General features: G+C 40.2%; 62 protein-coding genes and 4 pseudogenes (2 of these 66 cut by a window edge). 18 read left to right on the top strand and 48 right to left on the bottom strand.

The features are described 5' to 3' along the window. The 11 genes from DEAC_RS13950 to DEAC_RS13905 all read right to left on the bottom strand — a co-directional run. A protein-coding gene (locus DEAC_RS13950) for a flavodoxin family protein (protein WP_047810676.1) crosses the window boundary here: on the bottom strand, positions 1-360 show its 5' portion. It extends 210 nt beyond the left edge of the window; 360 of the gene's 570 nt are visible here — the first part of the coding sequence; the start codon lies at positions 358-360; its stop codon lies off the left edge, out of view. Positions 361-533: 173 nt separating this feature from the next. Continuing rightward, complete coding sequence (locus DEAC_RS13945) at positions 534-1,034, bottom strand: MarR family transcriptional regulator (RefSeq protein WP_047810675.1); 501 nt, start codon at positions 1,032-1,034, stop codon at positions 534-536. A 503-nt stretch (positions 1,035-1,537) separates the two neighbouring features. Beyond that, the gene (locus tag DEAC_RS13940; RefSeq protein ID WP_047810674.1) at positions 1,538-3,424 is read right to left on the bottom strand and encodes an FtsX-like permease family protein; all 1,887 of its coding nucleotides are present in this window, start codon (positions 3,422-3,424) and stop codon (positions 1,538-1,540) included. Positions 3,425-3,459: 35 nt separating this feature from the next. Then, on the bottom strand, positions 3,460-4,305 hold the full coding sequence (locus DEAC_RS13935; RefSeq protein ID WP_345788171.1) for a 4Fe-4S binding protein: 846 nt from the start codon (positions 4,303-4,305) through the stop codon (positions 3,460-3,462). Then, positions 4,298-4,432: a CD1871A family CXXC motif-containing protein gene (locus DEAC_RS24225; RefSeq protein WP_345788170.1), complete on the bottom strand. Its 135-nt coding sequence runs from the start codon at positions 4,430-4,432 to the stop codon at positions 4,298-4,300. The genes DEAC_RS13935 and DEAC_RS24225 overlap by 8 nt, the downstream gene beginning before the upstream one ends. Positions 4,433-4,441: 9 nt before the next feature. Further along, on the bottom strand, positions 4,442-5,011 hold the full coding sequence (locus DEAC_RS13930) for a TlpA disulfide reductase family protein (protein WP_047810673.1): 570 nt from the start codon (positions 5,009-5,011) through the stop codon (positions 4,442-4,444). Between the two features lie 65 nt (positions 5,012-5,076). Continuing rightward, on the bottom strand, positions 5,077-5,844 hold the full coding sequence (locus DEAC_RS13925) for an ABC transporter ATP-binding protein (RefSeq protein ID WP_047810672.1): 768 nt from the start codon (positions 5,842-5,844) through the stop codon (positions 5,077-5,079). A 158-nt stretch (positions 5,845-6,002) separates the two neighbouring features. Further along, positions 6,003-7,031, bottom strand: a complete 1,029-nt coding sequence (locus DEAC_RS13920) for a sensor histidine kinase (RefSeq protein WP_047810671.1) — start codon at positions 7,029-7,031, stop codon at positions 6,003-6,005. Then, positions 7,028-7,702 (bottom strand): response regulator transcription factor, encoded by a 675-nt coding sequence (locus DEAC_RS13915; RefSeq protein WP_047810670.1) that lies wholly within the window; start codon positions 7,700-7,702, stop codon positions 7,028-7,030. The genes DEAC_RS13920 and DEAC_RS13915 overlap by 4 nt, the downstream gene beginning before the upstream one ends. A gap of 208 nt (positions 7,703-7,910) precedes the next feature. After that, a complete protein-coding gene (locus tag DEAC_RS13910; RefSeq protein ID WP_047810669.1) occupies positions 7,911-8,375 on the bottom strand; it encodes a hypothetical protein in 465 nt (154 codons plus the stop codon). 86 nt (positions 8,376-8,461) lie between these two features. Further along, complete coding sequence (locus DEAC_RS13905; protein ID WP_053006441.1) at positions 8,462-9,103, bottom strand: TetR/AcrR family transcriptional regulator; 642 nt, start codon at positions 9,101-9,103, stop codon at positions 8,462-8,464. 151 nt (positions 9,104-9,254) lie between these two features. Here DEAC_RS13905 and DEAC_RS13900 point away from each other — a divergent pair, with 151 nt between their 5' ends. From DEAC_RS13900 to DEAC_RS13880, 5 genes are all read left to right on the top strand, one after another. Then, positions 9,255-9,554, top strand: coding sequence for an NAD-dependent epimerase/dehydratase family protein (locus tag DEAC_RS13900; protein WP_047810668.1), 300 nt, complete (start codon positions 9,255-9,257; stop codon positions 9,552-9,554). Positions 9,555-9,605: 51 nt separating this feature from the next. Next, positions 9,606-10,253 carry a flavodoxin family protein gene (locus DEAC_RS13895; RefSeq protein ID WP_047810667.1) on the top strand — a complete coding sequence of 216 codons (648 nt, stop codon included), beginning with the start codon at positions 9,606-9,608 and terminating at the stop codon, positions 10,251-10,253. 593 nt (positions 10,254-10,846) lie between these two features. Beyond that, complete coding sequence (locus DEAC_RS23920; protein ID WP_047810665.1) at positions 10,847-10,996, top strand: hypothetical protein; 150 nt, start codon at positions 10,847-10,849, stop codon at positions 10,994-10,996. A 70-nt stretch (positions 10,997-11,066) separates the two neighbouring features. Next, the gene (locus DEAC_RS24585; RefSeq protein ID WP_282434457.1) at positions 11,067-11,192 is read left to right on the top strand and encodes a hypothetical protein; all 126 of its coding nucleotides are present in this window, start codon (positions 11,067-11,069) and stop codon (positions 11,190-11,192) included. A 254-nt stretch (positions 11,193-11,446) separates the two neighbouring features. After that, on the top strand, positions 11,447-11,593 hold the full coding sequence (locus tag DEAC_RS13880; protein ID WP_047810664.1) for a LysM peptidoglycan-binding domain-containing protein: 147 nt from the start codon (positions 11,447-11,449) through the stop codon (positions 11,591-11,593). A 211-nt stretch (positions 11,594-11,804) separates the two neighbouring features. On the opposite strand, the gene DEAC_RS13875 is transcribed toward DEAC_RS13880, so the two are convergent. Further along, complete coding sequence (locus DEAC_RS13875) at positions 11,805-12,005, bottom strand: DUF5808 domain-containing protein (protein ID WP_047810663.1); 201 nt, start codon at positions 12,003-12,005, stop codon at positions 11,805-11,807. Positions 12,006-12,427: 422 nt separating this feature from the next. On the opposite strand from DEAC_RS13875, the gene DEAC_RS13870 reads away from it, so the two are divergent. Then, positions 12,428-12,886, top strand: a complete 459-nt coding sequence (locus DEAC_RS13870) for a hypothetical protein (protein ID WP_047810662.1) — start codon at positions 12,428-12,430, stop codon at positions 12,884-12,886. A gap of 140 nt (positions 12,887-13,026) precedes the next feature. On the opposite strand, the gene DEAC_RS13865 is transcribed toward DEAC_RS13870, so the two are convergent. Further along, positions 13,027-13,848 (bottom strand): CsxC family protein, encoded by an 822-nt coding sequence (locus DEAC_RS13865; RefSeq protein WP_053006440.1) that lies wholly within the window; start codon positions 13,846-13,848, stop codon positions 13,027-13,029. Between the two features lie 230 nt (positions 13,849-14,078). Further along, complete coding sequence (locus DEAC_RS13860; RefSeq protein WP_053006439.1) at positions 14,079-14,792, bottom strand: CsxC family protein; 714 nt, start codon at positions 14,790-14,792, stop codon at positions 14,079-14,081. A gap of 713 nt (positions 14,793-15,505) precedes the next feature. On the opposite strand from DEAC_RS13860, the gene DEAC_RS13855 reads away from it, so the two are divergent. The 3 genes from DEAC_RS13855 (at position 15,506) to DEAC_RS23915 (ending at position 17,828) form a co-directional block, all read left to right on the top strand. Then, entirely contained in the window at positions 15,506-16,279 is a 774-nt protein-coding gene (locus DEAC_RS13855) for a TSUP family transporter (RefSeq protein ID WP_200903137.1), read from the top strand. Between the two features lie 521 nt (positions 16,280-16,800). Continuing rightward, complete coding sequence (locus tag DEAC_RS13850; RefSeq protein WP_047810661.1) at positions 16,801-17,370, top strand: cysteine hydrolase family protein; 570 nt, start codon at positions 16,801-16,803, stop codon at positions 17,368-17,370. 173 nt (positions 17,371-17,543) lie between these two features. Continuing rightward, positions 17,544-17,828: a hypothetical protein gene (locus DEAC_RS23915; protein WP_047810660.1), complete on the top strand. Its 285-nt coding sequence runs from the start codon at positions 17,544-17,546 to the stop codon at positions 17,826-17,828. A gap of 26 nt (positions 17,829-17,854) precedes the next feature. On the opposite strand, the gene DEAC_RS13840 is transcribed toward DEAC_RS23915, so the two are convergent. The 4 genes from DEAC_RS13840 to DEAC_RS23285 all read right to left on the bottom strand — a co-directional run bounded on the left by DEAC_RS13840 (position 17,855) and on the right by DEAC_RS23285 (position 24,539). After that, positions 17,855-19,642, bottom strand: coding sequence for a methyl-accepting chemotaxis protein (locus DEAC_RS13840; protein ID WP_047810659.1), 1,788 nt, complete (start codon positions 19,640-19,642; stop codon positions 17,855-17,857). Positions 19,643-20,719: 1,077 nt separating this feature from the next. Further along, positions 20,720-22,027: a sensor domain-containing diguanylate cyclase gene (locus tag DEAC_RS13835; RefSeq protein WP_053006438.1), complete on the bottom strand. Its 1,308-nt coding sequence runs from the start codon at positions 22,025-22,027 to the stop codon at positions 20,720-20,722. Positions 22,028-22,937: 910 nt separating this feature from the next. Further along, on the bottom strand, positions 22,938-24,251 hold the full coding sequence (locus DEAC_RS13830) for a cell wall-binding repeat-containing protein (protein WP_047810658.1): 1,314 nt from the start codon (positions 24,249-24,251) through the stop codon (positions 22,938-22,940). 108 nt (positions 24,252-24,359) lie between these two features. Next, complete coding sequence (locus DEAC_RS23285) at positions 24,360-24,539, bottom strand: hypothetical protein (RefSeq protein WP_152671405.1); 180 nt, start codon at positions 24,537-24,539, stop codon at positions 24,360-24,362. Between the two features lie 334 nt (positions 24,540-24,873). Here DEAC_RS23285 and DEAC_RS13825 point away from each other — a divergent pair, with 334 nt between their 5' ends. Beyond that, positions 24,874-25,179 carry a zinc-ribbon domain containing protein gene (locus DEAC_RS13825; RefSeq protein ID WP_047810657.1) on the top strand — a complete coding sequence of 102 codons (306 nt, stop codon included), beginning with the start codon at positions 24,874-24,876 and terminating at the stop codon, positions 25,177-25,179. A gap of 298 nt (positions 25,180-25,477) precedes the next feature. On the opposite strand, the pseudogene DEAC_RS22800 reads toward DEAC_RS13825, so the two are convergent. Continuing rightward, positions 25,478-25,693, bottom strand: a pseudogene (locus DEAC_RS22800) (permease); the annotation flags it as partial. Here DEAC_RS22800 and DEAC_RS24705 point away from each other — a divergent pair. The 3 genes from DEAC_RS24705 to DEAC_RS22795 all read left to right on the top strand — a co-directional run bounded on the left by DEAC_RS24705 (position 25,599) and on the right by DEAC_RS22795 (position 27,179). Continuing rightward, entirely contained in the window at positions 25,599-25,934 is a 336-nt protein-coding gene (locus tag DEAC_RS24705) for an MFS transporter (protein ID WP_047810656.1), read from the top strand. The pseudogene DEAC_RS22800 and the gene DEAC_RS24705 overlap by 95 nt on opposite strands. 367 nt (positions 25,935-26,301) lie before the next feature. After that, on the top strand, positions 26,302-26,799 hold the full coding sequence (locus DEAC_RS13815; protein ID WP_047810655.1) for a DUF2127 domain-containing protein: 498 nt from the start codon (positions 26,302-26,304) through the stop codon (positions 26,797-26,799). 89 nt (positions 26,800-26,888) lie between these two features. Beyond that, a complete protein-coding gene (locus DEAC_RS22795; RefSeq protein ID WP_282434456.1) occupies positions 26,889-27,179 on the top strand; it encodes a LysR substrate-binding domain-containing protein in 291 nt (96 codons plus the stop codon). A gap of 1,046 nt (positions 27,180-28,225) precedes the next feature. Here the strand turns inward: DEAC_RS22795 and DEAC_RS13810 are convergent. The 8 genes and pseudogenes from DEAC_RS13810 to DEAC_RS13790 all read right to left on the bottom strand — a co-directional run bounded on the left by DEAC_RS13810 (position 28,226) and on the right by DEAC_RS13790 (position 31,116). Further along, positions 28,226-28,561: a DUF6054 family protein gene (locus DEAC_RS13810; RefSeq protein WP_047810654.1), complete on the bottom strand. Its 336-nt coding sequence runs from the start codon at positions 28,559-28,561 to the stop codon at positions 28,226-28,228. Positions 28,562-28,725: 164 nt separating this feature from the next. Further along, positions 28,726-29,073, bottom strand: a complete 348-nt coding sequence (locus tag DEAC_RS13805) for a DsrE family protein (protein WP_047810653.1) — start codon at positions 29,071-29,073, stop codon at positions 28,726-28,728. Positions 29,074-29,275: 202 nt separating this feature from the next. Next, complete coding sequence (locus tag DEAC_RS24220; protein ID WP_242847160.1) at positions 29,276-29,368, bottom strand: TfoX/Sxy family protein; 93 nt, start codon at positions 29,366-29,368, stop codon at positions 29,276-29,278. Further along, entirely contained in the window at positions 29,362-29,514 is a 153-nt protein-coding gene (locus DEAC_RS22790) for a poly-gamma-glutamate hydrolase family protein (RefSeq protein ID WP_242847159.1), read from the bottom strand. Before DEAC_RS22790 ends, DEAC_RS24220 begins: the two co-directional genes overlap by 7 nt. 20 nt (positions 29,515-29,534) lie before the next feature. Continuing rightward, a complete protein-coding gene (locus tag DEAC_RS13800; RefSeq protein WP_047810652.1) occupies positions 29,535-29,729 on the bottom strand; it encodes a YwbE family protein in 195 nt (64 codons plus the stop codon). A gap of 150 nt (positions 29,730-29,879) precedes the next feature. Beyond that, on the bottom strand, positions 29,880-30,452 hold the full coding sequence (locus tag DEAC_RS13795) for a thymidine kinase (protein WP_047810651.1): 573 nt from the start codon (positions 30,450-30,452) through the stop codon (positions 29,880-29,882). A 58-nt stretch (positions 30,453-30,510) separates the two neighbouring features. Further along, positions 30,511-30,783: pseudogene (locus DEAC_RS24700) on the bottom strand (VOC family protein); the annotation flags it as partial. A 3-nt stretch (positions 30,784-30,786) separates the two neighbouring features. Continuing rightward, positions 30,787-31,116 carry a thioredoxin family protein gene (locus DEAC_RS13790; protein ID WP_047810650.1) on the bottom strand — a complete coding sequence of 110 codons (330 nt, stop codon included), beginning with the start codon at positions 31,114-31,116 and terminating at the stop codon, positions 30,787-30,789. Between the two features lie 442 nt (positions 31,117-31,558). Here DEAC_RS13790 and msrA point away from each other — a divergent pair, with 442 nt between their 5' ends. After that, positions 31,559-32,521, top strand: a complete 963-nt coding sequence (gene msrA, locus DEAC_RS13785; protein ID WP_047810649.1) for a peptide-methionine (S)-S-oxide reductase MsrA — start codon at positions 31,559-31,561, stop codon at positions 32,519-32,521. A 638-nt stretch (positions 32,522-33,159) separates the two neighbouring features. Here msrA and DEAC_RS13780 read toward each other — a convergent pair. Continuing rightward, complete coding sequence (locus tag DEAC_RS13780) at positions 33,160-33,663, bottom strand: GNAT family N-acetyltransferase (RefSeq protein ID WP_242847158.1); 504 nt, start codon at positions 33,661-33,663, stop codon at positions 33,160-33,162. Between the two features lie 322 nt (positions 33,664-33,985). On the opposite strand from DEAC_RS13780, the gene DEAC_RS13775 reads away from it, so the two are divergent. Further along, on the top strand, positions 33,986-34,291 hold the full coding sequence (locus tag DEAC_RS13775) for a zinc-ribbon domain containing protein (RefSeq protein ID WP_047810648.1): 306 nt from the start codon (positions 33,986-33,988) through the stop codon (positions 34,289-34,291). Between the two features lie 298 nt (positions 34,292-34,589). Here DEAC_RS13775 and DEAC_RS13770 read toward each other — a convergent pair whose 3' ends face one another. Genes DEAC_RS13770 through DEAC_RS13750 form a run of 5 tightly spaced genes read right to left on the bottom strand, consistent with a single transcriptional unit; the run spans position 34,590 to position 40,702 of the window. Beyond that, a complete protein-coding gene (locus DEAC_RS13770; RefSeq protein ID WP_047810647.1) occupies positions 34,590-36,179 on the bottom strand; it encodes a DUF2029 domain-containing protein in 1,590 nt (529 codons plus the stop codon). A gap of 51 nt (positions 36,180-36,230) precedes the next feature. Beyond that, entirely contained in the window at positions 36,231-37,148 is a 918-nt protein-coding gene (gene galU / locus DEAC_RS13765) for a UTP--glucose-1-phosphate uridylyltransferase GalU (protein WP_047810646.1), read from the bottom strand. Beyond that, positions 37,145-37,576 (bottom strand): GtrA family protein, encoded by a 432-nt coding sequence (locus DEAC_RS13760; RefSeq protein ID WP_053006437.1) that lies wholly within the window; start codon positions 37,574-37,576, stop codon positions 37,145-37,147. The genes galU and DEAC_RS13760 overlap by 4 nt, the downstream gene beginning before the upstream one ends. Then, complete coding sequence (locus DEAC_RS13755) at positions 37,569-38,534, bottom strand: glycosyltransferase family 2 protein (RefSeq protein WP_047810645.1); 966 nt, start codon at positions 38,532-38,534, stop codon at positions 37,569-37,571. Before DEAC_RS13755 ends, DEAC_RS13760 begins: the two co-directional genes overlap by 8 nt. A 17-nt stretch (positions 38,535-38,551) precedes the next feature. Further along, positions 38,552-40,702 carry an ArnT family glycosyltransferase gene (locus tag DEAC_RS13750; protein WP_047810644.1) on the bottom strand — a complete coding sequence of 717 codons (2,151 nt, stop codon included), beginning with the start codon at positions 40,700-40,702 and terminating at the stop codon, positions 38,552-38,554. A 461-nt stretch (positions 40,703-41,163) separates the two neighbouring features. On the opposite strand from DEAC_RS13750, the gene DEAC_RS13745 reads away from it, so the two are divergent. Continuing rightward, positions 41,164-41,538, top strand: a complete 375-nt coding sequence (locus DEAC_RS13745) for a hypothetical protein (protein WP_047810643.1) — start codon at positions 41,164-41,166, stop codon at positions 41,536-41,538. Positions 41,539-42,362: 824 nt separating this feature from the next. On the opposite strand, the gene DEAC_RS22775 is transcribed toward DEAC_RS13745, so the two are convergent. The 6 genes from DEAC_RS22775 to DEAC_RS13725 all read right to left on the bottom strand — a co-directional run bounded on the left by DEAC_RS22775 (position 42,363) and on the right by DEAC_RS13725 (position 46,378). Continuing rightward, positions 42,363-42,521: an aspartyl-phosphate phosphatase Spo0E family protein gene (locus tag DEAC_RS22775; RefSeq protein WP_083996082.1), complete on the bottom strand. Its 159-nt coding sequence runs from the start codon at positions 42,519-42,521 to the stop codon at positions 42,363-42,365. A gap of 377 nt (positions 42,522-42,898) precedes the next feature. Further along, on the bottom strand, positions 42,899-44,347 hold the full coding sequence (locus DEAC_RS13740; RefSeq protein ID WP_047810642.1) for an MFS transporter: 1,449 nt from the start codon (positions 44,345-44,347) through the stop codon (positions 42,899-42,901). Positions 44,348-44,555: 208 nt separating this feature from the next. Then, on the bottom strand, positions 44,556-44,921 hold the full coding sequence (locus DEAC_RS13735; protein ID WP_047810641.1) for a TfoX/Sxy family protein: 366 nt from the start codon (positions 44,919-44,921) through the stop codon (positions 44,556-44,558). A 31-nt stretch (positions 44,922-44,952) separates the two neighbouring features. After that, positions 44,953-45,273: a YbaK/EbsC family protein gene (locus tag DEAC_RS24695; protein ID WP_345788173.1), complete on the bottom strand. Its 321-nt coding sequence runs from the start codon at positions 45,271-45,273 to the stop codon at positions 44,953-44,955. After that, positions 45,219-45,473, bottom strand: coding sequence for a YbaK/EbsC family protein (locus tag DEAC_RS22770; RefSeq protein WP_053006436.1), 255 nt, complete (start codon positions 45,471-45,473; stop codon positions 45,219-45,221). Before DEAC_RS22770 ends, DEAC_RS24695 begins: the two co-directional genes overlap by 55 nt. Before the next feature lie 350 nt (positions 45,474-45,823). Then, positions 45,824-46,378 (bottom strand): TetR/AcrR family transcriptional regulator, encoded by a 555-nt coding sequence (locus tag DEAC_RS13725; RefSeq protein ID WP_047810640.1) that lies wholly within the window; start codon positions 46,376-46,378, stop codon positions 45,824-45,826. Positions 46,379-46,523: 145 nt separating this feature from the next. On the opposite strand from DEAC_RS13725, the gene DEAC_RS13720 reads away from it, so the two are divergent. Continuing rightward, positions 46,524-47,405 (top strand): NAD(P)H-binding protein, encoded by an 882-nt coding sequence (locus DEAC_RS13720; RefSeq protein ID WP_047810639.1) that lies wholly within the window; start codon positions 46,524-46,526, stop codon positions 47,403-47,405. Positions 47,406-47,737: 332 nt separating this feature from the next. Here DEAC_RS13720 and DEAC_RS13715 read toward each other — a convergent pair. The 8 genes and pseudogenes from DEAC_RS13715 to DEAC_RS13680 form a co-directional block, all read right to left on the bottom strand. Further along, positions 47,738-48,061: pseudogene (locus DEAC_RS13715) on the bottom strand (tRNA-binding protein); the annotation flags it as partial. A 245-nt stretch (positions 48,062-48,306) separates the two neighbouring features. Beyond that, positions 48,307-48,606, bottom strand: a pseudogene (locus DEAC_RS13710) (NAD-dependent malic enzyme); the annotation flags it as partial. 83 nt (positions 48,607-48,689) lie between these two features. Then, positions 48,690-49,949, bottom strand: coding sequence for an MFS transporter (locus tag DEAC_RS13705; protein WP_047810636.1), 1,260 nt, complete (start codon positions 49,947-49,949; stop codon positions 48,690-48,692). A gap of 224 nt (positions 49,950-50,173) precedes the next feature. Beyond that, positions 50,174-50,857, bottom strand: coding sequence for a response regulator (locus tag DEAC_RS13700; protein ID WP_047810635.1), 684 nt, complete (start codon positions 50,855-50,857; stop codon positions 50,174-50,176). Continuing rightward, positions 50,850-52,433 (bottom strand): ATP-binding protein, encoded by a 1,584-nt coding sequence (locus DEAC_RS13695; protein ID WP_047810634.1) that lies wholly within the window; start codon positions 52,431-52,433, stop codon positions 50,850-50,852. The genes DEAC_RS13700 and DEAC_RS13695 overlap by 8 nt, the downstream gene beginning before the upstream one ends. Before the next feature lie 344 nt (positions 52,434-52,777). After that, positions 52,778-53,185: a GGDEF domain-containing protein gene (locus DEAC_RS13690; protein WP_047810633.1), complete on the bottom strand. Its 408-nt coding sequence runs from the start codon at positions 53,183-53,185 to the stop codon at positions 52,778-52,780. Between the two features lies 1 nt (position 53,186). Next, positions 53,187-53,561 carry a YlbF/YmcA family competence regulator gene (locus tag DEAC_RS13685; RefSeq protein ID WP_047810632.1) on the bottom strand — a complete coding sequence of 125 codons (375 nt, stop codon included), beginning with the start codon at positions 53,559-53,561 and terminating at the stop codon, positions 53,187-53,189. Positions 53,562-53,775: 214 nt separating this feature from the next. Beyond that, positions 53,776-54,120 (bottom strand): LPS biosynthesis protein, encoded by a 345-nt coding sequence (locus tag DEAC_RS13680; protein ID WP_427846267.1) that lies wholly within the window; start codon positions 54,118-54,120, stop codon positions 53,776-53,778. Positions 54,121-54,708: 588 nt separating this feature from the next. Here DEAC_RS13680 and DEAC_RS13675 point away from each other — a divergent pair. Beyond that, a complete protein-coding gene (locus tag DEAC_RS13675) occupies positions 54,709-55,896 on the top strand; it encodes an MFS transporter (RefSeq protein ID WP_047810630.1) in 1,188 nt (395 codons plus the stop codon). Between the two features lie 307 nt (positions 55,897-56,203). On the opposite strand, the gene DEAC_RS13670 is transcribed toward DEAC_RS13675, so the two are convergent. After that, positions 56,204-57,671 carry the end of a molybdopterin-dependent oxidoreductase gene (locus DEAC_RS13670; protein ID WP_047810629.1) on the bottom strand. The gene runs 1,682 nt beyond the window's last position, so 1,468 of the gene's 3,150 nt are visible here — the last part of the coding sequence; its start codon lies off the right edge, out of view; the stop codon is at positions 56,204-56,206.

Below are 57,671 nucleotides of genomic sequence, written 5' to 3'. Positions count from 1 at the left end.
TTGTTTCACGGCATTTTCTTTGAAGAACGGGGAGAACCTCGGAGAAAATCGTGCAAACAGCCTGTCGGTGAATATCTTTCCTTGGGCGCTCATCTGTCCCATGTAAATCGGCAAACCTAAAACAATGGCATCTGCATGCTCAAGCGCGTCATAAATTTTCTGCATGTCATCTTTGATAACACACCCCCGATCACTCTTGTGGCAGCCCCAACAACCTCGGCACGGTTTGATATCAAGATCGGCGAAACCAAAGATACTCGTTTCGGCACTCTGTTCCTTCGCACCTTCGAGTATTTTGTTTACGATAAAGGCGGTATTGCCTTCTTTACGCTGACTTGCGATAATTCCAATGATATTCATGTTTTTTGCTCCTAAGCATTTATATAATTTCCCATTTCATAGGGCTCTTCAAAATGAGTTAGGTAAAATTAAAGTCTATCATAGTTCCAAACGAAATATCTGTATCCAGTTTCTCTATTTCTGCATCCAAATACCCACCATAAATCCAGATGTAATATCTACACCCAGTTTCTCTATTTCTGCATCCAAATGCCCACCATAAATCCAGATGTAATATCTACACCCAGTTTCTCTATTTCTGCATCCAAATGCCTATTATATTTTTCCGCGAAACTAAGCATAATGTCAAATTGTTCCTCGGATACCTTCTCAAATACAGCCTTATCACGTTCTTGAGATTCTTCGTGCAATTTTTCATGGACTTTGTTAATTGCTTTTCCCTGTTCAGTAAGTCTAAAGTAGATTTCCTTCTTGTTATCTGGCTTCTGGTAGCTTTCGATCAGTCCTTTTTCTATGAGCTTCTTAGTTAATTTGCTTATGGCACTTCTTGTCATATAAAAGTACTCCGCAAGTTTTGTCACGTTGGAATCTGCATTTTGTCCAATATATTCAATACAATGTATTTCAGAAGGATTATAATTCTTAAGGCTGATTTTCATCTTAAAGCTATCAAGCCACATTATCTTGTTAAATAAGTCTCTGAAATCCTTCATAATTTGTTCTTCTTTGTTCATGGTTTGTTCCCCCACCCATAAGCGTTTCAGCAACATTATATTAATTTTTTGTGTCCTCGTCAACAATATTTTGGATTAAAGACGCACTAGGATTTGGTTTAAATCATAGGGATTGAACCGAATTGAGACAAGTGCCAAACTCATGCGACATTTTACCTTAATTTCATAATATATTGGCTGCGAAACAATCTACATAACTGTTGATGGCCCAATAATTTTATGAATTTCCGTCAATCTGAATTCCTTACAATGAGGTACGCTATAAAGCCTATAGGACCTAGAGCAAATACAATAAGTACCCAAAGGCACCCAATATGGCTCCCTCTTTTAGATGACGCATCCTTCCAAAGCCAAAACAATCCAAGTATCGGAATAAGCCACAGCAACAGCAATAGCATGACAAACAAGGAACTCAAGTCATCCACCCCTTCAAATGGTATTTTCTACACCCAAACTTTCGGAACTAACTTTTCCGACACCAGTTGACGCATCCCTAAGGCAATTCATCCAATTATTTTCAGATATGAGTTTACAGTCAGGAAATAATATACAGTGTAAATTAAACTATAAACAATCATCGTCACAAGAGCAGGCAGAACCACATTCATTGCAGGCGCAATGCTGCTGAAAAAGGCAAAGGCTGTCAGGCTGTGAAACATTCCAATAAGCAAGGGCAAGGCAAACGCTATAAACACCTGTTTGTGTATTGATTTTTTTATTTCGCTAGATCCTACACCTATCTTTTTCAGCACACCATATCTTTCCTTATCATCATTAGCTTCCGTAAGCTGCTTGAAATAAATTATGCTTACTGTAGCACCCAAAAACACCAGCCCAATGAAAATACCTATAAACGATATTACAGATGAAATGGCTAGAACACCTAGATTTTGTGCTTCATAGGTAAAATCTACATCGTTGGGAATATTTCTTACGATATCTTTCATCAAAGCTTTACTGTTTCTTTGATTCTCTATCACATAGCCTTTAATTCTAACTACATCTGCTTTATTATAATATTCTTTGTAAACTTCGTCCGGTACCATCAAAACTAGTGTGTGGTCATCGGAAACGTCCATGGGGGCATAATTCTTCCTGTCTGCTATTTTAATAGAACTGTTCAGCTCATGATTGGAAATTTTAATAATCTTGTCTTTATAGGCGCTGTCCGGCTCAGTGCCATCTTTTAATATGACTCCTTCTGAGAGAGAAAGTTTGAAGTCATCTCTTAGCCCTCTGAATTTATCAAGCTCTTCGACTTTACTTTGTGATATCAAATAAATACTTTGGTCCCTACTGGAAATCCCCGACAGATCAGCCTTTACTTTCACAAGTTCTGCTTCCTCTGAGGCGATAAGCTTATTTTCCGGATGCTTTTTCAGCAACGCTTCAATTGATTTGTCCAAGGATAAATTATTACTTTCATAGTAAAATGAGAAGGGCATTTGCAATTTATCAAGTTTCTCGACGTTATAATGGAAAGCGTACCCAAAACCGATCGACGTAATAACCACGGCATTAAGCAAAGCAATTACGGACAGATTCCGGCTGTTAGACCTTATTCTGAACAGTATGTGGGATATGCTTATTAGGTTGCTTCCCTTGTAGTATAGCCTCTTCTTATTTTTCAGGAACTTTATGATCATTGCCAAAAACCATCTGAAGAACAGAAAGGTACCGGCTATAGAGCTTATGAGAACAATAGGCATATTCCTTGTAAATGTAGAGGAGTCAGTAACATTCATTACAGCGCAGACCTCTATTATGAATAAGACTAATGAAAGAACTGCCAGAAAGGACGAAGACTTTTGCTGTTTCTCTCCTTTATTTTCGGCTTTAAACAGCTCAATAAGCCTGAATCTATAAATGATGGCATAGGCATTTATAGAAACCAGCAGAAATAGTATTCCAAAAACAATGGCAGTATTTAGAACAGCATTAACGCTTATGGAAAAGGATATGTCCATATTCACTCCCATAAATTTCACCAGGGCCATCATGAACAGTTTGGAAAACAAGCCTCCCAGCAATATACCTACAATCAGCGCAAGGCTTCCTGTAATTATATTCTCGAAGAACAAGAGGGCCCCTACCTGTCTCTTTTTTAACCCTAATAAGGAATATAGGCCTACTTCCTTTTTCCTCTTCCTAATAAAATAAGAACTAGAATATAGCATCTGCACAGCAGAAAATATGGCAATGATCAGAGACGCGCCCCTAAATATTGAAAGAATTGTCGCGTTACTTTGCAGCAATGCTGAAATTTGTTTATTAAAGCTTATACTTTCAAAGGCAAAATATATTAATACGTTAAATACAATCGATGAAAAGTAAATAAAGTAGTTTTCAAAGTTGTTTTTTACATTTCTCCGAGCTAATGAAATTAACATTTTTATCCTCCAAAGATTTGTATTTTGAAACTTAACTATTTTTCATCTTTCATGTTTATTAATACCTTAATAGCGCCCTGCGGGCAGGAAGACTTGCATTCGCCGCATCTTATACACTCCGGACTGTTTGGCTTTTTATAAACCTCTACACCCATTTTACATTTCTCGATACAAATGCCGCAGCTTGTACATTTATTCTTGTCTATTTTAAATCGATAAACGCTTATGGGGTTAAAAAGAGAATATATGGCTCCAAGGGGGCATACAAATCTGCAAAATGGCCTAAAGATGATTATCGATGCAAATATAGTAACTATAAGAAGGCATACCTTCCAGGCAAATAAAAAACCTGCGGCTGATCTTAATGTGGTGTCCAGTAACGTAAGAGGGATTCCCCCTTCAAGAGTCCCAGCAGGGCATATATATTTGCAGAAGGTTGGACTTCCCATTCCCAGAGCATTGACCCAAAACATAGGAAGTAAAATTACGAAGACCAAAAGTATTATATACTTTAGGTATTTTAGATTTTGAAACCGTTTACCAACCTTGAATTTTGGTGAAGGAATTTTATGCAGCAGCTCCTGTATATATCCGAAGGGACAGAGCCATCCGCAGATAAACCTTCCCATAGTTATGCCCATGAGGGTTAAAAAACCTGCTAAATAGAAGGAAAACCTATAGCTTAGATCGGAGGCGACAGCCTGCAATGAACCGATGGGACAGGCCCCGAATGCTCCAGGGCAGGAATAACAGTTAAGCCCTGGCACACAGATACTTTTCAATTTTCCCCTGTAGGTGCTTCCATCTAAAAATCCCTTAAAGTACCCATTGGTACTTATAAGCAGCATAAACTGAACCAATTTTCTTTTGAACTTAGCCAATTCCGATGCACTCCAGGCAGATATTTATTGCTTTTATTAATACAATTTGAACTTCTCCCCGATATATTCCGACACAAATGAACAATATTCCTCCGACGATTAATGCTGCTCTAATCCTGTACTGCACTGGCTGCACCTACCTGACTTGTTGAAGCTCTGTTTCAATTATTTTTTGATAGTCCTCTTTGCTTTTCGAACCTGCCACAGTTTCCAGAATTTCACCCTGGCTGTTTACAAATACGGAAACCGGAACAATCATCGTTTTGCCCACAAAATCACTAGAGAGCTTCTTATTCGGTATTAAATTCACATAGTCTATTTTCAATTTTTTTAAGATTTGCAAGGCCTGTACCTCATCCATCTCGCCGTCGGAAACAACACCTACCAGGTTAAAACCTTGCGCCTTATATTTACTGTATAGTTCCTGGAGTGCCGGCATTTCATCGATACATGGACTGCAAAAGGTTCCCCAAATGTTTATCATAGTGAGTTTTTTATCTTTAAATATATCGTTGGTAACTTCATGGTCATTGATATCTTTGACTTTAAATTGAGGCATGACCTTCAAATCTGCGAAGTTCCCTTTTTGAGTTACTTCACCTTTAATTGTACTGTTCCCATTGACAGACTTATCATTATATAGACCACAGCCAGCTAAACTTAAACACACAATTAATAATAAGCTTATAATAGTGATCTTTTTCATTTCAGACTCCTTCTATAGAACTTCTTTAGAAATGAAGTAGGACACAGGCCATGTTTTAAAAACACTTAAATCATATCGTTATTCTTCCCGCCGATTGCTGCCAATACGTCCAATATTTTGGGAAAGAATTCTCTTCGGGAGTTATTCCCTCTAACCAGCTCAGCAAAGAATTTACCATCTTTGATAAAAAGTAGTCTATGGCAATAACTGGCCGCAAAGGCATCATGAGTCACCAGCATGATCGTGGCATTCTTGCTTTTATTTATTTCCGAAAGGCATTGAAGGAGCTCCTGCGAAGATTTTGAATCCAGGGCCCCTGTGGGTTCGTCGGCCAGTATTAATGCAGGTTCGGTAATTATAGCCCTGGCCGCAGCTGCCCTCTGCTTTTGCCCTCCCGATACTTCATATGGATATTTGCTCAGGATTTCAGATATACCAAGGATTTCACATATCTCTGCTGCTTTTTTATCAACTAATGCCGGCCTCATTTTGGCAAGTGTTAAAGGAAGTATAATATTTTCCTTCAAGGTTAGAGTATCCAGCAAGTTAAACTCCTGAAATATAAATCCAAGTTTATTCCTGCGAAAAGAGGCTAATTTATTTTCGTTCATGGCCTCTATATTTTCACCGCCAACAGTAATGGTTCCGGAAGTGGGTTTGTCTATGGTTGATATTACATTCAAAAGGGTTGTTTTTCCTGCTCCGGAAGGCCCCATGATACCGACAAATTCTCCTGCTTCAATTTGCAAATCGATATGATCAAGGGCAGTATATATATTTCCTTTTGAACCATATACTTTACTCAGAGCTTTTACATCCAACACGATGTCCATAGTATCGCCTCCTGATATTTTCTTATTAGATGTCTGCATCAAGTGACATCGCATAAAAATAAGGTTAAAACTTTTAATTAAGCTTTAACCTTATCTTATCTAATCCTTGAGTAGCTATCCATTTTTTCAACTTACAAAAAAAGATTATAAACTTACATTTATGTAACATTGAAATAATCCATAAGCTTAGGAAAGCGGATCTTCACCCTGGTGTATCTACCGTAAACCGATTCTACAGTTATGTCATGGCCCAGTTTGACAGCCAGTTTTTTAGCCAGATACAGCCCCATTCCTGTAGATTTATATTCATTTCTCCCGTTATATCCCGTAAAGCCCCTGTCAAAAACCCGCTTCATATCTTCTTCTTTTATACCTATTCCATTATCTTCTATAATCAAAACATCTTCCTTGCTGTTCGTTTCAGTGCTTACGATTATTTTTCCGCCTTCATCCGTATATTTTAAAGCATTGGCTAAAACCTGGTCGATTATAAACATCAGCCACTTTTTATCAGTGGAGATGCTAACATCCAGGTTCATTAACTTTATAGTTATCCTCTTATTAATAAAAGTTTTTGCATTCTTTTTAACGACTCCCTTTACTATTTGTTCAATGTTGTTTTCTGTAACAAAGTAATCCTTTGAGAAATCATCTATTTTGGAGTAGTATAGGGCCTTCTCTACGAAGTTGTCTATTTTGTCAACTTCTTCTTCTATACTCCGCAAGGTTTCACTGTCAAACTTATCTCGGCTGTTTTCAATTAAAAGCCTGCTTACGGCAATAGGAGTTTTCACTTCATGGACCCATGTCGTTACAAACTCTGAGCTCTCCCTTTTTTCCTCTTTGAGTTTTTGAAACCTCTGCCCATGTTCTTTATCTATCCTTATCAGCAGTTTAGTCCATAAAGCCTGCTCATGGCTTTTAGCTTTAGGCAAATTATTGATAATCTCAGTTGCTTTATACTTTGATAGACAGCTTATACTACCGTAATATTTTTTCAAAGGAAGGTATTCGTACAAAAGATACAAAAGGAAGAGAGTCAGGCCTAGGGAATTGATATATATTATATTTCCAAGGCTTATTTTTATCGTTCCATTCAAGTACATTACAGCAGATATAACACCCATGAGGACTATGTAAAAAATAAAAAGCTTAATTCTGTCTGCTAAATATTCCTTTATCCTCATTGTATTATGTACCCTTGCCCCTTCTTGGTCTGAATAAAATCCGTCAAACCCAGATCAGACAATTTTTTCCTCAGCCTGTTTATATTTACGGTCAATGTGTTGTCGTCTACGAAACTTTCATCTTCCCAGAGAGCTTCCATTATCTTGTCTCTGCTGACGACCTGACTGTTGTTTTTGATGAGTACATACAATATTTTGAATTCATTTTTGGTGAGGTCAGTTTTTTTATCATGATACATAAGGTTGCAATCCTTCAAGTTCAGCACAGCACCTTTATATTCCAGCACATTTGACTCTACATTTGCATAAGAATAGGTCCTTCTTAAAATAGCCGTTATCTTTGCTACCAGGACATCGAGGGAAAAAGGTTTTTGGATAAAATCGTCCCCGCCCATATTTATGGCCATTATTATGTCCATATTAGTGTTTCTTGAGGATATGAAAATTATAGGTACCTTGGAAACTTCTCTTATCCTGGCGCACCAATAAAATCCGTCATAGGCGGGGAGGTTTATATCCATAAGCACAAGGTCAGGTTCATACTCTAAAAATGCATTTAATACATTATTAAAATTATTCACGCTTAACCCTTGAAAGTTCCACTTTTTTATATTTTCTATGACTATGTCCCTTATTTTAGGATCATCTTCCACTACCATAATCTTAAACATGCAATCATCTCCTAAGCTGTAGCATGAATTAGATTGATTTTAAATAATGTTACCTTCCCATTCACCCATTAATATCGTAACTAGTTCCGGCCAGGTACAGAAGCAAATATCGCCTTGTTCTCCTAGAATACCCCGTTCATTAAAACGGGAACCCAATTCTTGAGGCCTGTATAATAGCCTACCACACTATTAAGTACTTCCCCTCCTGTCACAACATTCTTTCAATCATTTCAATTTGCCTGGCCTTAGTCTCAATAATATCAGACAATATTTCATATGTTTTTGTATGAATGTCATCTGTATTTTTCACTAATCTACCTTGTATATCAACTAACAATGAATATACAGCCTTTTCTAAGCTAAATGAAAACTCTAAGAACTCCCTACCACTAGAAATATCGATTAGATTTATTCTAGTATTGAAGTTACTTATTAATGATGACATTTTATCGTAAGTTGAAAAATCAATTTCCTCAAATTCTACTTCCTTTATTTCATTTAACAATGATTCATAATATTCAACAGTTTTATCCATTTGTTTTGCTAAAACACTTGAAAATATTTTTACAGATACAATGTCACTCTTATCCTGTCTGATATTTTCATATATTGCTCTTCTTCTCACCGCAATTTTTATGGTTTTCTCAATGATATCCTCAACATTGTATCCCATAAACTCCCACCTCGATTAAGCTGCTGATTATTTCCGATTGTTAAAAGACGCTGTTTCAGCGTCTTATCATTACTCACTTTGATTCATTAATCCTTATAACGAAGGCCCTCGATGGCAATGGATAGCAATCTATGAAATCGGTTAATATCAGTTGCATCTCCTTGCTGTTCTATTGCCCGCAGAAGACCAATCAAAAGAGTGCCTAAATCCTGCACATCGATATCTTCCCGCACCGCTTTCGCTTGCTGAGCCCTAATAAGAAGCGTTGCATATGCTGAGTGAAAATCCTGAATCACACCAAAATTTGCTGCCCGCGTATTAAAGGCACCGCTTTTAAATGCCTCTTTCAAAGCTCTATTGGTAAAACCATCTTTTATAATAGATGAAAAAAAATCAAAAAAAGCCTTACCAGGATCGGCATGAGTCGCTAGAGACTTAGCCTTTTTTGTAAGCTGCTGCTTATAACTGATATTTACCGCCTCAAACAATGCTTCTTTGGTCGGAAAATGACGATATAATGTACCGATACCTACCCCCGCTTGGCTCGCAATTTCACTAATTGGAATTGAAAGCCCTTTTTGGGCAAAACTCTTATGAGCCGCTTCCAGTATCTGCTCTCTGTTTTGTTTGGCATCGGCCCGCAATGATTTTGAATTATTGGCAAAATTATCCGCATTTGTCTGTTGGTTATTGGCCGACTGGTTCATAGAGTTCTCCTTCTTTTGCATTAAGATCCCCCCTTTCTTTTCTAAGTTTACTTGAATAATTGGTTATTGACAAACGGAATTGCGATTCCGTATAATACTAACATAAACGGAATCTACGTTCTTTTTAATAATCTAATATTTAATAATCTAATAATTGAGGAGAAAATTAATTATGCGTATTTTTGTAACTGGTGCAACAGGTTTTATTGGTTCGGCGGTTGTCGACGAGCTCATCAGGGCTGGGCATCAGGTCGTTGGCCTTGCACGTTCGGACGATGCCGCCGCAGCGTTAACCACTGCCGGAGCAGCAGTACATCGCGGTTCCCTTGATGATCTTGACAGTCTATATCATGGGGCAGCCACCGCAGACGGCGTCATTCACATGGCGTACATTCACGACTTTAGTATCTACGACAAGGCAGTCATAACCGATCTGTCGGCTATGAAGGTTTCAGGCCTGCAGGAACATTAACATTTAATAAACAATATACGGGATTGCCTGCATAACAAGGAGGAATGAAAAATGTACATTTTTAGTATATTAGGCAGCCCCCGAAAGGGAAGCAACACGGATCTGTTGATAGATGAAGTACTTAAAGGTGCCGCAGATGCCGGGGCGGAAGTTGAAAAAATCTACATCAGTGATCTGAAATTTGCACCCTGTACCGGGTGTATGAAATGCAGGGCCGATCAGGTCTGCCGGTTAGCACCGGATGATGTAAATATGGTGATAAAAAAGCTGGACCGGGCTGACGGTATTGTTCTCGGGGCACCGGTATATTCAGGTCATGTGCCAGGACCGTTTAAATCCCTGTTCGACCGACTGATCGGTCAGGTAGTTAAATTTACCTATACGGGTGGAACAGTCAATATAACCAGTGCTTTAACCCCAAAAGATAGAAATGGTGTAGTTATTGGGGTATGTGCAGCCGGGTTGCCAGGTATGACAGATGCCGTACTTGAATTTTTAAAACGTAATATAGCACTGCACAAGAATAATGGAACGATCCGAGAAATTAGTGCTGACGGAATGGTTTCCTATGCCCAAGTTAACATAGGGGCCGAAAAATTTGAGAAAACTTTTGGACCCCAGGGGCAGGCTATTTACGAAAATGGCCAGTCTTTGCTAAAACTAGCTTATGAAGCTGGAAAGAATTTAGTTACCGGATAAGAAGATGTATACAATCCCAGTATACAGAAAGATAACATCGAAGTCGTAGGTTAAGTTGTCCACTCCCCGTGCAACGCATCCCCCTAGCTTCCCGGTTCAGTAGGTAAGGACCCCGCTCTCTCAAACTGCTACGATATATCATTAACCAAACATGTCCTTTCGCCCGGAATAATAGCTGCTCCAATTTTTCTAAAAATCAGTGGACTTATTTTTGCTTACAGTAAAAAGCCCTAAAAGCGACCTCAACATTTGAAGGTCGCTTTACTTAATTTATACTAACTGATCCAACCACTGATAATACTCAATTTCCAACTGTCCTACGGTAAACTTACTTCTTGCATCCATAGGGTCTCCCCTCTTATTAACTATTTATTTTATACTTTCATATTTCCATATTGTTCCATATAATCCATCTCTAACATATTATATACTATCTCTTAAAAAAAGGAGGAAATGCAAATGGCATTCGGTGGCGTTGGTGGTGCTGGTGGAACAGGCTTTGGTTATGGAGCTGGAATCGGTATAGTTGTCGTAATTATTCTTCTGCTTATTGCAATGGGTATCGTATTTTAATTAAGGAAGGAGGAAAATCGATGTACGGAATGGGCTATGGAATGGGCTATGGTGGATATGGCATGGGCGGAGCATGTTGTGCTCCAGTAGGTGGCGGAGGAAGCTGCATCGGTGCCGGAATTATTGCCATCGCTATTTTAATTCTTATCGCTTTAGGCGTTATTTTCTAATAAACACTATTTGAGGGCTGTCATCTTAATTGGTGATAGCCAGTTCGTTCTTATTGAAGGAGTTGATCACATGCTTGGTTTTGGATTTCTTCCTTTTGCTCTGGGTTTGGGAATAGGGGCTACAATGACAAGACCCCTCTATTATCCATCAGCCTATCCCTATGCTTATACCCCATATTCCTACGGATGGTATTAGATATGCTAAAGGTGAGGGGCTACTACCCCTCTTTTTTAGAGACAAATTGGACAAGCTGGAACTATTTTTTTATTCGTGGACTGAGATAAGCTAATTAATCAGCATATTCAGTAATACTGGATAAGTTTAGACTCGACACCCTTAAGTTTAATTTGGCACAGTAATACGTATTTGAATATTATATGTACTGGCACAGTGAAACTTTTCCGCATAATACAATATACTATATTTGGTTAGCAAGGAGGTAATAGGTAATGTTGCATGTTGTTCAACACGGAGAAAGTCTTCACTTGATAGCAAAGCATAACGGAACTTCCGTTAATGTTCTTTTACGCTTAAATCCCCATCTACGCCGTCGCCCAGATCTTATCCATGTTGGGGAAAAGATCAGGATTCGATAAGATTAGCTAGCTTGAGCGAATCCAACTTGGAGTAAATTAATCGTCTTATTATCGTTCTTCATCAACTATACGAAAGGACAATTTGTTAAGACCACTATCAACAGATCGGGTAGGCGGCTGACCATTAATTGATCAGCCGACCTCCCAAAGCACCCGTACGTACCGTTCGATATACAGCGCTTCCAAAGTTAACACGTTACCTTGCAAATTTTCAGTGAAAATACTTAAAAAAAACGAGACCAAAAGGCACCAAAATTAAAACCAACGAAATTGGGTTTGCCCAGTTTAATGTCCAACCGATTCCGAGAGCTTTGGGAACAAAAATATTGGAATCCTCTTTGTTATAGTAAATGGCACCATGTTCTTTTCGATACTCTTCAATTTCTTCATTTGTCCATTTTCTCCTAGACATCTTTAAAACCCCTTTAATTAGCCTCTCAAATTATAATACTACAAAAGTCCTCACCAGCATACGTCCAAAACGCTCGTGGCGCACCACTACCCCTATTCTACGACGAATACGACAGCAGCTAAGCTTTATTAGGGCGACTATTTCTTCTACAGTTAGAGGGAGTGCATGGCATGGCAGACTATCCCGTAATGACTGTTTGGGATGCGCCCCTCATGCTCACTTTCAAGCGCGCCTCAGAATTTTCTTCAACATGGCGGTCGTTTGAAGTATTTCCAAGGATAAAGTTCTTCAAGCCTCCAAAGAGAATTTGTTTATATATCCTATCCCTATTTTTGTTTATGGGTTATTATTGCTATATTTACTAGACTATACTTAAATAATGTTCATATAATTTAACATCATCCTCTCAAAGGGGGAATAGCGTGAAAAAAGGTTTAACTGTTCTATTAGTAATACTAATACTACTAGGGCAAGTTGGATGCTCATCGCCCTACTTTGTTCCGAACAATCAAATACAGCCTAAGTCTACACAAAAAGTTCAAGAGCCAGAATTCGTAGCCTTTAAGTTTTATGAAGCGCAGAGGACTGGAAAATACAGCGTCGCATGGGATTGCATGTCACCTGCTTACCGGACCTTTTGGAAATCATTTGAACAATATGTTGATTTCATGTCCAATTCAAAAACTTTAATTCCCGAATACGATACTATACTTTTAAATGATAAATTCGCAGAGAAAAGACAAGACGGACCGGAACATATTATGCTGTGGTATCCGACTACTAACAAGAACTACTACTTCTTTAACTTAATCAAAATCAACTCAGAGTGGAAAGTGTACAATACTGGCGGCGTTTTGCATTCTGGAGATTTACCGAAATAAAATTGTTAGGATTTTTGCTTATCACGCGAAGGCCCCGGAATTGTCATTCTCCCCGGGGCCATCTTACAATAATTCAATAAAAACTTAGTCTATCTTTTGCTTACAATTTTTTATAGGTGACTTTATTAAAACGTGGCGTCTTAATGATGACAGGGATCGACCACAGGTTCGAAGGTTAAGCTTACTTGTATCACAATGACCATTTTTTCCTGTAGGGTTGTGAAAATGCCTTCTTCGAAAGGCCCTCCATGTAATGGAATCCTATCGACTGCGTCATCCATTTCATTGATTTGGCTATAGATTAGTTCACAAGCGGGCAATTTATTCATAAATTTGTTGCTCATAACATTAAATTCTGACATATCACCCGCCATAAGCCTATCTTTTCCGGCAAACCCACAAGGAAGCGGAAGAGTCTTCAAATACTGATATACTTGTTGATCATCAAATAACACAGACGGCACATTCAGGTGATTCCCGAGGTCAATCACACCCAAAATTGGGATATCAACAACAAAATCTTTAATTTGGCCTTCAACGGTCGAAGCTGATAGCTTTGTCACATTCGCATATTGAATATCTTTTCTCACAAATCCACCTAGGAACAGCTTTGGTGTATCAGCCGGCTTACCAGCGACAATCGCAGGAATTGCATTAAAGAACCGACACTGAGTTATTTTAAGATCTTTTGAAACTTTTTTAATTTGCAAGGCTTGTTCAGGTAAAGTAATGGACGACTCAGCTGGAATTGATACCGTAACAAACACAGTATTTCCGGTTTGTGTTACTGCCATTGGTCTATATACCGGTAGAGTTGCAGTTATTGGAAAGGATGGATTAGACTGAGGTTGGTCAACCGGTTCAATAAGAGACGAACTTGTCAGATCATTAGAATTAAGGGCCTGAGCAGGAATAGAATAAGGTTTTGGGATCTTCACGATTGAAGAGTAACACTCACACATAATATCTTATTTCCTCCCTAAAACTCGTACTTTATCCCCCGTTACAACTGGCACAAACAAATCGCGTACTATAGTTTAATTGAAAGTTTAATTGAAAGTTTAATTGAACAGGTGTGTTTTGTGCCCCGAAGAGAATTATTCTCCGGGGCCAATTATGATTCACCTATTTTTTGGTAGTTCTAAGGTGTAAAAAATTCCAATCGTATTATTGGGCGATAGTCTTATGAGTTTCACGGATCAATTACCGTGGGAAATGTTACCTTCACTTGCGCGACGACAACCATTTTTTCTTGCAATGTTGTGAAAGTACCTTCTTCAAAAGGACCTCCTGCTAGTGGCACACGATTGAGGGCATCATCCATTTCGTTGATTTGACTATAAACCAATTCACATGTCGGAAGAACATTTAGGAACTTGTTGCTTACAACGTTAAATTCCGAAAGGTCACCCGATAGCAGTTTGTCTTTAGGTGAAAACCCTGACGGTAATGATGAGCTTTTAAAATACTCATATATTTGTTCTTGATCAAAATTTTGAGGTGGTAAGGTAAACCCAGTGCCTAGGTTTGCCACACAGGAAACCGGAATATCTATGACAAAATCTCTGATAGTACCGGCCACTGTCGTAGGCGTTGGAGTGCCTGCTGTCACTTCCGTATACTGAATATCTTTACGGACAAAGCCTCCTAGGAACAACTTAGCAGTATCAGCCGGTTTACCAGCAGCTATTGGCGGGATGGGATTAAAAAACCGACATTGGGTTATTTTCAACATTTTTGAGACTCTCTTGATTTCAAGCGCTGGCGTTGGCAGGGTGATTACTGATTCTGCCGGAATCGATACTGTAACATATACTGTGCCGGGAGCTGTTTGAGTAACCGCCAGTGGAGCACATTGTACTAAACTTGCAGTTGTGATAAAAGCAGGATTAGGGTCAGAAGGCATAAAATCTCTTCCTTTCTTAATAATGAATTTGGCTTGATGACATTTTTTCTTTCTTTATCTACCTACATTCTTTTCTGGACATTCTGATAAATAAAGGTACTTTAGCCACCTTAAACCACTTTCTACTCTCAGTTTATGCTTGACCTCGAAGTCCTGTCCTATAAATATGGATAAAATTTACAAATATTACAGGAAATCTCCCTAACCTCTAACCCCTCCAATGACATGAACACCACTTGAACTACTGATAGCAGCTTTACATCCTCTACCAATCTACGGAACAACTCCCCATCAAGCTTACCAGCAGTTTCCCATCCCTTACCGCAAATTTAAATTCCTAGTGAACAAACATTTCCCAATCTAATCCACTCAATTATTATTTTAACCCTATGTCCAGCCCTGGTGGATACTTCATTGACCAATCTATCCAAGGCTATAAGCTAAATATAATTTATATAGGAAGTGTAATGCTGGACTTGCCCGTTCGCCTTGATAGAAAACACTCTGTGTATATTATTGCATATATTACCATTTCAACAATAATGCTAACTCTATTTCATTAATTACTTTAAAATCACTACATAATTCTTATATCAATTTATAACATGACGAAATTTGAACGGCTTTTAAATCTTGCTTTTGCTCTGTTGTCCAATACTGCTTGACTCATGATATAATATTCGTTAACCTGTACTAGGCTCTGGAAAGGATCAATGAAAGAAATGCTTAACTTATCAAACTACATCATAATTGCTCTGGCCTCTCTGTCAGCCGGCGCAGTAAATTCTATTGCCGGTGGTGGCACCCTGATTACATTTCCGGTGCTCACGGCCCTGGGGATACCGGCCGTAGCGGCCAATATCACCAACACCGTGGCTTTATGTCCCGGTTATCTGGGAGGAAGTCTTTCGCAGGGTAAGGATCTGTTGAACCAAAAGAAACGTCTATGGCTGTACATCCCGGCGGCAATAGTTGGCGGTTTACTGGGCGGCATTCTCCTGCAAGTCACCCCGGAAGTCCTTTTCCGTGAGTTGGTGCCCTATTTGATTCTACTCGCCACAGCGTTGCTAGTCTTTCAGCCTATAGTCCGGTCCTACTTGACAAGAAGAACCAAGACCACCGGAGCTCAACCGGGATCAGATATATGGGGAGTTGTCCCGGTGGGAATAGCAGCTATTTACGGCGGCTACTTCGGCGCCGGTTTAAGTATTATTGTACTTGCTGTATTAGGCATTACCGTTGATGACTCGTTGACCCAACTTAATGCATTGAAGCAGACCATTGCTTTGATTACTAATTTAACCGCGGGGCTCTTTTTCCTGTTTTCTGGAATGGTAGTGTGGCCGGTAGCACTGGTGATGGCTGTTGGATCACTACTTGGCGGCGCGCTCGGAGGGAAATTGGCCGGTCATGTGCAGCCAAATGTTTTGCGCTGGATCGTAGTAGTTATAGGCTTGATAGTGGCAACTCTATATTTTATCCGCTAGCCAGAGGATGGTAATTGTTGACGTTGAGAACCAGACTTTGCGTCATATAACTAGGATTATAAAAGAAGCTGCCAACACTTGGCAGCTTCTGAAATTTCAATAGTAATCAAAACTTCGCGCAGGTTTGAAGGAAGTTCATCTCAATACATTTTTTAATAATCAAGTTCGATAAAGATATTTTAGTAAAACGAAAATCACCTTGGGACATTAGTACAGCCAGATATTGACGTTAAAGTTATCATTCTGCCCTGGAAAAACAAAGAAGCCAGACTGCCCACAAAATACGGAACAGTCTGGCGATTCTTAGCTCCTAACAGTTTTCTAAACCACCATTCACTGCCTCAAGGCCCCCTTGACACGGTGTTCCGAACGTATTTGGGTTGTATCTGAATTACTCACTTTATCAGCACATCCTATAATTTATTTTAATGTACATTGTTGACATGTGGAGAACTCTCCAGTTATAATATGTGGGGAATTCCCCTGTTATTTTAACACTAGAAAAGGAGTTGTAAAACACATTGCAAACCAATCATAACAAGACTGCCCTGTTAGTCATGGATATGCAAAATGGTATCGTATCGCGTTTTGCAGAACACGAGAAAGGAGTGCTTTCGATCCAAAGAGCCGTCGAAGCCGCTCGCCGACACTCTATTCCTGTCATTTTTGTTCGAGTTGCATTTAGCGAAGGTTATCCCGAAATTAATCCTCAAAACAAAGCGTTCTCAGCAATTTCCAAATCCAGTGGAATGACTGTTTCAGACATTGCAACTCAAATTCACGAATCCGTCAAGCCGAAAACAGACGAACCTATCGTTACGAAGTATAGAGTTAGCGCATTCGCAGGCAGCAACCTCGAAATCGTTCTCCGATCTCGTCAAATTGAAACGTTAATCCTAAGTGGAATTGCAACAAGTGGTGTAGTTCTATCAACATTGCGAGAAGCGGCAGATAAAGACTATGCGCTTAAGGTGCTTTCAGATGCATGCCTAGATGCTGACCCAGAAGTTCACCGTATTCTTACTGAGAAAGTGTTCCCCCGCCAGGCGGATGTGCTTACGGTTGACGCTTGGATCAATTCCTTAGGGTAAAAACGCAACTTTTCAGTAAACTAACAAATAAGCGCCTTTTTGGATTTTGTCCCAAAGAGGCGCTTGTCTATTGAAATAGAAAATAGTCAATCTTCCAGATAAATTATGGCAATCGATTATCTAAGGAACGAACAATTCGACGGCAAGAAAATAAAAGCATAGCAAAATTAGCATTGGTCAATCTGTTTAATGGCCTTGGCGCTGGTTTTATAGGACCAATGATCTCTTACTGGTTTGCAACAAGATTTGGCGTTTCATCTTCTGAGATTGGATTGACCCTTGCACTTTCGTTTGTCTTCGCTGGCGGGTATCAAAATATTTATCATGTAGAAGTGGTAAAAGTCGATTATGAATTTCAAAAAGGCGGAAATAAAATGTTAATAATAAGGAACCAAGCTCGTTTCTACGAATTGCGGCAATTTACTGAAACTAAAATTACTGTTTCTAAGCGAAAGTAACACTACAAAAATGAAATCAGCTAATATTAAGCCAATTGAAACATCTCTGTAGCAGCTTTTAGTTCTTGGGCCATATCAGAAAGCACTTTGCTCCCCGTTGCAATTTCTTCTATGGAAGCGGCCTGCTCTTGAGTTGATGCAGAAACAGTCTGTGTTTGATTCACGATAATTAGGCTTGCCTCATCCAGCTCTTGAATTGCATCGACAATTTGATTGCTTCCAGACGCTGTATGCTTTATTTCTTCAGAAATTCCCCGTATTTCGAGTAACGTTGAATTCACTAGTTCACTGATTTCATTGAAGGTTTGACCCGCACTTCTTACGACGTCCATACCAATGGACACTTCTTTGGTCCCTTGCCCCATAGTTGTTACCGCTTTTTGAGTGTTACTTTGAACTGATGAAATTAATTCCGCAATTTGCTGGACGGCTTGACCGGATTGTTCAGCCAATTTTTTCACTTCATCGGCAACTACTGCAAAACCTCTGCCTTGTTCCCCTGCCTGTGCCGCTTCAATTGCGGCATTTAGTGCCAGTAAATTGGTTTGTGAGGCAATATTCGATATCATATCAACAATCTGGCTGATCTCTTTCGATTCGTCGCCCAGTTCTTGGATCACTTCTGCAGAGACACCTACTATTTTTTCAATAATATTCATTTGTTCGATCGTTTGCTCAATCGCCTTACTTCCCTGGAGAGCAGCTTCTGCGGCTTTTTCCGATGTGCTCACCACGCCTTGAGAAGAGGATAGGATTTTTTTGATGCCATCCATAATAGTGGTAACAATATTTCTGGAATTTTCAACGGTTGCAAGCTGCTTCTCTGTTCCATGGAAAACCTCAGTTATTGCCATGGTGATTTGGTTAGACGCCTGAGCGGATTGTTCTGCTCCACTACTCAGTTCGTTTGATGTCGAAGCAACTTGTTCTGATGATAAACTAACTCGTTGAACAAGGTCTCGTAATTGTTTTGCCATAGTGTTCAAAGACTTACCCAAATGCCCAATGGCATCGTCGCCTTCCGCTTTAATTTCCGGAACATTAAGGTTTCCCTTAGCAACTTCAATCGCAGTTTCTGCCATAGGCTCAAGCTGTTTTGTTAGCCTCCGGTTTACAAGTAAGGAAAAGCCTACAGAAACAAGTATTACTAACAACATTCCTGCAATCGTATAAGCAATTGATACTCGATTTTCTTGATCAACTGCTGCTTGACGCTGGACTATTGTCCTTTGGATATCATCCACATAATTTCCTGTGCCAATAATCCATTGCCAGGGCTTAAACTCCAAGGCATAGCCACGTTTAGGATACTGAGTTTTGTCGTTAGGATCAGCTTTGGGAAACCAAAAATTGATATAGCCTCCGCCGGCGACAGCGGCTTTTCGGATCTCCTGAATATAATAATCGCCTTTGGAATCTTGGGCATTATTTCGATTGGTCCCTACTAATGATTGATCTGTTCCATGAAAGACACAAAGACCGTCGATTGTATCTCCCCAAAAATAGCCTTGATTAGTATCTCCGTAACGCACCTTTGTCATAACGGTTGCCGCTAACTGTTTGGCCTGCGCTTCCGTGAGTTTTCCTTGCTGCTCTTGAGTATAAATTCCATTCAAGGTACTAATAGCTTGTTGGGTGACAAAGCGAATATTTTGATCATAACTTTCATTCAGAGTTTTTGTATAAAGGTCCATACTTTGTTTACTGTTGGCTTCGGTTTTATAAATGTTTATTGTGCCAACTCCCAGGGCGACTAAAACCGATACAATAATTAAGACTAAGATACTTCGGTTAAGTTTTGGTCGTTTCAACATACTACCGGCTTCCTCTCTGTTTCTAAAACTGCTGCGATGTAGTTATGAATTAGCGATTCGTTTATAACACCTCTTATATTTCAACATTATTTTCATAATCCCTTCCTTCATTGTCAAATATAGTCGATAAATATAAGAATTAAAACCTTCTTATAATAATTAAAAGTCGTAGTAAAAGCCCCCACCGTTTTAGTTGAGAGCTAAATGAGAGTTGGGGGCTTTAGCTGTTGTGAACAAAAAATGTCCAATTTTATTCTATTAATTGGACATTTTCTTTACCATGACTATATAAATTAACTCATTCTCGGTTATTGTCACAATCGGATCTTCTTCCCGAATCTGGAGATGGGCGGGCTAACATTAACCTATGAACACGAAAGGGACATGCTGAATAGAATACATCAAGAAGCTTCTAATTCTTATGGGAACTCTAAATGAGGAGGTGAACGGGAATGCCTATTTTTTGGATTTATGGGCTATTAGGATTCTTAGGATTCTTAGGCTTTTTGGTTGCATTATTGAGATTGGTCGCAGCCTCTGCAGCAGCTTAATGGTTTTTGCCTAGGTAAATGCCTAGGCTTTTTACATTGGATCCGATATTCCTTTGTTCTTTGCCTAATCATGTAGCTGAAAACCATATATGATCCGAAAAGATTTGTATATTAAATAGTCGTATCCGACTTGTCTCCGCATTAATAGTCACAGTTATAGTGGCCTGCTGAGTGACAGTTGCCGCCCTGGATTCGCAAAGCCATCGCAGGTTTGAAAATAAGATTATTATAGCAATGTTCGGCATAAAAGTATTAGGAAAGTTATGTTAACTTAGAACGCAAAACTATCACTATCTATCGCCAATCTAACCTGCAAACGCCCAAAACGTTCTAGTGGTGGATATGGCATTTAAATAAGAATTGTTGCAAACCAAAAATAATAATTCCAGTGACAATCATGTTAATTGCAGCAATCCTATAAATCAGTTCTAGAGTGATTATTCAGAAATTGATAAACCTTGTTAGCAAGCAACGTATAGCCTAGGCTGTTTTCGAGGTAAATATCTCTAATACAAAGTAGTTGTTTTCATTCTCGAATATATCGCACACAATTCCTGCCTGCAGATTTCGCCTGGTACATCATGTCATCTGCCTTTTGTACTATTGTATCAACTGTATCTCCGGGATTGTACTCAGCAACTCCGAAGCTTGCAGTAACATTGCCCACATTCGGAATATCCATTCTACTTAGACGTTCACGCAGTTTTTCCCCCAAAACTACAGCCTTATTTATTGTGGTTTCCGGCAACAGTATTATAAATTCCTCACCACCCCAGCGAGCCAGAGTATCTATTTTTCGAATCTTCTTAATCGTTTCTGACATAATTTTTCTTAGAACGAAATCGCCACAGTTATGGCCAAAACGGTCATTGACGCACTTAAAGTGGTCTATATCCATCATTATCACGGAAAACTTACGGCCCGTTCGCTTGACACGTTCTATTTCTTCTTCGAGTTTTTGAATAAAAAAACGACGGTTGTATACACTCGTCAGGGAATCAGTAATAGATAAAAGGAAGAGTTTCTCTTCCAGCTGTTTTCTTTCACTTATATCATCGATAATTACTTGAGCACCTATTACGGTATTTCTATTTTTCCGTGGTTTAATATGGATTCTTAACCATACTTTCTTTCCCCATTTAGATTCATAGTTGATTTCATGCATAGCGGACTTGTTACTTTTTAAACATTCTTCAAGTTGTCTTGAAAGGCCGTGCCTAACCAGCAAAGGAAAAGTTAAGAGGTTGATCTTTTTTGTCTCCTCAATACTTGTTGAACCCAGTATTTCTAAAACTATTTGATTTACATAAATAATATTGCCCTTATAGTCACAGCTTATAATTCCAATTGGGGCATTCTCGGTTAATTCCAGATATTTTTGTCGACTGTTTTTAAGTTCTTCCTGTTCCTGCTTGCGTTCGGTGATATCACGAACAATTCCCACCGAATGCCAGGTATTCTTGATCCTCATGGCCGAAAGCGAAAGCTCTACAACAAACGTTCGGCCATCTTTATGTTTAGCTTTAAACTCCATTATTTTCCCTATAGCATTGCCTTTTCCGGTTGTTTTAAAATGATTATAAGCCTTACTATAAGTCTCATAAAGATGTTCTTCCGGCACCACCAACAAGTGTAGATCCTTCCCTAAAATTTCTTCCTGGGGGTAACCGAAGAGCTTTTCCGCAGCAGTATTCCAGAAAGTAACATTTCCATGATCATCAAGGATAGCGATGGCATCACGTACGGCGTCTAAAACGGTACTTAACGTCGTTTCCTTTTCCTGCAGTTCACCTTCCATCACTCTGCGTTTAGTCAGTTCAGCAACCAAATCCATACAGAACTTTTCTCCCTTGCATTAAATGCGCTTTTCTAATGTTAACTTATCCTTGTTTAAATTTCTTTAAATAGACTTTTTGCTCCTTAATGGATTTGATCCAACTCATTTAAATAAATTTCTAAAACGATTCCCCAAGCAGTTAATTTAGATTAATTATATCATATGATATTAAGATATGAGGAATCATGCACATGTATCCTAAATTATATGTATTATTTCCGGCCATTTTTCCTGCCACACACCGTGCATGACAGTTTCCCTTCACACGGCGTTCCATCACACAAAAAAAAGACCCCCGCCAGCTTAGGCAGAGGCCAAGTAAAAATTGATTTAGTTTACTCCAACTGACCATTGATTGTGGTTCATCCGTCCGGTTTAAGGCTGATCGCCCTCATGTCTATAAAAATACCGGCAATGATATTTGCCTTTTGAGCATGGTCATTTACTATCCTGAATGAAATAAATAAGGGCAAGCTGCCTACAAAGAAGACAACTCGTCCTTTTTAATAAAGTCTAAATAAGGTTTAAAACTAATAAATTTCCCCACAAATACAAACCCTCAAAAACCCACATGCAATGAACGTGCCGCTCCTTAAAATAATTGACATATATCAAGGCATCCCGAAGGTTGCCTGCCAATTACCCCTCCCCTCTATCAGAGCGGCTATGCTCTTTCCCCTTTTATGCTACTTAGGCTTTGTGGGATTATTTCTTGATGCAAATAAAGCTTTCATCGCACATTCCACTAACTGTTCTCTGTTTTCCAAAATATCAAGCAAAGTGACAACCCTTCCCGAATCTGGGGATGGGCGGGCTGACTAAAACTTGATGCCAGTAATATCAATGGTTTTTTATAAGTAGAGGCTAAAGTGCTGCCAATACTTTGAACAATAAACAAACTTTCACACTAAATTACATAAGTTGGGTCAATTGACTTTAAAAATGTATCAATTTTTTTATTATCCAAGGTGCTTTTTAAAATAGTATAGTAATTTTTATTTATGATTATTGGATCCACAAAAGTAATATCCATTACTTCTTTATCATTCATATAAAATGCTGCCTCATGTATCCACCCTGTGGAAGGCTCCGGATTCTTCGCTTTCTCTAGCACATATCCATCTAAATAATCCATAAACTTGCTAATATCTTGTTTATCTTCAATTGTTAGAGGTTTATTTAATCCACCTCTTCCATCATAGAAAACAATTTTTGTTATATCTTGGGGGGCTACGTTGGTTACATCTCGTATAGTCTTTTCTTTATAGTTAGTAGTACTTGATGAAGCAAGAGTCGCCTCTTCTTTAACAAGCCCTCCAAGCACAACAACGTTATACTTTGTAATTTCGTGCTCATCCAAATAGTTTTTCTGTAATACCGAATTTTCGCTAACCAAAAGCAACGGATTACAATTTGCACTCGCTAAAGCACAACCCGATAGGCCATCGTCAAAATATTCACCTGAAGTTAAATAAATTGTATCTAGATCCATTTCACTTTTAAACTTATCAAGAACAGCCAGATTCCTCTGGTATTTATCCTGCCCATTTATTTGTTCAACATTAGGCAGTTCATTTACTAAACTTTTATCTAACGAAGAACCTACGCCAATAATATAAGTTTTAGATATTCCATGAGTTTTCACATAGCCTCTTACAACATCTGGTAGTACGTTGTGTGGGATTAATATAATGGGCATATTCATTTTAGCGGCTATAGGAGATATCGACAAGGCATCCGCAAAGTCTTCATCTGTTACTATTGCGATTTGATTGACATTATCTAGATGGTTGGCAACTATTATACTGGTTTCATATTTGTCTTGGCCGTATAATCTTGTCGTGTTTATACCTAATGAGGTCAAATGATTTTCCACAGAGGATGAAATTATACCCGTGCCTCCAATGATAATAATATGAGTAATCTTCAATTGTTGTATCATATTTAAAGTATCTTTAGGGACGAAATTACTCTCAGTCAAGAGTATTGGTGCATTATACTTTTTGGCTAAAGGTGCCGCAATTAGAGCATCCGGAAAACTTTTACCGTAGGCTAGAATGGCGTAGTCCGATTGCTTCCAACCATTTTCCGCAATGATAGCCGAAGTGGCGTACCTATCTGCACCTGATAATTTTTCTGTAGCTGCTTCCGAATCATTTGGAAAACAAAACATTATAATCCAAACTACGATAATTAATAACGTAAATTTAGTTTTAAGCATTTCATTTCTCCCTCCAAAATATCGAAAAAGTGCGGTTTCCTTGCCGGGTCAAAGTTCATTTTTATTAAACAGCAATATTAGATTAGGTCCATTGAGTGTTCCCTGGCCTTAGCCATTATTTTCAATATTGGTTGGAAATGCTGTTAATGACAAAAATGTTTTTGTTTCTCCTGGATGTAATATAAAACTCTCTTGTTCATTAGAATTGATATCATACCAATCAAGATTGCGACAAAGATCACTAATCCACCAAAAATTCCATGCTTTGTATCTTTCAATTACGTTCACCACTTTTTATAGATTTTCAAGCTATAAGTTGTCCATTACAGCACCTCCCTCTTCCCGTATCTAATAGATAAAGACATCCATCCTGCTGGATTTAAGGAGTCCGATAGGTTGACTGGCTTCTGGGATTTATTGGGTTTGGAGGTGGTAGCGAGTGAATTAGAAATCGGAGATGTTTTAAATATTTCCGAATAATTGGTTGTGAATCAGCCTCAATTCTGATATACTAAAAGTCGCTCGTTATGATATGTGGATATACCAAGACCTTCTTAAATGCCTAAAGCTATGGGAAGATTAAATCCCACACCAGCGGGCAGAAAATTTAGGAGGTTTTTTTATGTTCGAAGACAAAACCCTTGTTTGCAGAGATTGTGGTCAAGAATTCGTTTTTTCCGCCAATGAACAAGAATTCTATGCTGAAAAAGGATTCACCAATGAACCGGGTCGTTGCCCATCCTGTCGTGCAGCCCGAAAGCAACAAACTCGTGGTAATAATGGCGGATACGGTCGCCAGCAACGAGAAATGTTCCCAGCAGTTTGCGCTGAATGTGGAAAAGAGACCATGGTTCCTTTCCAACCATCCGGTGACAAACCAGTTTATTGCCGTGACTGCTTCCAATCACAACGACGTAATAATTGGTAAATCGTTCAAAAAGTCTTCCCTGGCTTAAAGCTCGGGAAGTTTTTTATTTGCTGGCAAACGTTAGTTTATATTCAAGTCAAACTCTGCCCCCCCTCCAGCTTTCCGGCTCGGTAAGCGCCTTTGGATAGGTAAGGACATACCGCAGGATTGGCTGTTCGGGTTCTATTTATCCAGCACTCTCCGGCTACATAACAATTCCCGCTTTACTGAACGTAATATTGCAGCTTTAAGTTGTCCGCCAATTAACGGAATTGGCGGACAGGCCAGTTCTAACCGCCCTCCTCCAACTTATTCCTAATTATACCACTGTACCAGGACAAATTGCTGTTCCATTTATAATAGAAAAATCCAGCAGTTTTGGCTTTAAAACCTTACGCAGTAAGATCATTTCTGGAATGCTCAAGGCGGTGACCGCCATCATGAAAGCAAGTGCGGTGCCCATAGCGACACCTGCTCTGGTTAACTCACTGACCAGCGGAATGACTCCAGCAGCATTCGAATATAACGGGATGCCGAAGAACGTGAAGAAGAATCTTATCGCGTTGCTCGGTTTGGCCGGATTTATCGTTATGGCAGATAATTGGGTCGTTTCTCCCTTATTACCCGCAATTTCTCAAAATTTGAACATTGATATAGCAAAGGCCGGCTTATTAATCAGTGCCTACATGATTCCTTTTGGTATTTTTCAGGTTATCTTTGGACTGCTTGCCGAGTCTAGCCCTTTTCGCAACGTTCAGCTCACCATCATCCTTTGAAGCAGAATCTTCTCCGGAGTTGTACATTTCAAAGTCAATCACCAGTTTGGGACTTTTACCTACTGTTGATCACTAGCTTTGCATAAAGTTTGTGATGATTTGTCAAGTAATGTATTACAATTTGAGCGCGTCCAGGGATTCGTCTTTGAAGGTGAGGATCATATTATGAACCTTTTTTAGCTCCTCCGTCATTGGGGATGCATCCGTCCCGATACGAGCGATAATATTTCCGACAGTATTTCCCGTTTTGCCTCACCTCCTTTTGAACATAAAAAAGGACTGAAGTTAGGTTTCAGTCCTTACATGTGAATTAATAATACAAACAAGCAAATAATAGAGTGAAACGAAATGACTGTAGGGGTTGAATATGGGAAAGTTTCGGAATATAGATATCAGTAACATATTCCATAAAAGTTTCAAAATTGGGCTATCACTTAAAGCTATCGATGGTTTTTTGGAGATGATAGGGGGAATATTATTACTTTTTTTAAACCCGGCCAGATTAAATAAAATGACTGTTATGCTGACAGAACATGAGTTATCCCAAGACCCTACCGATATAATCGCTAATACCATAATAAAAATGAGTTCAAAGTTTACCGTCAATACACAATATTTCGGAGTTATTTACTTGATTTCTCATGGTGCGCTAAAATTAATCCTTGTAATAGTATTATGGAAAAGAAAAGTTTGGGCTTATCCTCTTACAATAATATCATTAGGAATTTTCGTTGTTTATCAGATTTATCGGTATACTATCTATCATTCAACTGTGCTATTGTTATTAACATTTCTCGACATTATAATTATTGCCTTAACCTATATTGAATACAAAAAGCTAAAGACCAAATCTCATTATGTCTAAGGGCAGAATTCAGGTTCCAGCCCTAATATTATGATTGTATAAATCCAAATCTAATTCTGCACAAACCAGATAACCTTTATTTGCCCAGCGTGAGTTTGAAACAGCTTGAATCCGCTAAAGTTGACGTGTCCTTCTGCACTCTACAGCAACCTTTCAAAGACTTTAGTTCGTTACATATAATGACGCTGGAGTTATTTGTAATAGTTGATAAAGATCACAGGCTGGCAAACGTTACGCAGATTGATTTAAGCGAGATTGCAGATGATCCATTTGTTCTTTATAAACCTCAGACTGCACTATTAGGGTATTTGTCGCTAAGATTTGCTAGGATTTGTCCAGTTTGGTCAGTTGAGCGATCATTCACTATAGCCTTCACTTAAGTCTCAACATTTAAGTATTTTATTATTTTATGTCGCACAGAAAAAAATATATCGTAACTGTTGAAAAAAAGTGTGCTGATGCACACTCATACTTATTCACTGGTCCAAAATATATACTTTCCTATACAACAAAAAACAAGGCCACTCATGATGGACTCATGATGAGTGGCCTTGAAATATAAAATTGAATCCCGCAAAGTTCCTCTAGAATTAATGGATACACGGCTCGAGATTAATCTTCAACAAAGCTTTACTAATCTAATCCATAACCAGAGTAAAATTAAAATAGTTTGAGCACCTTACACAGAAGTAAACAAAATTACCAAGTAAGAATCTTGAAAAACTAAAAAAGTAAGGGAGTAAATACTTTGACCTAAACTAAACGTAAATATTCAATAACTAAGTTTAAGTTAAAACTAATCTAGACAAATCCTCCACTATTTCTTTGTGTTTTAAAAACTAACCTGGCTCATACGAATTTGACTAACTGACTTGACCTCATACAGACCTAACCAAGAAGAACTTTGCGGGAAAATTTTCTTTCTAAACAAAATAACCACCCTTCTAGGTGGATTCGATTACTCCAATTTCAGCATCGTCCTAACTGATTGCACTGCTGAAACCTTCGATGAATCGAAACTTCCCTAGCACGCTACCAACAGTTTTTAGCACTGAATCTTTGATTAATAGCTGATTATGAGATTATTATACTTGAATTCAGCTCCTTGTCAAGTGTTGAAGTTAATAATATTTACAATCCTAGATACTAACGTTTCAGGGGGCTTAGCACGGATAAAAGTAATCACATGCTTGGTTTTGGATTGCCTATCCCTATGCTTATAACCCATATTCCTACGGATGGTATTAGATATACTAAAGGTGAGGGGGCAAGCCCCTCTTCTTTTTTGAGATAACAATTTTATTTCACGTAAACGATTCCAGAACCTTACGAAGAACACTCTTAATATTATGTAAAATTATTCCCTAAATCATGTTTATAGGTTTTTGTGGTTGAGGGTAGCGGAAATGGCCCCATTGGTACTTAATTATTCTGGTGAAATAATATAATCACTAAGAATGTCTTGTACACTATTGGCAAAGGAATTAGCCGCACCCCAATCAAAATTTAAAATCATGCCTTCTGAACTACCAGTAGATATCGATCTTACATCTGTTTGTCCATAAATATTATCGATTATTACCACGAGTGCCACCCTATTCTTCACCCGCATATAATATTTCTCGAATATTAAGGTCCCAATGTAACTTCCATTGCCCAAATCATGAGTTTCCTCGTGTACAAGATTGGCATTTTCATTTTGCTTGACTAAATCTAATGCTTCGATCGGAGAAATGCTTACCTTGAAATTATAAGTACTCATCTTTTTCCCTCCTTCAAACTTTCCTTCAATTGATAGACTCCCGTCCCAATCGCCAGACAACTGGCTACCCATTATTAGAGCGGCTATTTCTTCTTGAGGTTAGCGGGGGTGCTGGGAGTGACGTGAGACGACAATAATTGATGAAAACAATAGTAAAATCTAGCTTAGACAGTTATAACTCTTGCATTTTCGTCTTTTAGAAAATCCGTAAGCACTTGACCCGTATATTTTACGTCTATCCCGATCTTTTCTAACATTTCAGAAACCCCATAACTATCTGCGCATGCCTTACAGGCTAATACGTCCACACCCGCATCTTTAATTTTCCCAATGTATTCCTGCAACGATGTATCTTCTGTGAGAAGTTTTGCAGATGGACCCCAAACTATCAGGGAGACTTCATCCCACCATTCCTTAAGTTTAGAATTTAGTGTATACATAAATGCCATACGTATTGCAACTTCCCTATCTCCGTTAGTCCAAACCACTACCAACTTATTAGGCTGACTCATGCTAACATGCCTCCTGATCCTTTCTTTTCTATGTTTAGAATTGCCCATTCAAAACAATGCTACATTTCAAGGCTCTCTTGTTTCGACTCATTCACCGATGTCCTCCGCGCAACACTGGACGGAATATTACCGCTTTGAGTTGTCCGCCAATTGACAGAATTGGCGGACAGGCCAGTTCTAACCGCCCTCCTCCAACTTATTCCTAATTATACCACTGTACTTTCATAGCCCATTCAGCTAATTGTTCTCTGTTTTCCAAAATATCAACAGGAACCTCATAATATGGCATTACCATGGGCTTGTCATCAAATGGTACTGTACGCCTTTTCCAGTACGTCCTCTATTACAAATATTAGTTGCCCGCTCCCCGCGATATTTCTCTTCACAGTCTTTAACAGTAAAACCTCGATTTTGTAATTCTATCCGGAACAACGGACACATCATCGCCAGGTGACTGAGGTTTAAAGGAGAATTCGCTTTACTCGACCCACTATTCCACTCTCAAGGCGAACTTTTATTCCATGAGGATGGGTGGACGAATTAGTTAGAATATCTTTAACGATACCTTCAGTTAATTTTTCAGTTCTTTGATCTTGTTTTTGAACTATTAAAACGTGCGTGCCTTGCCTAATATTTGCACGATTATTTCCATCCATTACTATGACCACCTACATATCCTTAATCTATTTCGCCTGAGGTAACCCCCACCGGCAGCACTCCCCTACTCAACCCCTAGCTAGACTTTATTGAGGCGACTTTTTCTTCTTGAGGGTAGCTGGGGGTGAAGGGTAGCGCGGAGACTCGAATTACTTAGAATTGGTCTTAGCTTTGTTCCAGCATCTCCTGCAGACAGGTAGATAGCTTTCATTTCCGCCTATTTCTATTTGCTGACCCTCAAAAATTGGTGCCCCATCTTTAAATCTTAAGACCATGGTTGCTTTGCGATTGCAATACCAACATACGGTTTTTACTTCTTCAATCTTATCAGCAAAGATGAGAAGAGCTTCACTTCCTTCAAATAAATTATTTTGAAAATCATTTTTTAAGCCATAAATAATCACCGGGATATTTAATTCATCAACAACACGACAGAATTCCAATACATTTTTTCGGGTTAAAAAGTTCCCTTCATCACATAGAACACAATCTGGCATCTCACTTTTGACTTGATCGAAAATGTTCGTTTTCCCATCAATAGATATGGCTGGTTTGGAAATCCCCATCCTTGAAGTAACTCTTCCTTCACCAAAGCGAGTATCAATCGCAGGAGTGAAGATTAAGACACTTTTTCCCTGTTCCGAATAGTTATATGCAATCTTCAATAAGTCCGCTGTTTTACCGCTCCCCATAGTAGCATAGCGGAAATACAACTGAGCCAAATTTTTTCCTCCTAAAATCAAGAAATCTGAATTCCCATTATATGTTGGGCTAATCGGTCTATTTGACTCGTTTAAACATCGAATGGCTTTCCTCGAATTGAACCAAATCCCATAAATCCCCATATAAGTCTTTGAATACTGCCACAATACCGTACGATTGTTCTTTGGGTTCTCTGACGAATTTAATTCCTTTTTCTAACATATCATTATAATCGCGCCAAAAGTCATTTGTCCCAAGGAATAGTAAAACTCTTCCTCCTGCTTGATTTCCAATAAAAGATATTTGTTCTGGTTTTGAAGCCCTAGCAAGTAATATTGTAGTTCCAGACGAATCTTACATTTCACTTAAGAAATTTAGAATCCTTTCAACCTTCTGAAAATCAATAAAACGGCTTTCTCTAAGAATTTCTTTGCCTTCACAGAATATAAGTATTGTTGGCACTGTAAAAACCAATAATTGCCCTGCAATTTCCACATGCTCATTGATATTAATTATTGCAATGTCGATCGATTCAGGATCTATTAGATTCATCAGTTTCGGGAAAACCGCATGGCAAACATTACAGTCTCGGGAACTAAAATATAGGATAATCGGCTTCTCTTGTTCCATGAGCTGATTGAGTTGTTCTTTTAATCGGATATGAATAGCTGATTCAGTTCTCATGATGAATGATCTCCAATTTTATTTAAATATATGTTATGGCGGGAATTTGAGGGTTGAGGGTAGCGGAGGTGCAGGTGGGGCATTTTTAGTCTTCTTTTAGCAGTGGAGGTCTGACCTAATCAGTAAGTTTATCAAATTCCCGAAATTTAGCTGGGGTCGCTGGTGGCCTGAAGTTAGTAGAGATCAATGCGACGGTTGAAAGTAAATAACTTTACCCATCACACAACCCCTGCCTTTACTCTTCAATCATCTCACAACTTTATAGCAAACGCAAAACAAATTAACTCCCTCACCGAGATAGACGAAACACTCGTATCATCACAGCATCTTCAACACTAAACCAGTTTAGGACCGAGATGCTTTCGTATTGAGGTGTATTTTTTGCGATAACGGGAAATCTTTTAACGTCGTTGTAATTTCTCTGGATAAAGGGGTGAACCTATTGGACGTAACGAATAGAATAAGTTTTGCTACCTTTGCCGGTGGATGCTTTTGGTGCATGGTATCCCCGTTCAAACAACTTAAAGGCGTTATTAATGTGGTTTCGGGCTACATCGGTGGTCATACTGAAAATCCAACCTATAAAGAAGTATGTTCCGGAACGACCGGACATTTCGAAGCTGTCCAAATTTCGTTTGACCCAAATCAAATATCCTATGATAAACTTTTGGAAATTTTTTGGCGACAAATTGATCCAACCGATCCAGGTGGTCAGTTCAATGATCGAGGACAGTCATACCAAACGGCTATTTTTTATCATGGCGAGAAACAGCATCTTAAAGCCGAAGCCTCTAAACAAGCTCTAATAGAAAGCGGTCATTTTCAAAGACCTATTGTTACCAAAATTCTCCCGGCAACAATATTTTTTCCTGCAGAAGAATATCATCAAGATTTCCATGAGAAAAACCACTTCCGCTATTCTCTATATCGTCAAGGGTCTGGCCGCGATGAGTTTATAAATAAGAATTGGCCAATCGATAGATCGCAGATAAAATCCAGACTAACTGATTTACAATATCATGTTACACAAGAGAATGGCACCGAACCACCTTTCCAAAACGAATATTGGAATAATGAACGTGAAGGTATTTATGTTGATGTAGTCTCGGGCGAACCTCTATTTTGTTCAAATGATAAGTTTAATAGTGGCTGCGGATGGCCTAGTTTTACTAAGCCCATCGTCTCAACGTCTTTAAAAGAGAAAGCTGATTTAAGCCACGGAATGACTAGGACAGAGGTTCGAAGTAAGGAAGCTGATTCTCACCTAGGGCATGTTTTTCCCGATGGGCCAAGCCCAAACGTGCTTAGATATTGCATAAATTCTTCATCGCTACGCTTTATACCCAAAGAAGATTTAGACCGCGAAGGATACAGCGAATTTAGATTATTATTTAAGGACACCTAAAGTGAACTTTATCGTCGACAAGTCTAGATACCTTCATTAAGTAAGGCTTCGCCTCCCCACATTAACATTGCACTTTCCCGACACACGAGGACAATAATCTATTTCCTATACTACTACAATTTGTAAAAAAACAGGCGATATGTTTCCTCGAACGCCCAAAAAACATTGCGCCTGTTTTTAATTCGATTTCGAATATTCTTAAACCTAAAACCCGCACCACAAGCGGGTTTAGAGTGTATGTTTTCTTAAACTTACCACGCACTCAACGTGCTCGGACCTCGCCCAACAGCAGATGGTACCTAAAATAAACATATATGGTTCAGCGGCGGGAGTAGACTGATAAAGTATTGAACTAAATATGGCACTCAATGTCATGACAACGATAAAACCAATCAGAATTCCTAAATCAAGACGGAAGCCTTGTCACCGAAGGAATTTCACCTTGTGCGGAACCTGTTGAGGCGAATTCCCAGCACCTAACTCATTCACCTCATCATGATGTGACGCATCCCTCATCGCTTCAGTTTGGTGAGCGCCTTTGGGATAGGTAATGGCATTCCGCAGCAATGGCAGTTAGGGATAACTAGATTTTGTGGAGTTCGAGGAGCTGGGTATTACCTGTGCAACCGAAGATCATGTCAAGCCAAATAATCTGAGTCATATGGATACTTAGCAAATGCAGTTTTATGATGCTTAAACCCTAACTTTCGATAGAACTCCTCGTTCCCAAAAGTCGATGTCAAATGAATGCATAGGTGCTCGTTTCCTTTTAGCAATCCAGCAATCAGACCTTTACCGATTCCTAATTTCTGATATTCCGGCAAGACACCTACATCAAAGATCATTCCATAACAAACTCCATCCGACAACATCCTGGCCGCTCCAATTAGTTTTTCATTTCTCCAAGCTGTTACTACCTTATAGCTTTGTTCAAATGCCTTACGGATCTTATCATGATCCTTTGTTTTCCCATAGCCAGCAACTAATCCAACTTCTTCATAAATTTGAAAGAGCTGTTGCCAATCAACACAGTCCATACCAATCTCATACGTAAACATGCTTTCACTCCGATTTAAAACTTTGTAAGATATACTTTGCTCATTATATCTAACCAGCCCTTCAACACGCAACTCTCCATCCATCCCATCCTCCACCTTCCCTGTTCGATGAGCGCTTTTGATAGGTAAGCCCATCCCATCCTGCGGGATTGAAGAAGTTCGGTAAATGACCAGCAGCTGGGGCTTATAGGTATTTGGGGTTGAGGGTGGCGAGGGGCGTGAGTGAATTTGGTATCGGAGATGTTTTAAATATTTCTGAATAATTTATTGTGGGTTAGCCTCTATTCTGCTATACTATGAGATGCTCGTTAGAAAATGTGGACATCCAAAACCTTCTTAATTGCCTAAAGCTATGGGAAGATTACATCCCACACCTGCGGGCAGAAAATTTTTAGGAGGTTTTTTTATGTTTAACGACAAAACCCTTGTTTGCAGAGATTGTGGTCAAGAATTCGTTTTTTCAGCCAGTGAACAAGAATTCTATGCTGAAAAAGGATTTACCAATGAACCTGGTCGTTGCCCATCCTGCCGTGCAGCCCGAAAGCAACAAACTCGTGGCAATGGCGGCGGATATGGTCGCCAGCAACGAGAAATGTTCCCAGCAGTTTGCGCTGAATGTGGAAAAGAGACCATGGTTCCTTTTCAACCATCCGGTGACAAACCAGTCTATTGCCGTGACTGTTTCCAATCACAGCGACGCAACAATTGGTAAATCGTTCAAAAAGTCTTCCCTGGCTTAAAGCTCGGGAAGTTTTTTTTGACGAGAATGACTGATTTGCTCATAACTAAGCCATGATTTTAAACAAGAAAAAACTCAACAAAAATTCAAGCTCAAATAGAGCAATTGCAGGCTCAATTACAGCAGAGTGAATCCACCACTCAATCTAATAACTCAACAGGACAAACACAAATTAAAACGGTTTCAACATCTGGCAAATTGGATATTCAGGTGTAACGATTATAAATTACAGACTAAATGGTTTTATTGACCTCTCAAATATCTTGGGAGGTCAATTTTTCTTCGTATCAAGGGTGTCATTTAGTTTATGAGGATTTATTTCGGATAAACCAAAACTAATCTTTATCAAGTAAATAAACAGGATCACATTCAATGAAGAAGTTATTACCGGGATAACACTTGAAGTCGATTGATGGATACCTGCAATGGTTTGGTAAAGGATATCATAAGTATTGACAAAGGAAGTAATACTAAACCCTGTTGCTAGAAGAAGTAACCTTCGATCCTTTAAATAAATGAACGCTAAGATGGTTAAAGCCACTGCCGGAAACAGATACCGTTCGTGCATCCTGGTCGAAAAAATAAACACACCAGAGATTAAGATAAGGGCCGCTGCTGGTCCAAAACGCCGTTTCTTTCCTCGGACAAACACTAGCCAAGCCGTTAGTGTCGTAAGAACGATGAAAATGATTCCCAAAACATGATAGCTGACCAGGAACAAGGTCAAGGAATCTTTAGTGTAGTTAGCTCCCAGCAAATAAAAGAAATTGAAAGCGTTAACTGTGGCGTAAGGATATTCTCCTATGGTATTTGTAAAGAGCTTAAAAATCCAAAGGATATTATCGTTCGTTGAAAATGGGAGAACTAACAAAATTGCTGTTATTGCCGATGTTATTAGAACCCGAACAATATCTTTTAAACGCTTCCTCCTTACAAGCTCAAAAAAGAGAATAGGCAAAAAAATAATTCCTTGCGGTTTCATGAGTACTGCTGCTGTAAATAGAATCGAGGAATAGACCAGTTTTTGTTCTGTTAATAACACAATTCCTGCTATAACAATAAGCGTGAAAAACGAATCGACTTGTCCCCAAATGGTTGAATTGACAAAGACAGCCGGATTAAAGATATACAACGCAGCTACTAAAATACTCAGTTCCGGTGAAAGGTATTTTATAGATAGTTTAAAGAGAAGAAGAGCAGTCCCCATATCCGCAAGGATTGAAGGAAGTTTTAAAAATAACGTAAAATAGGGATTCAGTGCTTTAAGACTGCCTAATTTGCCTACGATATACAATACGTAAATATACAAAGGTGGATAATCACTGGAATTTCTGCCTGAATAAAATTGAGATAAGTTATTTGCAGCACTGGTGGCCCAGGACCTAAATAAATTGAGATCGAATGGATGCCCTGCAATCAAGATACCCAATACAATTCTTAGCAGAAATCCTACAAAAAACAATGTTATGAGAAGCATCCTCTGGTTACCATGAGATATGCTGAACTTTCTCCCCGCCTTCTTACGAATCAGAGCAAAATAGGCCGCTAAAACCACTAAGAAGAAAGTTATGGCATAGACAATGATTTGAGTATTATAGTTACTGCCCGCAGTGGCTTCACGTCCACCGGGCATAGCATGCATTGGCTGAAGGGGAAGATTGCCGGGCGACTTAACATTGGACATTGATCGAGGGTGATTTTGTCTTTGCCCAAAAGACGGTCCATGTTGATTCTGAACGAAAGTTCCTTGGGATGCTGCATTACCAATATTATGGTTGATAATAACGTATACACTGAGCAGCAGCGATAATATGATTGGTAAGACTGCTGCTATCCTAAAGCCATAATTTCTAAACTTCACAGTTCTATTTCACCTCCTTGGACAAATTGCAGCTGACTTATCACCCTTAACCTAGAAGCTTGAGCATAATACTCTTTTCTTTGTCATCACAACTTTGCTTTGCCTCTTGTTTATCAGAGCCAGCAAATATTCCATGAGCTGCGGTTCTAATTCTTCTCGCTGCAATCCCATTTCGATAATAGCTTTTAGATAGCCAAATTTATCTCCGATATCATAACGTTCTCCAGTCAGATCCCAGGCTAAAAGGCCTTCTCGTAGACAAACCTGTCGCAGGGCATCTGTCAGCTGATATTCATTACCCGCACCTTTTTTTAAAGTATGAAGTATAGAGAAAATGGATGGCTTTAAAATATAGCGACCCATAATTGCCATATTGGATGGAGCTTGGAGAGATGTCGGTTTTTCAATTAAATCCTTAACTTGATACGTTCTTTCCCTGCGGGCTTGAGGAGCAATAATTCCGTATTTTTGTACCTCATCGCTAGAAACAGGCTGAACACCAACGACTGTTTCCTGAGTCTTTTCAAAGACATTGATCAATTGCTGTAAGCCGGGCGGATCGGAAACCATGATATCATCGCCCAATAAGACGGCAAATGGCTCATCCCCAATAAATTGCTCGGCGCATAGGATGGCATGACCTAAGCCTAAAGGCTCTTTCTGACGAATATAGTGAATACTGCAGATATTATTGATTGCTTGTAACTCATTTAGCAACTCTGTTTTCCCCTTCTCTTTCAGGGTTTGTTCAAGTTCAAGAGACTTGTCAAAATGATCTTCAATGGACTTTTTATTATGTCCGGTTACAATTAGGATGCTTTCTATTCCAGATTGTACAGCTTCTTCCACAATATATTGGATGGCTGGTTTATCAACGATCGGTAACATTTCCTTAGGTTGGGCTTTTGTCGCAGGTAAGAACCTCGTTCCTAGACCTGCTGCCGGAATCACGGCTTTTTTAATTTTCATATCAGTTCACTCCCTAATCTCGGCTGCCTGAAGACCCATAAGCGGCTGCCGATAAAATTGATAGCTAAACTTGCTACTATAGCAACTAATCTGCTTAAAAGCATTGGATATCCCCAACTGTCATGGATCCACAACAGCAACACATACGTTATAGCTAAGGATATAAAATTCAAACATATAAACTGAACCATTTGGCGAACGGATTTATGAGCGAAGGACGATGGGCTGGCTTGATCCTTAAATGTCCATTTCCGATTAAGCCAAAAACTATTCAAGACACCACAGCAATAGGAAAGGGTGTGGGCGGAAAGTAAGGGTACTCCCCAAGCAAACAAAACTGCAAATAGGGTAAAATCGATGCCCGTATTAAGCCCTCCAACCACACAAAATCTTAAGAATTCCAAGTGACGTTTAGCAATCCTAGCCAATTTTTATCACGCTCCGTTCTTTCTCTTCACTTCGATAGGATTCACCTACGATATAAAGAGGTCGGTTTCGTGCTTCATCATAAATACGACCCACATATTCACCCATAATCCCCATCATGGTTAGTATTAATCCTGTCAATAACCATACATTGGATAATACCAAGTTCCAACCGCTGACCAAGCCTCCCGAGAGCTTAGCAAGGGCTAAGAATACCAAGTAGGCCAACCCTATAATGATAAACGCCCCCCCTGAATAGCTTGCCAATTTGATAGGTTTAAGGGAAAACGAAGTAAGACCATCGAGACAGAGTTTGATCATCTTTTTGAGGGGATACTTGCTTTCTCCGGCTAGACGGGGGTCTCTATCGTATTCAACCGCAGTTTGCCTAAAGCCAACCCAACTCACTAAGCCGCGGACATAACGATTCTTCTCAGGCATTTGTTTTAAGACGTCACACACTTTGCGATCGATTAAGCGGAAATCACCAGTATCAACAGGAATGTCTATCTCTGTGGAGGCACGCAGCAAGCGGTAGAAAAGATGGGCTGTTTGTTTCTTAAAGAACGTTTCACCGCTGCGATGTCTGCGCTTGGCATAGACGACCTCATAGCCCTCCTTCCATTTCGCGATCATTTCCAAAATGAACTCCGGTGGATCCTGAAGATCTGCATCGATGACTACAATCGCTGCCCCTTTTGCATAATCCATACCAGCTGTGATGGCAATTTGGTGACCAAAATTGCGAGAAAAAGAAATCAGTTTTACAGACAGATCGCAATCACAATATTCTTTAATCAAGGCAGCCGAGTGATCGGAACTTCCGTCATTGACAAAAATCAATTCATAGGACTCACCGGTTGAACTCATCACCTTTTTCAAACGTTGATAGGTTTGTGCAAGGACAACTTCTTCATTGTAAACAGGAATGACAACAGAATAGCGAATGTCTCTACTCATAACTTAACCTCCTCTTCTTAGGGATTGATTTCATATAATGTCCCGGCTCTGTTCATACCCATACCTCCAGCGGCACTGCTGTTTGAATTGGATTGCCATTCAGACTGGGGTATTTCAGTGCCGTTTTGTTGAATCCAAGTTTGTATTTCTGAGCTGCCTCCACCGGGTCCGCCGCCTGAAAGCAGGAAGTATTTAACCTCTTTGTCGGCAACCATTTGCTTTAATTTGTCCACAGTAAGAATAGGATCAGAGCCTGAGAACCCGCCCATAGCCATTACTGCCTTACCGGTGTTAATGATATAGGCTTCAGCTGTTCCGGCATCGGTAGTCGCGAACAAAAATTTTTCACCGGTATTATGAGCTTTAAGATAGGATAGAAGCTGAGCATTGACGTTATCTTGCATACCTCCACGGCCTTGACCTTGGGGTTGATTGGGCGCTTGAGTTTGACCTTGCCTTTGATTTGAACTTGAACCAGGTAATTGACCTTGCTGCGCTAGACTGCCCTGCCAAGTCATTGAGTGATTATTACCCATTGACTGTTGAGGACCGGCTGACGGCATCATAGCATTATCTCCATAGAGAAGTGGTGTCGAAGCCCAATACAAAGGCGCAGCCAACAATACCAAAATTCCTGCACCTGCGACAGCCCTTGTCAGTTTTGTTCGGATGTTCTGCGTAAATGGCAGGATAGAATACAGAGTCAAAAGACTTCCGATAATTGCTAAGCCAATCGGCAACGCCCATCCGATTTCACTCATATAGGGAAAAAGGATATACAGTTGAAACGCTGTTGTTCCCAGAAGACCAATTGGGAGCAGCCATCGCTTCCAACCTTCACGGCGTTGGTTGAACCCAAATAATTCAACCCATCCCGTTCCAGCCAGGGCAGCAATAGCCGGAGCTAACATCACAAGATAATACTGATGAAAAAACTCTGCGACACTGAAAAATCCCATCATCGGCAGTAACCAAGCTAACCAGAATAGACTTTCCTTTTGCTTATCCGTTAACGGTTGTTTCCTGCGCAACCCAATTAATAACCCAAAGGCCGACAATAAAGCTAAGGGAAGCAACCAACTGATCTGCCCGGATAATTCCGACTGGAATAAACGAAATGGTCCTGGCGTACCTGTATTAAACATGCCGCCTCCACCCGGGTTACTACCTTGACCTCTATTACTCATACCACCTGGAAAGTTACGGCCATCACTTGACATCGATTGATTGCCATTTTGCATAGATCCACTTCCTTGTGGCGGTGTATAACCATTCGGGAACTGGTTATTCCATCCTTGTTTCTGACCTGCTGAGGACTGTTGTCCTTGCCCAGGCAATCTTCCATCACCAAAGCCCCCCTGTTTGCCGCCACCCGGGCCTCCTTGGCCTGTCAAACGAGCAATTCCGTTATAACCGAAGGCCAATTCGAGGACTGAATTTGTCTGACTGCTGCCGATATAGGGCCGATTCGCTGAAGGAATGCTGTCTACTATTAAAGCCCAGGAGAAGGACAAAACGAGCATTACCGCCGTTGAAGCTGCTAAAACACCTATTTTTTTCTTCCAATTTACTTTAAAGGCCAGCCAGTAAAAGCCATAAAATGCCGGGAGAACCATATAGGCCTGCATCATTTTAATATTGAAGGCTACGCCAATAAGTCCAAAAGCCACCAAGAATAAAAGAACTTTCCCTTTTCTTACAGCTCTAAACAAAAACCAAGCTGCCAACAAGAGTGTAAAAACTAACATACTATCCACATTATTGGAGCGGCTAACGGCTGCTGCTATCGGAGTACAGGCCATAATTAAAGCAGAAATTCGAGCCGCCGATTTGCCAAAGCACGGTTTAACCAGGAAATAAATTAGAAGAACTGAACCTACCCCCGCCAGCGCTTGGGGTAAAATGACGCTCCACCCGTGAACCCCCAGCACTGAGGCAAAGAGAGTTTGAATCCAAAAGGCAACCGGTGGTTTATCGACCGTAACGAATCCTCCTGGATCAAACGAAGCGAAGAAAAAGTTGTGGAAACTTTGCAGCATACTTGTCACTGCAGCCGTATAATAGGCATTAGCATATTGGTCTTTCCAGATTCCATAGATATTTAGAAACGCAGCAAGTAATGTAATTCCCAAGAGAAGCGGATCAAAACGTTTCAACTTTTCTTTCATTAATGAATACCTCTCAAATTTTATCATTGTAAGAGTGCGACTCATTGCTACATAATTACTATAACCCTCATTACTGAATTGGAGCTAAATGTAAACTGAAAGTTCCCTGAAAACGAAGACAAAAATTGAAGAACTCTTCGTTTCGTATTAAAAGCTCATCTATTATCAACCAAATGGAATATTTTGCTCAAAAAAATATCCCCTCACTGGGAGGGGCATACGAGGGGGAAAGAACAGAAATACCTTTATATTAACTGCTAATTTGCAGAACTGCCTGGTTGGTGGTTATATTCTTCACAACTTCTTTGTCTTAGTAATGTACGCAAAAAAGTGAAATGTTTCGTTTGTTTTTTAACTAACTTTCAGGTATAGTTCAGCAATCTTTCAGTCAACCTTAAGAGACATTTCAGCTTAATCCTTTATGATTAATACAATAAATCAAACATAAAGGAGCGTTTCTAATGTATAATCTTCAACTCAAACCGAACGAAAAAGTATTTCTTATTACTATGGGTGGATTAATCAAACAGCAAGAGAGTCATAACTATATGGAAGAGTTATTAAAGAAATTGAAAACATTCAACACATCGGAGTACTATCTTGTTCTTGATACTCAAGAATTACAAGCTTCGCCACAAGATATGCTCGATGAAGAAAAAAAGGGTATCGAACTTTTAGTTAAAACACCTTTCAAAGGCCGATTCAATATCGCATCGAAAACTCTTATTGCCAATATGCAGGCAAAGCGTATTGCTGGCGATACTCTAAAACTAATTACTACCGTTCATTCCTACGATGAGTTTGTTTCTATTATTAATTTACATAAAGCAGTTTAAATTCCTAGGTTAATTTAATATCAGACGTTAACGAACCCCCGACGATCATAGCCGCCGGGGGTTTTGATTCGTCTATCTTACTCGCACTTAGCAAATCACCTTTGATACGCTCAGCACATACACCACAAGGTAATCACATCAATATCGAGTTTCCAGCTAGTGGTCCAAATTTTGAAATTAGCCTTGAAGAAATGATAAGCATGCAGTGTGATACTCCTAGTTCTGGCTTGATCACAGTTACTGCAACTAGTGTTGCAAGTGGCAATACGCTTCTGGATACAACCATTACGCTTACTGGTAACGTTCATTTTGAGCCATGTGTTCCTTCAATAAGTTAATTCATGAAGAATTTTGTCATGTCGTCGAAAATACCCCCAACGACATCAATGTGCCGCCGGGGGTTTTGATCTACCTAAATTACCGAGCAATTTTGCTTCCATTTGATTTCTCCCGATCATTGCTAAGGAATTGACTAATTATGTATTGTTTAACTGTGGTAGAAGATAAACTGCTGATTTGCATATTTATACACCCGATTAAATTTCCAAGAATTAAAAAACCTTAAAAGTAACAAAAAAGCGATCTTAGTTTTTAACTAAAGCCGCCGTTCACACTTTTTATATTAATTCATCCAACCATTGATAATACTCATTTTCTAACTGTCCTACGGTAAACTTATTTTTTGCTCCATTAATTCAGGGTTAATTTCGCATTTATCGGCATCACAAAGTAAGATTATTCGCTCAGGTGCGTCCATAAGTCTCCCACCTAAAACAATGCTCATATGAACTATGTATGATAACTTTTATAAAACTATTCTCAACTTAAGCAACATCTCTCATGCTATAGTACACATTTAATAATAAATCGAGCCTCTGGCTAAGTTGAACAACTTCAGGGTCGACGAGTGGTTTATTTGACCCCAAAGTATTTAATTTTCCTCGTAAAATCTCAATAGACTTCAGTATTTCTACAGCACTCATTCATCGTCTCACTCCAAATGGTTAATTTAGACATTATCTTAACACAATTGCTATTATATTCCGGTTGCTGATTAGGATCAATGTATCCGACAATATCTGTCATCTTATCATATTTAAGAAAAATTATGAAACGATATTAATATTTTATTGTTTTTGTACTGAAAAGCACCCCATAAAACCTTTGATGCGAAAGATGCCTGTAAAGCCCAAATCCGAATCGATTAATTATTAAGCCGCCCTTGCTGAAGAGGCAGCTTTTAGCATAATTATCGACGATTATGGTGCATGGACAAAATGTTGCTCACCGTCTCCCGTTTTTGCATATAACAGTAAAATCCAGGGTATGTTAACACGCCCTGGATTACAGCTTCTACTCGTCAAACCTTCTGGGGTAAATGTTCGGAAAATAATTCGCAGGAAGTATTAGTGCCGGATTTTACAGGAACAACTTCTGTATTAAGATTTTCCATAGATTTCTGTGCAGGCTCAGGAAGCAGGAAAGTCAATAAAAAGCCTACCGCTGCAAAAATCGCGCTGACCAGTAAAGTCCCCCTTAACCCTAAATGTTTTGACAAAACCGGAAAGACAAAAACTCCCACAAAAGCACCGATTTTGGCAAATCCCGCAGATAACCCATGGCCCGTTGTCCGCAAACTTACCGGATAAAGTTCTGCCGGCAGTACAAATGTAGTCATATTAGGGCCAAATTCTGCAAAGAAGTAACTGATTCCGTAAAGCAGGAGGAACGGACCAAGCAGCATAGTTATATGCGGGATAATTCCCATTGCGAAAAACGCAAGGCCCATCACGGCAAAACCAATGAGTTGGAGGCGTTTATGCCCAATCCTGTCAATTGTTAAGAAAGCCAAGATATAACCTGGGACGGCAGCAATTGCAAAAATAATAACTGACCAGGCTTCGGTAGTAACAAGGTTAGTCTGAGGAGATATCATCTTTATAATAAGAGGTGTAGAAATAGTATTGCCATAATAGGCGTAATCAAAAATGAACCACGTTCCAGCCGTGCCAATCAATGTTTTTAACAATGTCCAATTAGTTAAAAAGCTCCATACTGACAGGCGTTTATGCTGTGAAAGGCCGTCCGCTTTCTCTACTTTGACTTGACCACCAGTATATGCCTGCAAATTGCCGGCTGCCTCATGCTCCTTACCCAAAACCTGGCTGACATAGCGGGGGGATTCCGGCATTTTCAAACGCAAGTAAATACTAAACAACGCCGGTAGTGCGCCGAGTCCCAACATCAAGCGCCAAGCCAGGTTATGACTGATCCCGCTCGCCAACAGGGTTAAAGCGACAATCGGCCCCAGAATTAAACCGACGGCCTGCATAGAGAATACCATTCCTACTAACTTTCCACGATCCTTGCGATTGGCATATTCAGTCATTATAACTGCACTGACAGGATAATCTCCACCAATTCCCACGCCCATAATAAACCGGGAAATTAATAGCCAGGTTATATTGGGTGAAAAAGCCGATATTATAGCACCAAGTGCCATGAACGACGCCTCAAGACCATACATTTTCTTACGCCCCCACAGATCAGCAAGGCGGCCAAAAACAAAAGAACCTAGAAAAGCGGCCATCAGAGATGTACTACCAAGGAGTCCTAAGGTGCTTCTGTTTAGATGCCATTGAGATTGAATTAAAACCATTGCTGCGCCAATGATGAATAGATCATAAGCATCTGTAAAAAAACCAAGACCAGATGTTATCACGGCACGCAGATGGAAAAGGCTTAGCGGGGCTTCGTCTAAAGCAGCTATAATTTGGTTCCTTTGTCCGGATTCAGATTTTGTTGTCAAAAGAAAACCTCTCCTCTTTCTTTCCCGTTTATGTAGGATTACATTTGCTTGTTTACCTAATTATATATCTCTTCCGGACAGCTCTCTTAAATCCATGTTAAGTTAATGTTAATTTTATGTTAATTTTCTAAGAAAAATATTAAAATAATTTGAGTTAACATGGCACCTTCTCATCTTAGCCTGACCCAATTCGGAGATATTAAATATGCTATTGGCGACCTTTTTTAAGTTTTCGCTTTTTAGGCTTTGTGGGATTATTCTTAGATGCAAATAAAGATTTCATAGCCCATTCCGCTAACTGTTCTCTGTTTTCCAAAACATCAACAGGAACCTCATAATATGGCATTAACATGGGCTTGTCATCAAATGGTTTGAATGGTTGCATGCCTGCCATTATATAATCTGACTTATTAGAGTCATCCACTTTAAAATAAAGAATGTCATCGGCAAGTAAACCGAAAATCAAACCGTCATAGTAAATGCCCGCTCCGCCAAACATCTTTTTAACCGTCACAAAACCCAACTTTCCAAGTTGGTCCACTACATATTCTTTGAAGCTTTCGCAGACTGCCATGATGTTCCTCCAGTATTAGGGTTTATCAGCCTTAGTGTAGAAACTTAACATAACAACTCCGCTCCCTCGATATACAAACGTTCAATACCGCCAAATCAGACTCCCCATCCACCGCATCCACAACTATCCGGTCGGTAAAGGACATCCAGCAGCATTGGCTGTTGGGACTGGAAGTATTAACGCAAGGATGACATCCGACATATTCACTCTGAAGAACATCCTTATCAATTAGTAGTTGTACAGATTGGCTTATGTCATTCACAAGGCCTAATACACTAACTGATCCCGGTTTAATATTCAAATGCTTTTCCATGTCTTCAGCCTCGGCAAAAGATAATCTAGATGACTCAATCTGTCTTGATAAATCTTTTGTCCTAAACTTCTTTCAACCTGATCACACATCTCAATGGATGGAGTCTCATCATGGTCGAGCCTAAAATATGGAATATCAAGTCTTTCCAATAAATCGTAAACATCCATTTCTTCTTTTGATCGATTTGCTTTGTTCGGTTTCGTCTTATAAATTGTACTATCTATTTCAATATTTTTCATAGTTTACCTCTTGTCTCCTGTTTGATCGTGCCAATCCAACCAACCTTTGAAACTGTCCTTCTTTTGTAACCTTATTAAGCATCCCCCACCTTCCCAATTCGGTGAGAACCTTTGGATAGGTGAGGACATCCTCAGCATTGGGGGTTAGGGCTCTTTTGTCCAACGCTCTCCGCCCAAATAACTATCCCTGCTATACTTGACGGAATACTGCAATGCTGAGTTGTCCACCAATTGACGAAATTAGCGTCCGTGCCGGCTCTTGGCTTCGCCAACCGCTCTCGCAAGGGGGATTTTTAGTCTTCCCCATGCTCGGTAAAAGTTTTGCTGGTAATGCTTCCAAAATTAATTTTTCACTCAAAAATCAATAAAGTGAGTTTTTCATACAGTTGATAGACCGCGAGCACCTGCTCTGCAAAGCCTTTCTCTGTACTTTCAATCCATTTTTTGAAAGCCATATGAAAAATTTCAACCGCAAATCGCGCGGCAAGCTCTGACAGCTCGCTATCAAATTTGACAGACAAAGCGTTTGTGACAGACTCAATTAGCACCTGCCTTTTTAACAGCTCTCGTTCCTGTAAATCAGGGTTGCTTTGAATAATTTGATTCCGAGCCAACACCCGCTCCCGCGAGTCATCAAAATAATCAGAAATCGACGCAAAGCTGTCAACCGCAAGCTTCAGCGGCTTTTGCTCGACGTCAAAATTGTCAGTAATAAAAGCCGCAACCCGCTGCCCCATCGTATTACTCGTATCAAAAAGTACGTCCGACTTATCCTTGAACTGCCGAAAAAAGGTTCTCTCAGTCACACCCGCAAGACTCGCAATCTCCTGCACCGTCGTGTTTTCATAGCCTTTTTCCATAAATAATTTCGCGGCCGCCACCTGCAATTTCTCTTTACTTTTCATTTTTTCTCATTCCTATTTTCGTAAATTTTACAAAACCTCTTTGTCAGTGTCTGACATTTTTTCTTGACAACAGAATTCGTCAAGTGTATACAAATCCCAATGTCAGTTTGTGACATTATTTTATCAAAATGAAGGTGTAAACACAATGAAAATCACAGTTCTCGGCTCTCTCGGCAATATCAATCGTAACTACCTTCCACGCCTCATCGCTGACGGCCACGACGTCACTGTCATCACAAGCTCGCAAGACCGAGTCGACGCTATCCATGCCCTCGGAGCCAAAGCCGCTGTCGGTTCAAACCGCAACGTCAACTTCCTCACCGAAACATTCAAAGGAAGCGACGTCGTTTATCTCATGATTACAGGCATCAACCCGATGTCAGGCACTGACATGTGGCAGGCCGCCATCGAGCTCTCTGAAAATTACAAGACCGCTGTGCAAAACTCAGACGTGAAAAACGTCGTCAATCTCAGCTCGATCGGTGCTGACAACCCCAAAGCCGGCATCCTTTACATGTATCATTTTATGGAAGACGCGCTCAACTCGCTTGAAGGCGTTAACATTGCTCACATCCGCCCTGTCGGCTTTTATAGCAACCTTTTTGCCGACATGCAAAGCCTCAAAACCCAGCAAACCATCCTCAGCACAGTTTCAGCTGACATCACGCGTGGCTGGGTCAGCCCTGTTGATATCGCGGACGTCGCTTACGCCCTGATTTCCCACACCCAAGCGGGCAAAAGCGCGAAATTCGTCGTAAGCGACTGGGGCACAGGAAACGATTGGCTCAAGGCTCTTGCTGAAAATGAAATCGAAGCCAAATACCAACAAATCCCTGTCGAAGCTCTCGCTGCAAACATGAAAAAAATCGGCTTCCACGAAGACACTGCCAACCGCTTCGTCCAAATGAACTGCGCCGGAGAAAACGCTGACGAATTCTATGCTAGCCTCCGCGCCACGGATTACCATCTTGGTAAAGTCAAACTCAAAGATTTTGCGAAAGTTTTTGCAGAAGCATATAAAAAATAAGTTTAAACAGTTTGGGAGACTGTTTAAATCTGCAAATAAGAAAACGCGCCTCGGTGCGTTTTCTTATTTTTTTAGGCGAATTTTATTTTGATACGGCTCGCCTTCCCGGTTCGGTTATCCGACAGGTAAGGACATCCTGCAGGATTGAAGGAGGTCGCTAGGTTGACGGGTGGTTGGTGTTTATGGGGATTTGGGGATGAGGGTAGCGAGGTAGAAGTGTGCGTGGGGGAGGATTTGGTGTCGGGCGAGGATGTGGCAAAAAACAAGATGATAAAGTAACTTGAGTTTATTTGTATTCGCAATTCTGAGGTGCATTTTTTTAACATTGTTCATTATCCTAATTTATCACCTTTACGAACTACTTTTTCCGGCTGAATGAGTACAACTCCTTGGTTCGCATAAACTCCTAAAACTAAGACTTCTGATATAAAATCTGCAATTTGTCTTGGAGGGAAGTTTACCACTCCTAAAACTTGTTTCCCAATAAGTTCATCTATCCTATAGCATTCGGTGATTTGAGCGCTTGATTTTTTTGTACCAATTTCTGCACCGAAGTCTATAAATAATTTGTAAGCAGTTTTTTTTGCCTTTTCAAAGACTTCCGCCTTAATAATTTCTCCAACTCTAATATCTAATTTCATAAAATCGTCAAAAGTATTTTATTTAACTGCAATTTTTCTGAGTTGGATGCTAAGAAAAGCTTATGATTTCTAATAGATGTTATTTTAGGAACTCTTTCTTATACAATAAGGAAGGGGAAATTGAACTTGCCTTAAAACCCAACATTTTTATGTCACAAAAAAATCCCACCGTTTCCGATGGGTATAAGGGTTAGAATCAACATGGAACAGCGATTGTTGTAATGGCAGGACTTATTAAGGCTCTTAAAGTTGTTAATAAGAATGTGCATCTTTTTTTTAAGAGGTTCCTCAATTTCGAAACAAGCAGGTCCTGCAATATCCTCAAGATTAATTCCGCCAAAGATAGGTTCCAAAAGCTTTACGGTTTCGACCGCTTTGTCAACATCCGTAGTGTCTAGACAGATGGAGAAAGCAGCAATACCGGCAAAATCTTCGAATAGAATTACCTTACCTGCCATTACCGGCATGGCGGCATAAGGCCCGATATTGCCAAGTTCGAGAACAGCGGTCCCATTAGTGACGATGGCTACTGTATTTCCCCTATTTGTATATACATTAACCAAAGACCGTTCTTGGGATTCATCGATAGTTTTTCTTCCCGCGATTATGATTTTAATTTCAACCTACAGAAAGGAGTGCTGAATCAAGCTGCAGAAGCTTGGCTCTCCTCTTGTACTTTTGACCCCGGAAGCATGGTGTAGTAGATAATCGCACCGACAAAAGCCAGGATGCCTGCCAGGATCAAAGCGCTGTTGAAGGAGTGGGTAGCCTGAACGAGTATACCGGTGACTGTTGGGGCTAGGAAACCGCCAACATTTCCGCCAAAGTTTTGGATTGAAGCAACGGAAGCGGCCTGACCTGCGGGAGCAATTTCCGAAGCGGCGGCCCATGCGGCTCCGTTTGAGAACATGACTCCAAATTCAGAAATTGTCAAAAGAGTTAGAGCCATCGAGGCAGAACCTGCGAATACCGCTGGGATAATGGCCATGGCAAGAATGAGACCCAGGCTCATGGCGATCTTTCGACCGTTCGGTGTCTTGCGCACCCAGACGTCTGAGGTTCTTCCGCCAAGGAAGGCGCTGATCGTACCGGCAATGAACGGTATCATCCCGTAAATACCGGAATGCAGAAGGGTCATATGGCGAGCCTGCACGAGGTAGGTCGGAAGCCAAGTGACAAAAACAAACATGATATAGAGCTGACAAGCGTAGCCGAGCATCAGACCCCAGGTCGACACTTTCTTAAACAATTGTATCCAGGGTACGCGGGGCTGTTCCTGCACCGTTGTGATGTCGGCGTCAATTAAAGCATTTTCAGCCTCATTGACTCGCTTGTTGTCTTTTCGGTCACGGTAGAGAACAAGCCAGAAAAAGAGCCAGATAAAACCAAGTGCACCGGTGATGATGAAGGACATTTGCCAGCCAAAAGAGCTCACAATCCATGCAACAAGAGGGAGTGCTATAGCGGAGCCCATGTTAACTCCGGCTGTAAAAAATCCGGTGGCGATCCCTCTCTGCCGCCGAGGTATCCAGTCTGCAGCCGTCTTTGTCGCTGCCGGAAAAGCAGGGGCTTCGCCGACACCCAAGATTAAGCGGAAGATGTAGATCGATCCGAAGGAAGTACCCAAAGCGGTCGCCATGGAGGCGAGAGACCAAATGATGACAGACCAGATATATGTCATCCTGGTTCCAATTTTGTCAATGAAAACACCGATCGGCATTTGCAGGAGCGCATAAGTTATGAGAAAAGCTGATGAAATGGCGCCCATGGCCGCAGGTGTCCAGGATAACTGTTTGGCAATGACCGGAAGTGCAACTGATAAGTTGGTTCGGTCGAGATAATTAATCGTCGTCGCGAAGAATAACAGGGTTATGACTTCCCAACGCACTTTTGTCGGTTTCATTATAGATCCCCTCCCAATTCATTCTCAAGTTAGAATTGAACCAACGGCAAACCTGAGTTGCGTAAACTAAAGTTAACCTCCTTTTTAGATAATAAACGCAACTTCATATTAGCCGAAAATGGGGACCATTGACAATATTCTGCAAATTAAGACTTATTTTTGCAGATTAAGAATTTTAAGTTCTTTTTGCTCTTACAAACTTTATCTCCATAAAGGACATTGTCTCAGAACTCCTTGAGTTTGAATTTATGCTGAGGCCGGCCGACTTTTCCATACTCGATCAAAAGCTCTAATTTTTCTTCGCGTTCCATGACGTCAAGATATTTGCGGACGGAGGCCCGCGCCATTCCTAAATATTCCGCTAACTCATCTGCAGTGAAATACTCTTCGCCGTTGTGGGCAATATGGTCCCAAATTCGCTGGTAAGTATATTTGCTCAAACCTTTTTCCAAGGGCTTGTCCGTTTCATCTTCCGCTCTCCCAGTTAGAACATAACGGTCCAAGGCTTCCTGTTCTATAAAAATACTGTTTTGCAAGCTTTCGGCCCACTCTTTGTATTGCTGCATTGCATCTTTGAAACGCTCAAAGGTGAAAGGCTTGATCAAATAATCGACGGCCCCATAACGAAAGGCTTCCTGCACACTCTCGCTGCGTTTGTCGGCTGTGATCAGAATGACATCGATGTGGATTTCTTGGCTGCGCAACCACTTCAGAAAGTCAATACCGTTTTCTTTCGGGAGGAATAAATCGAGCAGGATCAAGTTGATCTTTTTCTTTTGAACATACTCACGGGCTTCCGCCAAATTTGCTGCCGCACCCACCAAGTTAAAGCCAGGAACTTTCTTGAGAAATTTTGTGTTCACATGGCTTACCATAGGATCATCTTCTACGATCAAAACATCAAACATTTATGTCCCTCCCCTTGAGGGGCACTGAGATGTGCCATGATGTCCCACGGTCAACCTTAAAGCGAATAGTGCCCCTCGCATCATCAATAATTTTTTTCACGATATACATACCGTAACCACGCTGCCCAGATTTGCTGGACATACCCAAGTTGTATATGTATGGCTGAACGGATTCGGGGATGCCAGAGCCGTTGTCCGCAACCGTAATATTGAGAATATCATCTTCCTCATCAAGTTTTACATAGACTTCTCCGCTACCGTCACTCTCAACAGCATCGAAAGCATTCTCAATCAGATTTCCAAGTACAGAACACAAATCATCTGCAGTTAGCGCTTGAGGAAGTTCAGATAGGCTGCAATTGGGGTCGATCTTCAGCTTTATTCTAGACTCTTCCGCCTTATTGTATTTGGCGAAGAGCAGCGCTGAGACGGAAACATTTTTTATCTTTCTTGTCAGAATACCGCTAACATTGTTTCTCGCCTTGGCCGTGCTGGAAATATAGTCAACGGCTTCATCGTATTCTTCCATCTGGATCAAGGCAGAGATCGTGTGCAGTTTGTTCATAAACTCATGATTTTGTGCCCTCAGTGACCAAGCCATTTTCTTAATGCCTGTAAGCTCTTCAGCCATCTTTTTAACTGTGGTCAGATCACGAAAATTGATCACAGCACCCATGACTCGGTTTTTTTCATCAATGAGGGGACTATATTTGCATACGATCGTAAGTCCTGGTTTGATTCTGATTTCCACATCCTCCAGCAACTGCCCGAGGGATAGAGGGCCCTGCTGTACGTCCCTGAAGATGAATTCAAAGACGTTCTTTCCTTTGTCACTTTCATTTAGATCCAAGATGATAGCAGCTTGTTTGTTATACAAAGTGATTTTTCCCTTGTCATCGACAGCGACAATTCCCTCTTTGACATTTCCCAAAACAACCTCCCTCTCCTTGAGGGCTAAAGCAATCTCTTCCGGTTCCATCCCAAAAATTGTATTCTTAATACTGAACGACAGGACAGTAGCGCCAATCCCTCCGAGAAAAAGGCCAAATACGATGAACGGCAAAAAACGCAGCAGCGCTTTGTACACGTCAGTATCGAGTTCCGTCAATAGTATACCCACAGATACGGCTCCGATTTGATGGTCGTTTTTATAAATTGGGGCAAACGCACGCAACGATGTTCCCAGCGTTCCATGAGCCTCAGAAACATATTCCTGCCCTGATGTCAGGACTCTTTTTTCATCTCCGCCCTGAAATTTTTCTCCAATTCTTGTTTCAACTGGATGGGAATAGCGGATTCCTTTCATATTCATAACGACAATGAAGGCGACACCGGTTTTCGCTCGGATCGTTTCTATCTGCTCATTAAAAGCATTTTCCGTTAAGGTGCTCTTCCCTTGTAGAAAGTCCTGAACTTCAGAAAAATTGGCAACAGAATTAGAAATATTTAAGAGATTTCTGCTAACCTGATTTTTTACTAGACTTCTCATTTGATAGACTGATAAAATCATGATACTTCCAATTGATACGGATAAGATAACGAGAATATAGATGCTGATTTTACGTTGCAATCGCATTAGGTCCCCTCCGCAAAAAATGAGGTTATCTGAAATTCCTTGAGTTTTGTGTCAATTATACCACTGTACTCGACAAATTGTTGTTCCATTTATTAATGTAAAACCCAGAGCAACACGCCCTGGATTACATTTGGAAGTCTGACTTAATAAGTAAGTTTTTTAAATTCCCGAAATTTATAATAGGATCAAAACCAAATCTAATCTTCGCACATCGTAGGTTGAAAGAAAGTTCATTATATTCCTGTGACAATCATGTTAATTGCAGCAATTCTATTAATCAGTTTTAGAGTGATTATTCAGAAATCGATGAGCTTTGTAAGCAAGCAACGTACGTATAGATAATATTATTTTATTAAGCCTAGGCTGTTTAGAGTAAATATCTCTAATACAAAGTATTTGTTTTCATTCTCGATATATCGCACACAATTCCTGCCTGCAGATTTCGCCTGGTACATCATGTCATCTGCCTTTTGTACTATTGTATCAACTGTATCTCCGGAATTGTACTCAGCAACTCCGAAGCTTGCAGTAACATTGCCCACATTCGAAATATCCATTCTACTTAGACGTTCACGCAGTTTTTCCCCCAAAACTACAGCCTTATTTATTGTGGTTTCCGGCAATAATAGTATAAATTCCTCACCACCCCAGCGAGCCAGAGTATCTATTTTTCGAATCTTCTTAATCGTTAGTAAAATTGAAACCGATATTGAGAGCCCAACAACGTCAAAATAATTTTGTAGAGATAGCATATCACAAAGTATGTTTACCGCAGGTGCAGCGAGCTGTTCCGATATTGTTTTTTAGTTGAATTGTATCATTTATCATCTTATTCATTTGCGACAACAATTCGGAAAATTTCTGCTGTGCCTTAAAATAGGGGCCAGCAGAAAGGTCTTTATTTAGCTCTTCTTCCAAAACTCTAAGTTCGCTAAACTGCTGAGCAGTAGCTTTTTTTCCTTGACGGAACAGATTTTCTAATTCAGTTTGTAACTTATTAAAGCGTTCAATCAAATCTTGTGCATCGATATCATTTATTAGTATTGTCTCTGTTTTAATTAATTCTTGAAATTCATCTGATTGAACAATAGCTTCACACAACTCTTTTGCTTTAGTCAATACAGTCATCTAAAATCCCCCTCTTAACATAATTAAGGTCCACATCTCATTCTCTATACCCTTTTGTTATGCGACTTTAAGTCATCTTAGCTAAATTCATTTAAGTTCTTTTCTATTATTTTACCTTTAATACTTTAATTATTGTGTCGATTTACCTGACTTAAACTGAAAAATAAATTTCTCATTTATATAATTTACTCACTCAATATGAAGTTTTACATTTTTAACAATCCGGTCTCAAAACTTCTTGATGTGGCTCAATTTCATTGGCAATTGTATGTTCAGTAAGTTCAGATAATATTTTTAACTTTTTATTTATCAATGGTCGCATACAATTTGGTACATGTTCCTGATGTGCTCTGTGAATTGCCACACATTCTTTACAGTTTCCATGATAACGACATGCCTTTTCACATGAACAATGGTCCTTATCTTTAAATTCGTCACGAAATTCCGAAGCAAACTCTTCCTGCAAACGCAATCCTTCTTTTCTGTCACCACGATGAAATGCCTTCATTGCTTCTATTTCCTTTGGATTATCGTCAATTATCATAATTAAAATACTCACCCCTTAAATTACTATTTATTAAGTCCGAACACTATGCCTCCATTTATCTATACTGATACATCTTTCCTCCATTTGCGAATAAACCGATAACATGTGGATAGGGGATTACAGCTGAAAATGGCAACTTCCACCTCTGTATTCTAAATATATCACAAAATTAGCCGACCCAACTATATAAACCACTAGGTACGCTCAATCTGAACATGGTGGTCCACCCGTTGACCTTTGTGGCCTTCAGCTTCGCGGTAATGTGGGCCGTGAAAAGCGCCAGACCGAAGCCGACAAGAATGCTTTGATCATGACATAAACGCAAATCACGCCGCTGATGGTCAATAGATAATTATACGCTTTTTTGGTCATTCTGTTATTTCCTCCTTGTTCTGCCGCAGTGGGGACCTTTGCCCCCAACCAGGGCAAGTTTTGTTATATCTATTTCCTGAAAGCTGAGTACGTATGAGTTCATAATATATTCTCCTTACGCGGCATCGGCAGCTCATTGAAAGCAACATTCTCTCGTGCTATAATGCACTTGCGGTTTATTTCAAAAGCGAGAAATTACATCAGACGGTTTTGAAAGGGTTCGGCTTAATGGAAAGAGAACATATTGACGGTGATCGGAACTTTAACCTATTTTTACTGGCAGGGTTGTTCGCCGGGATCGGTACAGGCATTAATACATCGATATTCAACAACTATTTAAACGACATATTCAGGCTGTCCGAGAATGTCAGAGGTTTCCTTGAAGTACCGCGGGAAGCGCCGGGTTTCTTTATCATGCTAATTTTGGCGGTTTTAAGTTTTTGCGGTGATGTACGAATTGCAATGCTCGGTATGATAGCGGCAGGATTGGGGATGCTTGGGCTCGGCCTGTTGTCGCCGACCTTCGCGGTTATGATTATCTGGATGATGATGTACAGCCTCGGGACACATATGGTCATGCCTGTCACGCCATCCATCGGCATGTCCCTGTCCAAGCAGAATTCTTTCGGCGCCAGGCTTGGAACAGTTAGCGCTTTCGGCCTGTTCGGCAGTATTGCTGCCTATGTTTTTGTCTTCCTGAGCTTTCACTTCCTGCACATGACCTATCAGCTTGCTTTTATCGTAGGTGCTGTTTCCTATATGTTCGCAGCTTTAGCGGTGGGGCTGATGAATAAAGGTGAACCGAAAGCCAGGAAAGTCAGATTTATTTTTCGCAGACGCTATACGCTCTACTATGTACTGGCCGGCGTTAGCGGTGCGCGGGCGCAGATTTTTCTGACGTTTGCGCCATGGGTGCTGATTAAAGTGTTCGGTGTGCAGCCCCAGATGTTTGCCATTCTAGGAATGATTGTCGCCTTGGTAAGTATCGGGACTCGTAAAATGATCGGTAGATTGATAGACGCCCGGGGCGAGCGATTCGTTCTGACTATGGAGGCCGCTTTATTGTTCGCCATCTGTCTTGGGTATGCGTTCTCTGCCGACATTTTTCCCGCCGGCATCGCTGCAGTTATTATCGCCGGTTGCTATGTCATCGACAATTCCATGGCTGCGGTCGAAATGGCGCGGTCAACTTATTTACGGAAGATTGCCGTTGATCTTGATGATGTGACCCCAACGCTATCGACAGGCGTGAGCCTGCAGCACGTCGCTTCAATGACGATTCCCGTTTTTGGCGGGCTTTTATGGTTGGCTTTTGGATATCAAGCAGTATTTATGGGTGCAGCCGTTATCGCATTCCTCAACTTTATACTTTCACGCAAAATTAAGATCGAGGTTGATCCCGCCATTAAAGCGTAATAAACATTTTTGGCAAGAAAGTAGTACAATACAATAGATAATAAATAGGCCTTGAGTTACGTATGATTGTATCTCAAGGCCTTATTTTTTAATTGTCTGAAAACGTCATCCATCTCACTCTTCCGCCCCCCTCCGCTTCAATCGATTAAGTATTAACATGACCTCAGAAACATTTAGTTTTTGAGTCCCTTCCTTCCATTTTAAATAAATCACCAGACCATCCATAAACATGGAACAATCTGGCGATTACTGTTTCCTAAATCAATAACTGGCTCAAGGAGGGCCTAGTAAGTTGATGAAGATTGTATCAAACCTTTAGCACTTTAACCCAAGTGTCATAAAATGAAGCACTACCGCCAATCGGTTCACTGAGTGTTGTTCCGCGCAAATGGTCGTCTAAACGAAAAATCGGGTTAACATGGGTACCTTTAACTCTCCGAGAATCACCGTGAATGACAACTCCGTCAATTTCCATGTCATTTGCTCCATAAGCCCAGTGGCCATAATGAGTAGAAACCGCCACAACTCCTGGGCGAATCCCTTCTCGGATTTTAACTATTCCTTCGACATACCTCGAACGATCATTTCCTAAATCCTGAATTCCCTGAGGATTGCTCTTTGATGAGAGGCGCACCTTATCTCCATTTTTTAACCCTAATTGCTTAGCATCTTGGCTGTTGAGAAGAACGAAGTTCTGATTGGCAATATCCGTTTCCAGCCAGTAGTCAGCAATCGTTCGAGATTGAGTGCCGAAAACTTCTTTATACGTGATTAATTTATAATCACCATCAACGGGTACGGGCTGCCCCATCGAGTCTGTAATTTCATCGTAAACAGCATGCCCCCAAAAATACTGACCACTCATGGCATGCCTGGATGTTCCAATTTCTTCGAGATAAAAGCGCATAATACCGGTGAAAGGATATTTTTCTTGGTTGGAACTATAGGCATGATCATAACTTTCAAAACGCCCGCCTCGGTTTAAAACACAAACAACTTTTCGCCATTCCTCAGGCTTCAGAGCGCTCTTCCACTTTTCCTCGTTAAACAGTGAATCCGTGAGATTGCGACGGCTTTTCTGGAAGAGGAGGAGTTCCTTTTGATCGGCATCGGGAACAACCTCACCCGCTTTATCTCCGTAGGCAATATTAGCTACTAATTTTAAATACCAATCTTCAGGCCTTTTAAGGTCTATTCCCTTATCGAACCCATCTTGACCAAATCCTGAAAGTCCCATTTCTGCTGCAATAGCTAACATTAGAGTTTCCAGACAAATCGGCAGTTTTTCACCGTTTACAACTACTGTCTCCGTCAGAGGAGCGATCACTGGCTGACGAACGGATGATGTTTTAACCCGATAATGCTGTGGCATTTGCCCTGTGCCCCATTGCTCTAGATAAGAAATGTCCGGGAATATATAATCCGCATACATACTAGTCTCTCCAATAATGATATCGGACGCAATCAAAAGCGGTACCTTGCTGGTATCTAGTAATGTTTTAAGCTGATGGCTTCCTCCCGGAAGAGAGTACATGGGATTATGGGAATGGAGAAGCACTATTTTCATGGAATACGGATAAGCATCTGAAATCGAAGGCCACGTCTCCTGGGCAACATTACCACTAAACGGGTACCAAGGACGTAAAGCCGGGTACCCTTTAAATAAAGTGGACTCTTCATATTGCCATCCTTCACGAGTTATCGGAACCCCAAAGGCGCTTAGTTTTCCTGGATGAAGTTTATTCACGTTATACGGTTTATTGTGACCAGAGCTG

Origin of the sequence: Desulfosporosinus acididurans (assembly GCF_001029285.1) — a bacterium.
GTDB classification, from domain to species: domain Bacteria; phylum Bacillota; class Desulfitobacteriia; order Desulfitobacteriales; family Desulfitobacteriaceae; genus Desulfosporosinus; species Desulfosporosinus acididurans.
The sequence above is the reverse complement of the archived record's forward strand: the minus strand, read 5'-3'. Positions and strand labels throughout refer to the sequence as shown.

Bases quoted from the DNA above. Each gene is read 5' to 3' on its own strand.
- DEAC_RS22775 (WP_083996082.1), bottom strand. From the start codon at position 42,521: ATGAGTGCTGTAGAAATACTGAAGTCTATTGAGATTTTACGAGGAAAA.
- DEAC_RS13920 (WP_047810671.1), bottom strand. From the start codon at position 7,031: ATGAGGATAAAGGAATATTTAGCAGACAGAATTAAGCTTTTTATTTTT.
- DEAC_RS13695 (WP_047810634.1), bottom strand. From the start codon at position 52,433: ATGCGATTGCAACGTAAAATCAGCATCTATATTCTCGTTATCTTATCC.
- DEAC_RS13855 (WP_200903137.1), top strand. From the start codon at position 15,506: ATGAAAGAAATGCTTAACTTATCAAACTACATCATAATTGCTCTGGCC.
- DEAC_RS13825 (WP_047810657.1), top strand. From the start codon at position 24,874: ATGTTCGAAGACAAAACCCTTGTTTGCAGAGATTGTGGTCAAGAATTC.
- DEAC_RS13865 (WP_053006440.1), bottom strand. From the start codon at position 13,848: ATGTGTGAGTGTTACTCTTCAATCGTGAAGATCCCAAAACCTTATTCT.
- DEAC_RS13735 (WP_047810641.1), bottom strand. From the start codon at position 44,921: ATGGCAGTCTGCGAAAGCTTCAAAGAATATGTAGTGGACCAACTTGGA.
- DEAC_RS24705 (WP_047810656.1), top strand. From the start codon at position 25,599: ATGAAAGCAAGTGCGGTGCCCATAGCGACACCTGCTCTGGTTAACTCA.
- DEAC_RS13675 (WP_047810630.1), top strand. From the start codon at position 54,709: ATGGAAAGAGAACATATTGACGGTGATCGGAACTTTAACCTATTTTTA.
- DEAC_RS13755 (WP_047810645.1), bottom strand. From the start codon at position 38,534: ATGAGTAGAGACATTCGCTATTCTGTTGTCATTCCTGTTTACAATGAA.
- DEAC_RS13790 (WP_047810650.1), bottom strand. From the start codon at position 31,116: ATGAGAACTGAATCAGCTATTCATATCCGATTAAAAGAACAACTCAAT.
- DEAC_RS13775 (WP_047810648.1), top strand. From the start codon at position 33,986: ATGTTTAACGACAAAACCCTTGTTTGCAGAGATTGTGGTCAAGAATTC.
- DEAC_RS13685 (WP_047810632.1), bottom strand. From the start codon at position 53,561: ATGACTGTATTGACTAAAGCAAAAGAGTTGTGTGAAGCTATTGTTCAA.
- DEAC_RS13810 (WP_047810654.1), bottom strand. From the start codon at position 28,561: ATGAGTACTTATAATTTCAAGGTAAGCATTTCTCCGATCGAAGCATTA.
- DEAC_RS23920 (WP_047810665.1), top strand. From the start codon at position 10,847: ATGTACGGAATGGGCTATGGAATGGGCTATGGTGGATATGGCATGGGC.
- DEAC_RS22790 (WP_242847159.1), bottom strand. From the start codon at position 29,514: ATGTGTCCGTTGTTCCGGATAGAATTACAAAATCGAGGTTTTACTGTT.
- DEAC_RS13930 (WP_047810673.1), bottom strand. From the start codon at position 5,011: ATGAAAAAGATCACTATTATAAGCTTATTATTAATTGTGTGTTTAAGT.
- DEAC_RS13720 (WP_047810639.1), top strand. From the start codon at position 46,524: ATGAAAATCACAGTTCTCGGCTCTCTCGGCAATATCAATCGTAACTAC.
- DEAC_RS13805 (WP_047810653.1), bottom strand. From the start codon at position 29,073: ATGAGTCAGCCTAATAAGTTGGTAGTGGTTTGGACTAACGGAGATAGG.
- DEAC_RS13900 (WP_047810668.1), top strand. From the start codon at position 9,255: ATGCGTATTTTTGTAACTGGTGCAACAGGTTTTATTGGTTCGGCGGTT.
- DEAC_RS13875 (WP_047810663.1), bottom strand. From the start codon at position 12,005: ATGTCTAGGAGAAAATGGACAAATGAAGAAATTGAAGAGTATCGAAAA.
- DEAC_RS13905 (WP_053006441.1), bottom strand. From the start codon at position 9,103: ATGCAAAAGAAGGAGAACTCTATGAACCAGTCGGCCAATAACCAACAG.
- DEAC_RS13690 (WP_047810633.1), bottom strand. From the start codon at position 53,185: ATGCTATCTCTACAAAATTATTTTGACGTTGTTGGGCTCTCAATATCG.
- DEAC_RS13745 (WP_047810643.1), top strand. From the start codon at position 41,164: ATGTATAATCTTCAACTCAAACCGAACGAAAAAGTATTTCTTATTACT.
- DEAC_RS13700 (WP_047810635.1), bottom strand. From the start codon at position 50,857: ATGTTTGATGTTTTGATCGTAGAAGATGATCCTATGGTAAGCCATGTG.
- DEAC_RS13835 (WP_053006438.1), bottom strand. From the start codon at position 22,027: ATGGATTTGGTTGCTGAACTGACTAAACGCAGAGTGATGGAAGGTGAA.
- DEAC_RS22770 (WP_053006436.1), bottom strand. From the start codon at position 45,473: ATGAAAAATATTGAAATAGATAGTACAATTTATAAGACGAAACCGAAC.
- DEAC_RS24220 (WP_242847160.1), bottom strand. From the start codon at position 29,368: ATGGTAATGCCATATTATGAGGTTCCTGTTGATATTTTGGAAAACAGA.
- DEAC_RS13915 (WP_047810670.1), bottom strand. From the start codon at position 7,702: ATGTTTAAGATTATGGTAGTGGAAGATGATCCTAAAATAAGGGACATA.
- DEAC_RS13780 (WP_242847158.1), bottom strand. From the start codon at position 33,663: ATGGATGGAGAGTTGCGTGTTGAAGGGCTGGTTAGATATAATGAGCAA.
- DEAC_RS13925 (WP_047810672.1), bottom strand. From the start codon at position 5,844: ATGGACATCGTGTTGGATGTAAAAGCTCTGAGTAAAGTATATGGTTCA.
- DEAC_RS13705 (WP_047810636.1), bottom strand. From the start codon at position 49,949: ATGAAACCGACAAAAGTGCGTTGGGAAGTCATAACCCTGTTATTCTTC.
- DEAC_RS13895 (WP_047810667.1), top strand. From the start codon at position 9,606: ATGTACATTTTTAGTATATTAGGCAGCCCCCGAAAGGGAAGCAACACG.
- DEAC_RS13800 (WP_047810652.1), bottom strand. From the start codon at position 29,729: ATGGATGGAAATAATCGTGCAAATATTAGGCAAGGCACGCACGTTTTA.
- DEAC_RS13725 (WP_047810640.1), bottom strand. From the start codon at position 46,378: ATGAAAAGTAAAGAGAAATTGCAGGTGGCGGCCGCGAAATTATTTATG.
- DEAC_RS13815 (WP_047810655.1), top strand. From the start codon at position 26,302: ATGGGAAAGTTTCGGAATATAGATATCAGTAACATATTCCATAAAAGT.
- DEAC_RS13910 (WP_047810669.1), bottom strand. From the start codon at position 8,375: ATGGGATACAATGTTGAGGATATCATTGAGAAAACCATAAAAATTGCG.
- DEAC_RS13840 (WP_047810659.1), bottom strand. From the start codon at position 19,642: ATGTTGAAACGACCAAAACTTAACCGAAGTATCTTAGTCTTAATTATT.
- DEAC_RS13945 (WP_047810675.1), bottom strand. From the start codon at position 1,034: ATGAACAAAGAAGAACAAATTATGAAGGATTTCAGAGACTTATTTAAC.
- DEAC_RS13940 (WP_047810674.1), bottom strand. From the start codon at position 3,424: ATGTTAATTTCATTAGCTCGGAGAAATGTAAAAAACAACTTTGAAAAC.
- DEAC_RS13860 (WP_053006439.1), bottom strand. From the start codon at position 14,792: ATGCCTTCTGACCCTAATCCTGCTTTTATCACAACTGCAAGTTTAGTA.
- DEAC_RS13750 (WP_047810644.1), bottom strand. From the start codon at position 40,702: ATGAAAGAAAAGTTGAAACGTTTTGATCCGCTTCTCTTGGGAATTACA.
- DEAC_RS24585 (WP_282434457.1), top strand. From the start codon at position 11,067: ATGCTTGGTTTTGGATTTCTTCCTTTTGCTCTGGGTTTGGGAATAGGG.
- DEAC_RS13880 (WP_047810664.1), top strand. From the start codon at position 11,447: ATGTTGCATGTTGTTCAACACGGAGAAAGTCTTCACTTGATAGCAAAG.
- DEAC_RS13830 (WP_047810658.1), bottom strand. From the start codon at position 24,251: ATGCTTAAAACTAAATTTACGTTATTAATTATCGTAGTTTGGATTATA.
- galU (WP_047810646.1), bottom strand. From the start codon at position 37,148: ATGAAAATTAAAAAAGCCGTGATTCCGGCAGCAGGTCTAGGAACGAGG.